This window comes from Brevibacterium aurantiacum, from assembly GCF_900169065.1.
In the GTDB taxonomy this organism is placed as follows: domain Bacteria; phylum Actinomycetota; class Actinomycetes; order Actinomycetales; family Brevibacteriaceae; genus Brevibacterium; species Brevibacterium aurantiacum.
Genome location: NZ_FXZB01000018.1, coordinates 1 through 54,362 on the forward strand (window position 1 = coordinate 1; position 54,362 = coordinate 54,362).

Annotated in this window: 63 protein-coding genes (1 of these 63 running past the window's edge); 14 read left to right on the forward strand and 49 right to left on the reverse strand. The window is 61.2% G+C overall.

Annotated elements, in window-relative coordinates:
- Positions 1–532: 532 nt before the first annotated feature.
- Positions 533–1,207 (reverse strand): SOS response-associated peptidase, encoded by a 675-nt coding sequence (locus BAUR9175_RS12910; RefSeq protein ID WP_009884933.1) that lies wholly within the window; start codon positions 1,205–1,207, stop codon positions 533–535.
- Positions 1,208–1,259: 52 nt separating this feature from the next.
- Between BAUR9175_RS12910 and BAUR9175_RS12915 the strand changes: the two genes are divergently transcribed.
- The 5 genes from BAUR9175_RS12915 to BAUR9175_RS12935 all read left to right on the forward strand — a co-directional run bounded on the left by BAUR9175_RS12915 (position 1,260) and on the right by BAUR9175_RS12935 (position 6,080).
- Positions 1,260–1,775: a MarR family winged helix-turn-helix transcriptional regulator gene (locus tag BAUR9175_RS12915; protein WP_009884934.1), complete on the forward strand. Its 516-nt coding sequence runs from the start codon at positions 1,260–1,262 to the stop codon at positions 1,773–1,775.
- 147 nt (positions 1,776–1,922) lie between these two features.
- Positions 1,923–3,089 (forward strand): acyl-CoA dehydrogenase family protein, encoded by a 1,167-nt coding sequence (locus BAUR9175_RS12920; RefSeq protein ID WP_009884935.1) that lies wholly within the window; start codon positions 1,923–1,925, stop codon positions 3,087–3,089.
- Between the two features lies 1 nt (position 3,090).
- A complete protein-coding gene (locus tag BAUR9175_RS12925) occupies positions 3,091–4,149 on the forward strand; it encodes an enoyl-CoA hydratase/isomerase family protein (protein WP_009884936.1) in 1,059 nt (352 codons plus the stop codon).
- A complete protein-coding gene (locus BAUR9175_RS12930) occupies positions 4,146–4,922 on the forward strand; it encodes an enoyl-CoA hydratase (protein WP_009884937.1) in 777 nt (258 codons plus the stop codon). The genes BAUR9175_RS12925 and BAUR9175_RS12930 overlap by 4 nt, the downstream gene beginning before the upstream one ends.
- Positions 4,923–5,090: 168 nt before the next feature.
- Positions 5,091–6,080 carry an NAD(P)H-dependent flavin oxidoreductase gene (locus BAUR9175_RS12935; RefSeq protein WP_009884938.1) on the forward strand — a complete coding sequence of 330 codons (990 nt, stop codon included), beginning with the start codon at positions 5,091–5,093 and terminating at the stop codon, positions 6,078–6,080.
- A gap of 14 nt (positions 6,081–6,094) precedes the next feature.
- Here the strand turns inward: BAUR9175_RS12935 and BAUR9175_RS12940 are convergent, their stop codons facing one another.
- The 3 genes from BAUR9175_RS12940 to BAUR9175_RS12950 form a co-directional block, all read right to left on the reverse strand.
- Positions 6,095–7,144 carry an App1 family protein phosphatidate phosphatase gene (locus BAUR9175_RS12940; protein WP_009884939.1) on the reverse strand — a complete coding sequence of 350 codons (1,050 nt, stop codon included), beginning with the start codon at positions 7,142–7,144 and terminating at the stop codon, positions 6,095–6,097.
- Positions 7,145–7,243: 99 nt separating this feature from the next.
- Positions 7,244–8,242, reverse strand: a complete 999-nt coding sequence (gene trpS, locus BAUR9175_RS12945) for a tryptophan--tRNA ligase (RefSeq protein WP_009884940.1) — start codon at positions 8,240–8,242, stop codon at positions 7,244–7,246.
- 172 nt (positions 8,243–8,414) lie between these two features.
- A complete protein-coding gene (locus tag BAUR9175_RS12950; protein ID WP_050773437.1) occupies positions 8,415–9,227 on the reverse strand; it encodes an exodeoxyribonuclease III in 813 nt (270 codons plus the stop codon).
- Positions 9,228–9,311: 84 nt separating this feature from the next.
- Between BAUR9175_RS12950 and BAUR9175_RS12955 the strand changes: the two genes are divergently transcribed.
- Entirely contained in the window at positions 9,312–9,800 is a 489-nt protein-coding gene (locus BAUR9175_RS12955) for a GNAT family N-acetyltransferase (protein ID WP_009884942.1), read from the forward strand.
- A 98-nt stretch (positions 9,801–9,898) separates the two neighbouring features.
- On the opposite strand, the gene BAUR9175_RS12960 is transcribed toward BAUR9175_RS12955, so the two are convergent.
- Positions 9,899–10,786, reverse strand: a complete 888-nt coding sequence (locus BAUR9175_RS12960; RefSeq protein ID WP_009884943.1) for a bifunctional methylenetetrahydrofolate dehydrogenase/methenyltetrahydrofolate cyclohydrolase — start codon at positions 10,784–10,786, stop codon at positions 9,899–9,901.
- Positions 10,786–12,060, reverse strand: coding sequence for a serine hydroxymethyltransferase (gene glyA / locus BAUR9175_RS12965; RefSeq protein WP_009884944.1), 1,275 nt, complete (start codon positions 12,058–12,060; stop codon positions 10,786–10,788). The genes BAUR9175_RS12960 and glyA overlap by 1 nt, the downstream gene beginning before the upstream one ends.
- A 168-nt stretch (positions 12,061–12,228) precedes the next feature.
- Between glyA and purU the strand changes: the two genes are divergently transcribed.
- Complete coding sequence (gene purU, locus BAUR9175_RS12970; RefSeq protein WP_009884945.1) at positions 12,229–13,080, forward strand: formyltetrahydrofolate deformylase; 852 nt, start codon at positions 12,229–12,231, stop codon at positions 13,078–13,080.
- 148 nt (positions 13,081–13,228) lie between these two features.
- Positions 13,229–14,758, forward strand: coding sequence for a sodium/proline symporter PutP (putP, locus tag BAUR9175_RS12975; RefSeq protein ID WP_009884946.1), 1,530 nt, complete (start codon positions 13,229–13,231; stop codon positions 14,756–14,758).
- A gap of 129 nt (positions 14,759–14,887) precedes the next feature.
- Here putP and BAUR9175_RS12980 read toward each other — a convergent pair whose 3' ends face one another.
- The 7 genes from BAUR9175_RS12980 to BAUR9175_RS13010 all read right to left on the reverse strand — a co-directional run bounded on the left by BAUR9175_RS12980 (position 14,888) and on the right by BAUR9175_RS13010 (position 23,137).
- Positions 14,888–16,057, reverse strand: a complete 1,170-nt coding sequence (locus BAUR9175_RS12980; protein WP_009884947.1) for a phenylacetate--CoA ligase family protein — start codon at positions 16,055–16,057, stop codon at positions 14,888–14,890.
- A gap of 59 nt (positions 16,058–16,116) precedes the next feature.
- Complete coding sequence (locus BAUR9175_RS12985; RefSeq protein WP_009884948.1) at positions 16,117–17,004, reverse strand: ABC transporter ATP-binding protein; 888 nt, start codon at positions 17,002–17,004, stop codon at positions 16,117–16,119.
- Positions 17,001–18,191, reverse strand: a complete 1,191-nt coding sequence (locus BAUR9175_RS12990; protein ID WP_009884949.1) for an ABC transporter substrate-binding protein — start codon at positions 18,189–18,191, stop codon at positions 17,001–17,003. Before BAUR9175_RS12990 ends, BAUR9175_RS12985 begins: the two co-directional genes overlap by 4 nt.
- A 71-nt stretch (positions 18,192–18,262) precedes the next feature.
- Positions 18,263–19,324, reverse strand: a complete 1,062-nt coding sequence (locus BAUR9175_RS12995) for a branched-chain amino acid ABC transporter permease (protein WP_009884950.1) — start codon at positions 19,322–19,324, stop codon at positions 18,263–18,265.
- 2 nt (positions 19,325–19,326) lie between these two features.
- The gene (locus BAUR9175_RS13000; RefSeq protein ID WP_009884951.1) at positions 19,327–20,199 is read right to left on the reverse strand and encodes a branched-chain amino acid ABC transporter permease; all 873 of its coding nucleotides are present in this window, start codon (positions 20,197–20,199) and stop codon (positions 19,327–19,329) included.
- Positions 20,196–22,124 (reverse strand): AMP-binding protein, encoded by a 1,929-nt coding sequence (locus tag BAUR9175_RS13005; RefSeq protein WP_009884952.1) that lies wholly within the window; start codon positions 22,122–22,124, stop codon positions 20,196–20,198. The genes BAUR9175_RS13000 and BAUR9175_RS13005 overlap by 4 nt, the downstream gene beginning before the upstream one ends.
- Before the next feature lie 107 nt (positions 22,125–22,231).
- A complete protein-coding gene (locus tag BAUR9175_RS13010) occupies positions 22,232–23,137 on the reverse strand; it encodes an ABC transporter ATP-binding protein (RefSeq protein ID WP_009884953.1) in 906 nt (301 codons plus the stop codon).
- Positions 23,138–23,327: 190 nt separating this feature from the next.
- Between BAUR9175_RS13010 and BAUR9175_RS13015 the strand changes: the two genes are divergently transcribed.
- On the forward strand, positions 23,328–24,065 hold the full coding sequence (locus BAUR9175_RS13015; protein ID WP_009884954.1) for an IclR family transcriptional regulator: 738 nt from the start codon (positions 23,328–23,330) through the stop codon (positions 24,063–24,065).
- The gene (locus BAUR9175_RS13020) at positions 24,058–25,875 is read left to right on the forward strand and encodes an acetate--CoA ligase (RefSeq protein ID WP_009884955.1); all 1,818 of its coding nucleotides are present in this window, start codon (positions 24,058–24,060) and stop codon (positions 25,873–25,875) included. Before BAUR9175_RS13015 ends, BAUR9175_RS13020 begins: the two co-directional genes overlap by 8 nt.
- Positions 25,876–25,953: 78 nt before the next feature.
- Here BAUR9175_RS13020 and rplQ read toward each other — a convergent pair whose 3' ends face one another.
- The 7 genes from rplQ to BAUR9175_RS13055 all read right to left on the reverse strand — a co-directional run bounded on the left by rplQ (position 25,954) and on the right by BAUR9175_RS13055 (position 30,577).
- On the reverse strand, positions 25,954–26,496 hold the full coding sequence (gene rplQ / locus BAUR9175_RS13025) for a 50S ribosomal protein L17 (RefSeq protein WP_029417661.1): 543 nt from the start codon (positions 26,494–26,496) through the stop codon (positions 25,954–25,956).
- A 23-nt stretch (positions 26,497–26,519) separates the two neighbouring features.
- Positions 26,520–27,518, reverse strand: coding sequence for a DNA-directed RNA polymerase subunit alpha (locus tag BAUR9175_RS13030; protein WP_009884957.1), 999 nt, complete (start codon positions 27,516–27,518; stop codon positions 26,520–26,522).
- Positions 27,519–27,668: 150 nt separating this feature from the next.
- Positions 27,669–28,073, reverse strand: a complete 405-nt coding sequence (rpsK, locus tag BAUR9175_RS13035; protein ID WP_009884958.1) for a 30S ribosomal protein S11 — start codon at positions 28,071–28,073, stop codon at positions 27,669–27,671.
- 51 nt (positions 28,074–28,124) lie between these two features.
- Positions 28,125–28,493, reverse strand: coding sequence for a 30S ribosomal protein S13 (rpsM, locus tag BAUR9175_RS13040; RefSeq protein WP_009884959.1), 369 nt, complete (start codon positions 28,491–28,493; stop codon positions 28,125–28,127).
- 189 nt (positions 28,494–28,682) lie between these two features.
- Positions 28,683–28,796 (reverse strand): 50S ribosomal protein L36, encoded by a 114-nt coding sequence (rpmJ, locus tag BAUR9175_RS13045; protein WP_009884960.1) that lies wholly within the window; start codon positions 28,794–28,796, stop codon positions 28,683–28,685.
- A 61-nt stretch (positions 28,797–28,857) separates the two neighbouring features.
- The gene (gene infA, locus BAUR9175_RS13050) at positions 28,858–29,079 is read right to left on the reverse strand and encodes a translation initiation factor IF-1 (RefSeq protein ID WP_009884961.1); all 222 of its coding nucleotides are present in this window, start codon (positions 29,077–29,079) and stop codon (positions 28,858–28,860) included.
- Between the two features lie 274 nt (positions 29,080–29,353).
- Entirely contained in the window at positions 29,354–30,577 is a 1,224-nt protein-coding gene (locus BAUR9175_RS13055; RefSeq protein ID WP_069601307.1) for an MFS transporter, read from the reverse strand.
- Between the two features lie 162 nt (positions 30,578–30,739).
- Here BAUR9175_RS13055 and BAUR9175_RS13060 point away from each other — a divergent pair, with 162 nt between their 5' ends.
- Positions 30,740–31,885, forward strand: coding sequence for a MalY/PatB family protein (locus BAUR9175_RS13060; protein ID WP_009884963.1), 1,146 nt, complete (start codon positions 30,740–30,742; stop codon positions 31,883–31,885).
- 30 nt (positions 31,886–31,915) lie between these two features.
- On the opposite strand, the gene BAUR9175_RS13065 is transcribed toward BAUR9175_RS13060, so the two are convergent.
- The gene (locus tag BAUR9175_RS13065; RefSeq protein ID WP_009884964.1) at positions 31,916–32,800 is read right to left on the reverse strand and encodes a hypothetical protein; all 885 of its coding nucleotides are present in this window, start codon (positions 32,798–32,800) and stop codon (positions 31,916–31,918) included.
- Between the two features lie 79 nt (positions 32,801–32,879).
- Between BAUR9175_RS13065 and BAUR9175_RS13070 the strand changes: the two genes are divergently transcribed.
- Positions 32,880–33,125, forward strand: a complete 246-nt coding sequence (locus BAUR9175_RS13070) for a hypothetical protein (protein ID WP_009884965.1) — start codon at positions 32,880–32,882, stop codon at positions 33,123–33,125.
- Between the two features lie 39 nt (positions 33,126–33,164).
- Here the strand turns inward: BAUR9175_RS13070 and map are convergent, their stop codons facing one another.
- The 27 genes from map to rpsL form a co-directional block, all read right to left on the reverse strand.
- Positions 33,165–34,001, reverse strand: a complete 837-nt coding sequence (gene map, locus BAUR9175_RS13075) for a type I methionyl aminopeptidase (protein WP_009884966.1) — start codon at positions 33,999–34,001, stop codon at positions 33,165–33,167.
- A complete protein-coding gene (locus tag BAUR9175_RS13080) occupies positions 33,998–34,564 on the reverse strand; it encodes an adenylate kinase (protein WP_009884967.1) in 567 nt (188 codons plus the stop codon). The genes map and BAUR9175_RS13080 overlap by 4 nt, the downstream gene beginning before the upstream one ends.
- Positions 34,565–34,607: 43 nt before the next feature.
- Entirely contained in the window at positions 34,608–35,909 is a 1,302-nt protein-coding gene (secY, locus tag BAUR9175_RS13085) for a preprotein translocase subunit SecY (RefSeq protein WP_009884968.1), read from the reverse strand.
- Positions 35,910–36,190: 281 nt separating this feature from the next.
- Complete coding sequence (gene rplO / locus BAUR9175_RS13090; protein WP_009884969.1) at positions 36,191–36,643, reverse strand: 50S ribosomal protein L15; 453 nt, start codon at positions 36,641–36,643, stop codon at positions 36,191–36,193.
- A 1-nt stretch (position 36,644) separates the two neighbouring features.
- Positions 36,645–36,827, reverse strand: coding sequence for a 50S ribosomal protein L30 (gene rpmD, locus BAUR9175_RS13095; protein ID WP_009884970.1), 183 nt, complete (start codon positions 36,825–36,827; stop codon positions 36,645–36,647).
- Positions 36,827–37,519 (reverse strand): 30S ribosomal protein S5, encoded by a 693-nt coding sequence (rpsE, locus tag BAUR9175_RS13100; RefSeq protein WP_069599776.1) that lies wholly within the window; start codon positions 37,517–37,519, stop codon positions 36,827–36,829. Before rpsE ends, rpmD begins: the two co-directional genes overlap by 1 nt.
- Entirely contained in the window at positions 37,516–37,896 is a 381-nt protein-coding gene (rplR, locus tag BAUR9175_RS13105) for a 50S ribosomal protein L18 (RefSeq protein ID WP_009883554.1), read from the reverse strand. The genes rpsE and rplR overlap by 4 nt, the downstream gene beginning before the upstream one ends.
- A gap of 2 nt (positions 37,897–37,898) precedes the next feature.
- Positions 37,899–38,435 (reverse strand): 50S ribosomal protein L6, encoded by a 537-nt coding sequence (gene rplF, locus BAUR9175_RS13110; protein WP_009883555.1) that lies wholly within the window; start codon positions 38,433–38,435, stop codon positions 37,899–37,901.
- A 16-nt stretch (positions 38,436–38,451) separates the two neighbouring features.
- A complete protein-coding gene (gene rpsH / locus BAUR9175_RS13115; RefSeq protein ID WP_009883556.1) occupies positions 38,452–38,850 on the reverse strand; it encodes a 30S ribosomal protein S8 in 399 nt (132 codons plus the stop codon).
- A gap of 69 nt (positions 38,851–38,919) precedes the next feature.
- The gene (gene rplE, locus BAUR9175_RS13120; RefSeq protein ID WP_009883557.1) at positions 38,920–39,489 is read right to left on the reverse strand and encodes a 50S ribosomal protein L5; all 570 of its coding nucleotides are present in this window, start codon (positions 39,487–39,489) and stop codon (positions 38,920–38,922) included.
- A complete protein-coding gene (gene rplX, locus BAUR9175_RS13125; protein ID WP_009883558.1) occupies positions 39,489–39,857 on the reverse strand; it encodes a 50S ribosomal protein L24 in 369 nt (122 codons plus the stop codon). The genes rplE and rplX overlap by 1 nt, the downstream gene beginning before the upstream one ends.
- Positions 39,858–39,859: 2 nt before the next feature.
- Positions 39,860–40,228: a 50S ribosomal protein L14 gene (rplN, locus tag BAUR9175_RS13130; protein WP_009883559.1), complete on the reverse strand. Its 369-nt coding sequence runs from the start codon at positions 40,226–40,228 to the stop codon at positions 39,860–39,862.
- A 144-nt stretch (positions 40,229–40,372) separates the two neighbouring features.
- Positions 40,373–40,660: a 30S ribosomal protein S17 gene (gene rpsQ, locus BAUR9175_RS13135; RefSeq protein ID WP_009883560.1), complete on the reverse strand. Its 288-nt coding sequence runs from the start codon at positions 40,658–40,660 to the stop codon at positions 40,373–40,375.
- Positions 40,660–40,911: a 50S ribosomal protein L29 gene (gene rpmC, locus BAUR9175_RS13140; protein WP_009883561.1), complete on the reverse strand. Its 252-nt coding sequence runs from the start codon at positions 40,909–40,911 to the stop codon at positions 40,660–40,662. The genes rpsQ and rpmC overlap by 1 nt, the downstream gene beginning before the upstream one ends.
- 2 nt (positions 40,912–40,913) lie before the next feature.
- The gene (gene rplP, locus BAUR9175_RS13145; RefSeq protein WP_009883562.1) at positions 40,914–41,330 is read right to left on the reverse strand and encodes a 50S ribosomal protein L16; all 417 of its coding nucleotides are present in this window, start codon (positions 41,328–41,330) and stop codon (positions 40,914–40,916) included.
- 3 nt (positions 41,331–41,333) lie between these two features.
- Positions 41,334–42,155 carry a 30S ribosomal protein S3 gene (gene rpsC, locus BAUR9175_RS13150; protein ID WP_009883563.1) on the reverse strand — a complete coding sequence of 274 codons (822 nt, stop codon included), beginning with the start codon at positions 42,153–42,155 and terminating at the stop codon, positions 41,334–41,336.
- Positions 42,155–42,541: a 50S ribosomal protein L22 gene (gene rplV, locus BAUR9175_RS13155; protein ID WP_009883564.1), complete on the reverse strand. Its 387-nt coding sequence runs from the start codon at positions 42,539–42,541 to the stop codon at positions 42,155–42,157. The genes rpsC and rplV overlap by 1 nt, the downstream gene beginning before the upstream one ends.
- A 42-nt stretch (positions 42,542–42,583) precedes the next feature.
- A complete protein-coding gene (rpsS, locus tag BAUR9175_RS13160; protein ID WP_009883565.1) occupies positions 42,584–42,865 on the reverse strand; it encodes a 30S ribosomal protein S19 in 282 nt (93 codons plus the stop codon).
- 15 nt (positions 42,866–42,880) lie between these two features.
- Positions 42,881–43,717, reverse strand: a complete 837-nt coding sequence (gene rplB / locus BAUR9175_RS13165) for a 50S ribosomal protein L2 (protein WP_009883566.1) — start codon at positions 43,715–43,717, stop codon at positions 42,881–42,883.
- A 30-nt stretch (positions 43,718–43,747) separates the two neighbouring features.
- Entirely contained in the window at positions 43,748–44,047 is a 300-nt protein-coding gene (gene rplW, locus BAUR9175_RS13170; RefSeq protein WP_009883567.1) for a 50S ribosomal protein L23, read from the reverse strand.
- Positions 44,044–44,697 carry a 50S ribosomal protein L4 gene (gene rplD, locus BAUR9175_RS13175; RefSeq protein ID WP_009883568.1) on the reverse strand — a complete coding sequence of 218 codons (654 nt, stop codon included), beginning with the start codon at positions 44,695–44,697 and terminating at the stop codon, positions 44,044–44,046. Before rplD ends, rplW begins: the two co-directional genes overlap by 4 nt.
- A gap of 5 nt (positions 44,698–44,702) precedes the next feature.
- On the reverse strand, positions 44,703–45,377 hold the full coding sequence (rplC, locus tag BAUR9175_RS13180) for a 50S ribosomal protein L3 (protein ID WP_009883569.1): 675 nt from the start codon (positions 45,375–45,377) through the stop codon (positions 44,703–44,705).
- 11 nt (positions 45,378–45,388) lie between these two features.
- Complete coding sequence (gene rpsJ, locus BAUR9175_RS13185) at positions 45,389–45,697, reverse strand: 30S ribosomal protein S10 (protein ID WP_009379191.1); 309 nt, start codon at positions 45,695–45,697, stop codon at positions 45,389–45,391.
- 499 nt (positions 45,698–46,196) lie between these two features.
- On the reverse strand, positions 46,197–47,390 hold the full coding sequence (gene tuf / locus BAUR9175_RS13190) for an elongation factor Tu (RefSeq protein ID WP_009883570.1): 1,194 nt from the start codon (positions 47,388–47,390) through the stop codon (positions 46,197–46,199).
- Positions 47,391–47,505: 115 nt separating this feature from the next.
- Entirely contained in the window at positions 47,506–49,611 is a 2,106-nt protein-coding gene (gene fusA, locus BAUR9175_RS13195; protein ID WP_009883571.1) for an elongation factor G, read from the reverse strand.
- A 96-nt stretch (positions 49,612–49,707) separates the two neighbouring features.
- Complete coding sequence (rpsG, locus tag BAUR9175_RS13200) at positions 49,708–50,178, reverse strand: 30S ribosomal protein S7 (protein WP_009883572.1); 471 nt, start codon at positions 50,176–50,178, stop codon at positions 49,708–49,710.
- The gene (gene rpsL / locus BAUR9175_RS13205; RefSeq protein WP_069599774.1) at positions 50,178–50,552 is read right to left on the reverse strand and encodes a 30S ribosomal protein S12; all 375 of its coding nucleotides are present in this window, start codon (positions 50,550–50,552) and stop codon (positions 50,178–50,180) included. Before rpsL ends, rpsG begins: the two co-directional genes overlap by 1 nt.
- Positions 50,553–51,019: 467 nt before the next feature.
- On the opposite strand from rpsL, the gene BAUR9175_RS13210 reads away from it, so the two are divergent.
- Both BAUR9175_RS13210 and katG read left to right on the forward strand, forming a co-directional pair.
- Entirely contained in the window at positions 51,020–51,508 is a 489-nt protein-coding gene (locus BAUR9175_RS13210; RefSeq protein ID WP_009883574.1) for a Fur family transcriptional regulator, read from the forward strand.
- Positions 51,509–51,587: 79 nt separating this feature from the next.
- Complete coding sequence (gene katG, locus BAUR9175_RS13215; RefSeq protein WP_009883575.1) at positions 51,588–53,792, forward strand: catalase/peroxidase HPI; 2,205 nt, start codon at positions 51,588–51,590, stop codon at positions 53,790–53,792.
- A 112-nt stretch (positions 53,793–53,904) separates the two neighbouring features.
- On the opposite strand, the gene BAUR9175_RS13220 is transcribed toward katG, so the two are convergent.
- Positions 53,905–54,362, reverse strand: partial view of a hypothetical protein gene (locus BAUR9175_RS13220; protein WP_101584008.1) — the 3' portion only. The gene runs 166 nt beyond the window's last position; only the last 458 of its 624 coding nucleotides appear in the window; the start codon falls outside the window, past its right edge — the gene reads right to left on this strand; its stop codon occupies positions 53,905–53,907.

A 54,362-nucleotide genomic window follows, 5' to 3' on the forward strand; every position in this document is an offset into this window, starting at 1 on the left:
CAAGACAGCCAACCAACGATCACGGGGTGACCGAGGCTGACCAATTAATCATGTCCACACATGCTGGCGTGACCACCCGGCGAGGGGAGGCCACAAATGTGTGAACATGTGATTGTCTTACCAGAAAAATAATGTTTCTGGCATCACTATTTGTTCAAACAAACACGCTATTGGATTCTCAAACCACAAACACTCACCCATCACCACAGACCCAATTATTGGGGCGTGTTCACTGGGGGTGTCAGTTTCAATTGTGTACTTTCTGCCTTGCGGCCCGCCGTACCAGCGGATATTTACTCTACAGTGTTGTTTCGATCTTCGCAACTTGAAGTTCATCTTCAATTTGCTGCAATCAAACCTGATCAGAGCGACTGTTGCCGTTCCTTGCGGGCTGGCAACTCGGTACACACTACACACTTCCCGACTGCTTCGCAAAACGGGCTTATTCGGTCCCGTCCGGCACCGCTGAGGAAGACCGATTCGGAGGCAGGTCAGTCTGTTCACTCTTGAGTGAGCAGGCCTGAATGAGTAGTCAGGCAACGGGCGCAGTGAGCTCCGGACCGTCGTTGCGAACATTCCCCACGGATTTGCCCACTTTATGACGAGTCACGCTCGCCGGGTCCACCTGCTCCAGGGTCGATTCCAACAACGGAGGAACATCGGCGCTCGGCACTGCTGGGTCGATCCACCCATCAACGGCGCCGCGTTCGAGGAACACCGGCATCCGATGGTGGACGTCCTGCAGATGTCCTGCCGCCTCCATGGTCAGTATCGTCGTCGACACCAACCAGGAATGGTCCGGCTGCTTCCAGAATTCGAAGAGGCCCGCCATGAACAGAGGGTCGGCCCCTGCTGCCGACATCATCCATGGCTGCTTACCGGCTTCGGTGGTCTCCCACTCGTAGTAGCCGGGGATCGGAAGTGCGCAGCGTCGTCTCTTGATGGACTGTCTGAACATCGGCTTCTCGAGAACCGTCTCCGATCTCGCGTTGAAGGCCTTGAACCCGATCTTGGTGTCCTTCGCCCACCCGGGGACCAGCCCCCATGAAGCGGTCTCCAGTCGACGGGTCAGCTGTCCGCTGTCATCGAGCCGTTCGACGACGATCGGCACGAAGGAGCCTGGTGGCACGTTATATCTGGGCGTGTAGTCATAGGAGATCACGTCAAGGCGAAGCTCATCGGCGAGATCTGCCGGATCGAGAGACATATTGAGTCGACCACACATGCGCTTATCTTCTCACTTCACTACACTGTCGACAATGGCGGCCGAAAAGACAGCACCGAGCAGACTCGACCCGATCGATGAATCCAGGAAACAGTGGCTTGCCCACGGTTGGGACGACTCCACCGATGGCATGACCACCGTGATCTCGGTGATGAGGGTCCATCAGCTGTTCTTGGCCAAGGTCGATGCCGCACTCAAACCATTCGCACTGACCTTCTCACGCTATGAGGTCCTCACTCTTCTCTCCTTCACGAAATCAGGGACCCTGCCGATGTCGAAGATCTCGGCCCGCCTCCAGGTCCATGCCACCTCGACGACGAATTCGGTCGACCGGCTGGAGAAGGCCGGACTCGTGAATCGACGCAGCCACCCCGACGATCGTCGCACCACACTCGTCGAGCTGACCGAGATCGGCCGCGAACTCTCCTCCCGCGCAACTGCCGCACTCAACGACGAGGTCTTCAGCTCACCGGCACTGGCCCGGGCCGATCTGAGCGAGCTCATCCCCCATCTCGAATCGCTGCGGTCCGAGCTCGAAGACCACGCCTGAGCCTCCTCCCTTCCTCCTGCTCCAGTCCCCCAGGGAGCTGACTGCCGAGATTTAGTTGGACGTCCAAGTAATTTCTCCGTATCGTGGTGAACATCATCACGTCAGCGATCAGCCTCGGTCGTGAATAGCCCTATCCGTGGAGGAACAATGTCCCGCAGCACAGCAGCTGCCCTGCCGTTCGGTCTCACCGAAGAACAACAGACGATCTCCGGTATGGTGCGCGAATTCGCCGATTCCGAGATCGCTCCGCACGCTCTGGAGTGGGACGCCGAACACCACTTCCCCGTCGACGTCATCAAACGCTCGGCAGATCTGGGAATGGGCGGAATCTACGTCAGCGAAGAGGCCGGCGGAACCGGTATGGGGCGCATGGACGCCGCCCTCATCTTCGAAGCGATGTCGACCGCCTGCCCCTCGGTCGCCGCATACATCTCCATCCACAACATGGTGGCGTGGATGATCGACAAGTACGGTGATGCCGCACAGAAGGAGAAGTACCTGTCTCCCCTGGTCTCGATGGACCACCTCGGCAGCTACTGCCTCACCGAACCCAACGCCGGTTCCGATGCCGCCGCCCTGCGCACCTCGGCGAGAGAGGACGGCGATTCCTATGTCCTCAACGGGGTCAAGCAGTTCATCTCCGGTGCCGGCACCTCCGAGACCTACCTGGTGATGGCACGCTCCGGTCAGGACGGATCGCGCGGAATCTCCGCATTCATCCTCGAAAAGGGCATGGAAGGTCTCTCCTTCGGCCCCAACGAACAGAAGATGGGATGGCGTGCGCAACCGACCCGACAGGTCATCATGGAAAATGTGCGCGTACCGAAGGAGAACCTCCTCGGCGAACCCGGTCAGGGATTCAAGATCGCCATGTCCGGACTCGACGGAGGCCGACTCAACATCGGGGCATGCTCACTCGGCGGTGGGCAGTCCGCGCTGGAGAAGGCCATCGACTACATGGGCGAACGACAGGCCTTCGGCACCGAACTCTCCGCATTCCAGGCCCTGCGATTCGAAGTCGCAGAGATGCAGACCAAACTCGAAGCCGCCCGCTCCCTCCTGTGGCGGGCCGCCAGCGCCTACGACTCAGGCGACCCGAACACCTCGCTGCTCTCGGCAATGGCCAAGCTGACAGCCACAGATTCGGGCTTCGATGTCGCCAATAGGGCACTCCAGTTGCACGGCGGCTACGGCTATCTGACAGAGTATGGAATTGAGAAGCTGGTGCGTGACCTGCGCGTCCACCAGATTCTGGAAGGCACCAACGAAATCATGCGCGTGATCATTTCGCGCAAGAGCACAGGAGTGGGCTGATATGACAACAGAGACCTCGGCACCGCCGACGGAATCTTCGGTGATCACCTCGATCACCAACGGAGTGGGCCGGATCGAGCTCAACAGACCGAAGCTGATCAACGCACTGAGCCAAGAGATGGTGGGCGCCATCGATGACGCCCTCAAGAGCTGGCATGACGACGACTCGATCAACACCGTTCTGGTCACTGGTCGCGGCGAACGCGGACTGTGTGCCGGAGGCGACATCAAAGCCGTCTACAACGACATTGTGGCCGGAACCGATGAGAACGCCCGATTCTGGAATCGCGAATACAAGATGAACCATGCGATCTCCGAATTCCCCAAACCCTATGTGGTGATCATGAACGGCATCACGATGGGCGGCGGCGTGGGAATCTCGGGCCACGGTTCACACCGCATCGTCACCGACTCCACGAAGATCGGGATGCCGGAAACCGGAATCGGCTTGTTCCCCGACGTCGGCGGCACCCACCTGCTGGCCAACGCCCCGGGCGAACTGGGCACCCACCTGGCGCTGACCGGACAGCCTGTCGGCGCCGGAGCAGCGCTGGCCATGGGCCTGGCCGACTACTACGTCCTCGATGCCGATGTCCCAGGACTCATCGCCGAGCTCGAAGCCGGCGGTGATGTCGAAGAGACCATCGCCCGCCACGCCTCCGAGGCTCCAGAGAACGAACTTGCCGAGGCTGCAGGCTGGATCAACGAGTGCTACGCCGCAGATCGCGCCGAAGACATCGTCGCTGCCTTGGCCGCGCATGAGAACCCCGATGCCAATGCCACCGGAAAACTGATCGAAACCAAGGCTCCCACCTCGGTGAAGGTCACCCTGGCCGCAGTCCGCAAGGCCGCAAACATGACCCTGGCCGATGTCCTCGAACAGGACTACCGCGCCGCCGTCGCCCTGACCCGACTGCCGGACCTCAAAGAGGGAATCCGCGCGCAGGTCATCGACAAGGACCGCAACCCACATTGGTCTCCGGCCTCGTTCGCCGAGGTCAGCGACGAAACAGTCAACGACATCCTCACCACCGACCACGAAGAGAAGGTGTTCGCATGAGCGACTACGAAACGATCCTCACGGCCGTCGACCAGGGCGTTGCCACCATCACGATCAACCGTCCGAAGGCTCTCAACGCGCTGAACATGCAGGTGCTCACCGACATCACCGACGCGGCCGCCGGCTTCGACACCGATGACGAGGTCAAGGCGATCATCATCACCGGCAGCGGCAAGGCCTTCGCCGCCGGCGCCGACATCAAGGAGATGTCAGACCTCGACTTCGCCACTGCATACAAGGCCGACTGGTTCGCCGGTTGGACACGCCTCACCGACGTCCGCAAACCGGTCATCACCGCTGTCAACGGCTTCGCCCTCGGCGGCGGCTGCGAGCTGGCGATGATGGGTGACATCCTCATCGCCTCGACGAAGGCGAAGTTCGGCCAGCCGGAGATCAACCTCGGCGTCCTCCCGGGCATGGGCGGCTCCCAGCGACTGACTCGGGCCATCGGCAAGGCCAAGTCCATGGATATGTGCCTGACCGGGCGCATGATGGATGCCGAGGAGGCCGAACGTTCGGGTCTAGTCGCACGCATCGTCGAGCCCGAGGAACTGCTGTCAACGGCCAACGAGATCGCGCAGACGATCGCGTCCAAGTCCCGCATCGCCTCGGCGATGGTCAAGGAAGCGGTCAACACCGCTTTCGAAACGACCCTCGAGCAGGGACTGAAGTACGAACGTCGCCTCTTCCACTCGAGCCTGGCCACGAACGACCAGTCCGAGGGAATGGCCGCATTCGTCGAGAAGCGGGACGCGAACTTCACGGATTCCTGATCCTCAGTGTCTGACCCCGGCAACTCGCCGCAGGCACTGGAAAGCAGTAGATGAACGATGGCGCAGACGAGTCGAACTCGTCTGCGCCATCGTCGTCTCTGTTCCGGAGACCACTTTTAACAATCGTTCAGTTAGAGTAGAAACGTTCATCCACCCAAAGGAGGCACAATGAATTCTTTCGCCAATCTTCTCCCCCAGCTGCGGCTGCCGGTCTTCGGCTCCCCCATGTTCATCGCATCGGGGCCCGAACTGGTCAAGGCCCAGTGCCAGGCCGGCATCATCGGCTCCTTCCCCACCCTCAACGCCCGCCCGGCTGCGATGCTCACCGACTGGCTCGACGAGATCACGGAGTCCAACGCCGCGTTCACCGCAGCGAACCCCGATCGTCCGGCGGCACCGTTCGCCGTGAACCTCATCGTTCACCGCTCGAATAACCGTTTGGAAGAAGACCTCGCCGAGGTGGTTCGCCACCAGGTGCCCATCGTGGTCACTTCCCTGGGTGCGCGTGAAGAGGTCAACGAGGCCGTCCACTCCTACGGCGGCATCGTCCTCCACGACGTCATCAACAACAAGTTCGCGCACAAGGCCGTGGAGAAGGGCGCCGACGGAGTCATCGCCGTGGCCTCCGGTGCCGGCGGACATGCCGGAGCGCTCTCCCCCTTCGCCTTGGTCCAGGAGATCAGGACCTGGTTCGACGGTCCGCTGCTGCTCTCGGGTGCCATCGCCCACGGCCGTTCGATCCTCGCAGCCCTGGCCGCCGGGGCCGACTGCGCCTATGTGGGATCGGCCTTCCTGTCCACGGCAGAGGCCAACGTCACCGACGACTACAAGCAGATGATCGTCGACTCCGCAGCCGAAGACGTCGTCTACTCCAGCTACTTCACCGGGGTCAAGGGCAACTACCTGCGCGGGTCGATCACCGCCTCGGGACTGGATCCCGACAACCTGCCCGACGCCGATCCGACGAAGATGGACTTCGGCACGAAGGACGGCTCGGACTCGAAGGCATGGAAAGACATCTGGGGCTCCGGCCAGGGCATCGGCGTGCTCAGAGAGAAGAGCTCCACAGCGGAACTCGTCGATAGTCTTACCACGCAGTTCGAGGCCGCGAAGAAGGAGCTCGACGCTCGTCTGAACACGGCTGTCCGTGTCGGCTGAGTTGTCCTGAACTCTCAGATCGTGGAGATGATGCCCCGTTCGGTCAGGCGCGATGACAGCCCTGCGCCGTCCGGGGCATAGATCCACGGCACGCCCTGACCGCGCCCGTGGCGCTTCGAGCGGCCACCGGCCCAGACTGCTTCCCCGACGGTGAGCTGGCGGATGGCGACGGCGGCGACGTTGTCGGGGTGATTGTCCACGAATTCCCCGTAGACCTCTTCGTCCTTCTGACCATCGTCGCCGATGAGCAGCCATTTCATCCACGGGAACTCACGCGAGAGCCGCTCCAGAGAGTTGCGTTTGTGCTCCTTGCCCGAGCGGAAGGCCCGAGTCGTCGTCGGCCCCCAGTCGGTCAGCAGCAGGGGCCCCATCGGGTAGAGGTTCCGGGAGAGGAACCGTTTGATGGTCAGAGCCGAATTCCAGGCCCCCGTGGACAGATAGACCATCGGAGAGTTGGGGCGCATATAGGTGATTCGGTCGTAGAGAACAGCCATTCCTGCCACCGGCGACCTGGCATGCTCGCTGAGGACGAAGGTGTTCCAGGCAGCCAGGAACGGCCGTGGCAATGAGGTGACCATGACGGTGTCGTCGATGTCGGAGATGATTCCGAACGTTGAGTCCTCACCGATGATCCGCACGTTGGCGGAATCGACGAGAGACCCGTCGGTCCACAGCTCGATCTCAGTCTCACCCGGCTGGAAGTCTCCGGGAATCACCGTGTCGATGATGCCGCCGCGGTCGGCGGTGACCATATGCTCTTCGTCGTTGACTCGCACCCAGGCCGTGTCATTGGGCAGGGGCACACTGACGAAGGACCTCCAGCCGCGAATGCTCGCCTCCATATCCGCCGCCGGTTGGCCCGTCGGCGTCAGCACCAGACGGCCGAGCACTCTCACCCACCCGGTTCCGCCGTAGGTATCATAGGCGATGACCGTGCGCTGATAGGTATGGTCGGTGGCGCGGTTCTGCAGCCAGCCGTTGAAACGGTCCTCCATCCGGGCCGCGGTGTGCAGCATGTCCGGAGTGAGGTTCAGCGGTCCTTCTTCGGGTTTCTTCTTCGCCACGGTACTTCCTTCACACTCGTCGCACGTCGGGTCAGGTCTGCTCGGGTCGGGCTGGAAAGGGGTCTGGCTGGAACGCAGTCGGATCGGACCGGAAGTGCCTCAGATGAAGCCGACCTTGTCATAGACGTCTCGCAGGGTCACCTCGGCGATCTCATTGGCCTTCTCAGCACCGGCGTCGAGGATCGTCTGGAGCTGAGCCCGATCCTGCAGGAGCTCATTGGTGCGCTCACGTATCGGTGCGAGCGCCTCAACGGCGACCTCGGCCAGGTCGACCTTGAGGTGGCCGTACATCTTCCCCTCGTACTCTGCCACGATATCGTCGACCGACCGGGAGGTCAGGGACGAGTAGATCGTGAGCAGGTTGGACACTCCGGGCTTGGCCTCCGGATCGTAGGCGATCTCCTTGCCGTCGTCGGTGACAGCAGACTTGATCTTCTTCGTCAGGGACTTCGCCTCATCAAGGAGGTCGATGCGCCCCAGAGGGCTGGGCAGGGACTTCGACATCTTCGCCGAAGGATTCTGCAGGTCGTAGATCTTCGCGGTGGCCTTGAGGATCTGTGCCTCGGGAACGACGAAGGTCTCTCCGAACCGATAGTTGAAGCGTTCGGCCAAGTTCCTCGTCAGTTCGAGGTGCTGGCGCTGGTCCTCACCCACGGGCACCATCTGAGGGTTGTAGAGGAGGATGTCGGCGGCCATCAGCGCCGGGTAGGTGAGCAGGCCCAGGGACACGTGGTCCTGTTTGGCCGACTTGTCCTTGAACTGCGTCATCCGGCTGGCCTCGCCCATCGATGTGGTGCATTCGAGGACCCAGGACAGCTGCGGGTGCGCAGGAACCTGAGACTGGACGAAGATCGTCGACTTCTCCGGATCGATGCCGGCCGCAATGAACTGCGCCGCCGTGCGCAGGGTCCGTTCGCGCAGATCCGTGGGATCCTGCTCCACGGTGATCGCGTGCATGTTCGCGATGAAGTAGAAGGCATCGTGTGACTCCTGATGCGCCACGAACTGCTGCAGAGCTCCGATGTAGTTACCCAGATGAAGTGAGTCCGAGGTGGCCTGAATACCGGAAACGGTGCGTGGCTGAGAAGAAGTCATCATAGAACCATGATGCCACTTCACACCCGCATCTTCGCAGACCACCCCCGTGCGAGACGCCGATGGCGGCAGTCGCGAGCACACAACGACGACGATCTCGGATTACTCCGGCCGAGCCGACGGTGAGGAAGAGCTTCTCTGCTCCTCACACACCTAGCCGGCCGGCCTGCGAAGACTACTTCGGAGCCGGCAGATCGTAGTCGATGACCAGCGGCGCATGATCGGACCAGCGTTCGGCCCAGCTGTCGGCCTTGTCCACCGTTGCTTTGACTGCCGCCTTCGCGAGTGCCGGTGTCGCCATCTGGTAGTCGATGCGCCACCCGGCATTGTTGTCAAAGGCCTGCCCGCGCATGGACCACCAGGTGTAGGGGCCGTCGACATCTCCGCTGAGGTCGCGGTGCACGTCGACGTAGCCCACGTCGCCGAAGAAACCGTCGAAGTAGGCGCGCTCCTCGGGCAGGAACCCGGCCTTCTTGCGGTTGGCCTTCCAGTTCTTCAGGTCCCGTTCGGTGTGGCAGACGTTGAGGTCACCGGTGATGAGCACGTGATCGGCCTGTTTCGCCAGTTCAGGCAGGCGCAGCGTCATCCGGTCGAGGAAGCGGTACTTGTCCTCCTGTTTGGGAGTGTCGACCTCACCGGAATGGACATAGGCCGAGACGAGAGTCAGCAGCGATCCGTCGCCGAGGCGGTAGTCCGTCTCCAGCCATCGACCGGCCCGATCGAAGTACCCGTCCGTCCCGAGTCCTTCACGGACCTCGACGGGCTCGTTCCGAGCCATGACGGCGACTCCGGCACGTCCCTTCGCCTCGGCGTCATGGCTGATCGTGGTGTACCCGGTGTCCTCGAGCACCTTGAGGGCGATGTCGTTGGCTGCCCGGACTTCCTGCAGCGTGATGAAGTCAGGTTTCGCAGTATCGACCCAGGTGGGCATCCCCTTTCTCCATGCCGCTCGTACTCCGTTGACGTTGACTGATGCAATCCGAATCATGTGCCCTATCATGGCATGAGCGCACTACTCATCCGGGCCTGGGCGTTATACAGTGATGGAAAGAAGCATATTTCAGGAGGCGCAATGGCCGTAGACGAGACTTTCGATTCTGAGCAGCTGAGCATCAGCCCGCTCGACGAAGTAGACGCCCGTGAGATGCGAGAGTTCCTGCTCGGTGCGCAGAAGAACTTCTGGGGAGACAGGGACCTCAGCGGCGATCACGATGCCTATTGGTTCCATCAGTTCGTGACCTCAGGCTTGGTTGCCAGGCATCGTTCGGAGATCGTCGGCTATCTGCTCGGCGTCATCCCCCATGACGGCCCTGCGTACATCCATCTGGTTGCGGCTCGAACTGATTTCCGCCATCAGGGCATCGGTCGGCACCTGTACCAGTATTTCATCGAGCACGCGCGCAAGCTCGGTGTCTCATCGGTGCAGGCGACAACCATGCCGGATTCCTCAGCAGCGATCTCATTCCACTCTTCGCTCGGGTTCAGCGGTGAACTCATCGAAGACTACGCGGGTGCCGGAAATCCGCGTGTGTTCTTCGAACTCAAACTCCTCGAGGAGTGAGCCGAAGAGCGCACACACTGGTCTGACCAGCACAACAGAGACTGACGGCCTCCCACACACAGATGTGGGAGGCCGTCAGTCTCTGACTGTCGTTCGGTTCAGGCGGCCGCCGCAGCGCGTTCGGCCACGTCGACGACGTTCTTGAGCAGCAGTGCCCGAGTCATGGGCCCGACTCCTCCGGGATTCGGGGACACCCAAGCCGCCACCTCGGCGACGGCAGGGTCCACGTCTCCCACGATCTTCGACTTCCCGGTCTCCGGGTCCTCTTCGCGTGAGACTCCGACGTCGAGGACGACGGCACCGTCCTTGACCGCATCGGCGGTCACGATCCGGGCCGATCCTGCGGCGGCGACGATGATGTCGGCCTGAGCCAGCAGCTCGGGCAGATTCTTCGTCCCGGTGTGGGTCAGCGTCACCGTGGCGTTGTACTCACGGCGAGTCAGCAGTGCGCCGATCGACCGGCCGACGGTGACGCCGCGGCCCACGACCACAACGTGCTTGCCGGCCAGCTCGATGCCGTTGCGCTGCATGAGTTCGATGACCCCGCGAGGGGTGCACGGCAGCGGGGTCGTGATCTCCCGGTTGACGTTGAGCATGAGCCGACCGAGGTTGGTCGGATGCAGCCCGTCCGCGTCCTTGGCCGGATCGATGCGTTCGAGCACGGTGTCCGTGTCGATGTGGGACGGCAACGGCAGCTGCACGATGTACCCGGTGCATTCGTCATCGGCGTTGAGCTCGTCGATGACCGACAGGAGCTCGTCCTGGCTCACCGATTCCGGCAGGTCACGACGGATGGAATGGATGCCCACCTCGGCGCAGTCACGGTGCTTACCGGCCACGTACCACTTCGAACCGGGATCCTCGCCGACGAGGACCGTGGCCAAGCCGGGGACGATGCCCCGCTCGGCCAGGTTCGCGACGGCAGTCCGCAGCTCGTCCTTGATCTCCTTCGCACAGGCCTTGCCATCAAGGATCTGTGCTGTCATCAGTACTGCTCCAGATCTTCGTAGAGGGGGAAGTTGTCGCTGAGCTTCTTGACCCGAGCGCTGAGGGCCTCGACGTTCGCACCGGGTTTGAGTGCTTCGGCGATGACGTCGGCGACCTCGGTGAATTCGGCATCGCCGAACCCACGGGTGGCCAGAGCAGGGGTGCCGATGCGCAGACCGGAGGTCACCATGGGCGGACGGGGGTCGAACGGAACGGCATTGCGGTTGACCGTGATTCCGACCTCATGCAGCAGATCCTCCGCCTGCTGTCCGTCCAAGGCTGAGTTGCGCAGGTCGACGAGGACCAGGTGAACGTCGGTGCCTCCGGTGAGGACCGTGGCTCCGGCGTTGGCGACGTCGTCGGCCAGGAGACGCTCGGCCAGGATCTGAGCACCGCGCACGGTCCGTTCCTGACGAGCCTTGAACTCTTCAGAGGCGGCCAACTTGAACGCCACTGCCTTCGCGGCGATCACGTGCATCAGAGGTCCACCCTGCTGCCCCGGGAAGACTGCGGAGTTCAGCTTCTTCGCGTACTCCTCCTTGCCGAGGATGAAGCCCGAGCGAGGGCCGCCGATGGTCTTGTGCACCGTCGAGGACACGACGTCGGCGAAGGGCACAGGGTTCGGATGCAGGCCGGCGGCGACGAGACCGGCGAAGTGGGCCATGTCGACCCAGAGCTTCGCTCCGACCTCGTCGGCGATGTCGCGGAAGGCCTGGAAGTCGAGCTGACGCGGGTAGGCGGACCAACCTGCGACGATGACCTCTGGACGGTGTTCGAGCGCCCGCTCGCGCACCTTGTCCATGTCGATGCGGTAAGTGTCGGGATCGACTTCGTAGGAGGCGACGTCGTAGAGGCGGCCCGAGAAGTTGATCTTCATGCCGTGTGTCAGGTGACCACCGTGAGCCAAGGAGAGACCGAGCATCTTGTCACCCTGGCGGGCGAGCGCGTGCATCACGGCAGCGTTGGCGGAGGCACCCGAGTGCGACTGCACGTTGGCGTATTCGGCACCGAAGAGGCTCTTGGCCCGGTCGATGGCCAGGGTCTCAGCGACATCGACGTATTCGCAGCCACCGTAATAGCGCTTCCCGGGGTAACCTTCGGCATACTTGTTCGTCAGCACGGATCCCTGTGCCTGCAGCACTGCGCGCGGCACGAAGTTCTCCGAGGCGATCATCTCGAGAGTCGAACGCTGGCGGCCCAATTCCTGGTCGAGGACTTCCGCGATCTGTGGATCGATGTCTGCAAGCGAGGCCTGCATCGAGTTATCAGTCATGTGTACACTCCTGTGGCATCCAAAGTGATGAGTGGGACAGCGCGATCGGCTCCGCGAGCACCCGAAAACAATGCTAACAGCGAACCAGATCACGCCGAGGGGCCGTTCGTCATCCGGATGGTGGGCCGGTTTCGGGGCACAGCGGGGGCGACCACTAGAATCGAGCGCATGAGTCGAGAATGGATCCTACGAGTCACCTGCCCGGACGCAACCGGAATCGTTCATGCCGTAACTGGGGTCCTGGCCTCGCTCGGGGCCAACATCACCGAGTCCCAGCAGTTCTCCTCCCCCGACTCCCTGCAGTTCTTCCTCCGGGTCCAATTCGTCACGAACAACGATTCCGATGCCGAAACCCTGCAGTCATCCCTCGCCGAGGCGGCTCACCGTTTCACTATGACGGTCAGTCTCCAGCCCGTGGAGAAGAAGACGAGGACCCTCGTCCTCGTGTCCAAGGCCGCACACTGCCTCAACACTCTGCTGTTCCAGCAGAGCTCGGGACAGCTGCCCATCGACATCGTCGGTGTGGCCGGCAATCATGACTCTCTGCGGTCACTGGCCGAATTCCACGGCCACGACTTCCACCACATTCCGATCTCTCCTGAGACCAAAGATGCTGCCGAGGCTCGACTGAGCGCACTCGTTGATGACCTTGACGTCGAGCTCATCGTCCTCGCCCGGTACATGCAGATCCTCTCCCCTGATCTGTGTGCTCGGCTCGAGGGCCGGGTGATCAACATCCACCATTCATTCCTGCCCAGTTTCAAGGGTGCCAAACCGTATCACCAGGCGCATGCCCGGGGAGTGAAGATCATCGGTGCCACCGCCCACTACGTCACCCCCGATCTCGACGAGGGTCCGATCATCGAGCAGGACGTAGCCCGCGTCGATCACAACCGCAATATCGCCGACTTCGTCCAGCGCGGTCAGGATGTCGAAGCAGCCGTGCTCGCGAGAGCCGTGGCCTGGCATGCCGAGGGACGGGTCCTCATGGACGGCCACCGCACGGTCGTCTTCAACTGATCCGACCGCCTCGGCGTTGGTGCATAGTACCCATTTGCCACCAGATTTCCATAGCCTTGAATCAACGTTTAGCCAACTCAGAGGCAGTTCACACCCAATGCTGAATCTGTTGTAGAGTCGCCCCGGTTTACAAAAGGAGACGACTTTAATGACGGAAACCACTTTCCGCACAATTGCAATCGTCCTGTATTTTGCAGGAATGCTGGCCATCGGTTGGTTCGCTTACCGCAAGACCAAGAACAGCCTCGACGACTACATGCTGGCAGGCCGCGGACTGCGTCCCAGCGTTGCCGCACTGAGCGCGGGAGCCTCAGACATGTCGGGCTGGCTCCTCATGGGACTGCCCGGAGCGATCTACGTAGCCGGACTGGTCGAAGCATGGATCGCTGTGGGCCTGACCGTCGGGGCCTGGGTGAACTGGAAGTTCGTGGCCCCGCGTCTGCGGGCATTCACGGAGAAGGCCGGCGACTCGATCACCATTCCCAGCTTCTTCGAACAGCGGCTGAAGGACAACACTCGTCTGCTGCGCGTCGTCTGCGGCGTCATCATTCTGGTGTTCTTCACCTTCTACGTCTCCTCCGGCATGGTGGCTGCAGGTAAGTTCTTCGAATCGAGCTTCGGCCTGAACTATCTGGCTGGCATGCTCATCGTCGCGGCCATCACCATGATCTACACCCTGTTCGGCGGATTCCTCGGTGCCACACTCACCGACGTCGCCCAGGGTCTGCTGATGTTCGCCGCACTCGTCGCGGTCCCGATCGTCGCGGTCATCAACGCCGGCGGCCCGGCAACCGTGATCTCCAACGTCAGGGAGATCGATCCCAGCCTGCTCAATGTCTTCGGCAGCGGATCCTTCTGGGCCGGCGGCACCAGCGCCACCTACCTTGCAGTGATCTCCGCCCTCGCCTGGGGCCTCGGCTACTTCGGCCAGCCCCACATCATCGTGCGATTCATGGCGCTGCGGACTCCCGCTGACGCCACCGTCGCTCGCCGGATCGGTGTGGGTTGGATGGGGATCTCCGCTCTCGGCGCCATCGCCACCTCCATCGTCGGCATCTCCTACTTCTCCGACCACGCTGACATGGAACCCACCGACCCGGAGACCGTGTTCCTGGATCTGGCTCAGATCCTCTTCCACCCGTTCATCGCGGGACTGGTTCTGGCTGCGGTGCTCGCGGCGATCATGTCGACGATCTCCTCGCAGCTCGTCGTCACCTCCTCGGCTCTCATTGAGGATCTGTACAAGATCGTTGCGCTGCGCACCGGTTCGAAGCGCACCCTGCAGGACAAGACCTATGTCCTGCTCGGACGCCTCGGCATCCTCGTCGTCGCCGTCATCGCCGTGCTGTTGGCGATCTCGCCATCGAACAGCATCCTCGACCTGGTGGCATTCGCCTGGGCCGGTTTCGGCGCCTCCTTCGGACCGGTCGTGTTGCTGACCCTGTTCTGGAAGAAGCTCAGCAACTGGGGCGCCCTCTTCGGACTCATCTCCGGTGCAGCTGTGGCGTTCATCTGGGGACAGGTGAGCACACCGCTGACAGATTCGATCTACGAGATCATTCCCGGTTTCGCCATCAACCTGATTGTGACGATCGTGGTCAGCAAGTTCACGTACAAGCCCAATGCCGACACGGACCAGGAATTCGACGAGTCGGTCGAACTCTCACGAGTGAAGTGACGGTCCAGAGATTCTGAGAATCTCTCCGAAGCGACCAACGATCCGCCGTTCTTGTCGGCGTCTGCAATCACACGCGGTTCATCCCAGCCACATCGGGCTGCCGCGGGATCCGCACACGGAATCCGGCTCTCACCAACTGCGCTCATCGACGAGGACCGGGCTCTCAGAGGGAATTCCTTCGACGATGACGACCTCCGCGCGAACTCGGATGAGGCTTCGAACGGTGTCTTCTACACGCTGCACGAGCCGATCACTGCCCGCGTCTGCGCCCGGTCCCACGACGATCTCGCAGCGCAGATGATCTTTGTTCTGTGCTCGTGTGATGACGAATCGCCCTCCGACAATGTTGCTCTCCGAACGCAGCACTGCCTCCGCCTGCCGGGGATGCACGAACATTCCGCGGACCTTCGTCGCCTGACCAACACGCCCCAGCACTCCCTGCAGGCGAGTCGGGTATTCCGCCCACGCAGACAGATCACCGGTGCCGAATCGGACAACGGGTGCGAGGTCTCGCAGTACTGTGACGACGACTTCCCCTTCGCCCTCGGTGAGCGGAACGCCGGTCCCGATCTCGCAGACCTCGACAAGAACCTCCTCATCGACTCGCAGACCCGGGCCCATTCCGTCCTCGCAGGCGATCAGCCCCACCTCGGCGGTGCCATAGGCCATGCATACGACCGGGACCCACTCCAAGAGCTCGGTCCGCAGCGAATCGGGAAGGGGTTCGGCGGTCACCAGAGCGTACTCGATTCCGAAGTTCTCCCGAGTTCCGCCGTTGTCGGCATGGACGTCGATGAGCGCCTTGAGATAACTGGGCAGTCCGACGTAGCCTCGCACCCCAAGATCCGTGATCGCCTGCACCTGCGCGATCTGATTTCCGATACCGGCTGGAACGACCGTTGCCCCCGCCGCGATCACGGCTTCATCGAACATCGCCCCGGCCGGCGACAGGTGATAGCCGAAGCAGTTGATGACTCGATCACCTGGTGCCAACCCGATCGCGGTCAGTGCGGGAGCCCATCGCCATGGGTCCGCCCCCGGCGGCTGAGCCTCGTAGATCGGCCCTGGTGATTGGAAGATTCTGCTCGCGATGGCGTCTCCCGGCGAATGCTGAGCGGGCGCCCTCCCGATCAGATCGTCCTTCGACAGCACAGGCAGCGTCGCGAGGACGCCCCGATCGCTCACATTCTCCGCTTCGATTCCGGCCGAAGCCAACCGCGCTGCCAGGCTCGGATCGTTACTCGCAGCTTTGGCCAGCAATGGGCCCAGGTGCTGCACGCTTCCGACGGTGTCCGCCATTTCTTGTCCCTCCATCGTTCTTCACCGTTGCATCGAATCGACTTCTTCGTCGCTGCCGTTCACAGCCAGCGCTTGCGTCGCTTGTAATGCTTCACATCGCGATAGCTCTTCTTCTTATCACCGGCTCCGATACCCAGATAGAACTCTTTGACATCGGGGTTCTGGCTCAGCGCGGCCGCCTCATCATCGAGCATGATCCGACCGCGTTCCATGATGTAACCGTGGTGGGCGACGGAGAGTGCGGTCTGAGCATTCTGTTCGACGACCAGCACGGTCAGCCCCGTCTCTGCGTTCAGCCGCGCAATCGTCGAAAAGATCTCCTCGACCAACAATGGAGCCAGTCCCAGCGAGGGTTCGTCCAGCATGAGAAGCTTCGGATTCGCCATCAGTGCCCGACCGATCGCCAGCATCTGCTGTTCTCCCCCGGAGAGGAACCCGGCCGTCCGACCGCGCATATCTGCCAACTTGGGAAAGAACTCGTAGACGAAGTCGAGCCTGTCATCTTTCGCGGAGGCCGTGTACCCACCTGCCTGCAGATTCTCTGCGACGGTGAGATGACCGAAGATGTGCCGGCCCTCCATGCACAGGCTCAGTCCACGACGAACCCGATCGGCCGGATCGAGTCGAGTGATGTCCTCGCCAGCGAAGGCGATCCGCCCCGAGGCGATTTCTCCCTGTTCGCTGGGCAGAAGCCCGGATACTGCTTTGAGAGTCGTCGACTTCCCGGCTCCGTTCGAGCCGAGGAGAGCAACGATTTTGCCCTCCTCGACTCCCAAAGACATACCCCGGAGCACGAGGATCACTTCGTCATAGATGACCTCGATATTGTCGATCGTCAGCAGTGTCCCCGCGCCGTTTGGGCCCGCCGGTGACGAACCAGCCGCCGCGGACTCTGCCGACCTCAGATGGACATCGCCTGCGGCCACAGGTGTCGGTTCGTTCGTCATGGCGTCAGGCCACCCTCGACCTCCACCATCTTTCCGTCCTCGACCGTGTACATTCCGGCCGAATTCGATCCCCGATGGCTGTCTGCACTGAATTCGATCTCCCCGAGTCCGAATACCCCACCGGTGTTGATCGGGCCCATCGTCTCAAGTGCTTCACGAATGTTGGCTCCGGTCAGCTCATTGTCACCGTCGAGGGTGGCTCTGATGCCCTCAGCCATGGCGTGCATGGTGTACCAACCCTGGACGTAGGAGTTCGCAGTCGTCTTCGGGTCACCGCCGTTGGCTTCCAGATAGTCAACGATCTCCTTGTGACCTGGTTTGTCAGCACTCAACGGCGCAACGGGCTGCACCATCATGTGGCCTTCGGCTGCTTCACCTGCGGCCGTGACGAAGAGCTCGTTGCCACACCAGTTGAGACACACGATCTTCTGATCTCCAGAGCTGTCGGCCAGATCCTTGGCCAGCTGCGCGGCCGGGCTGGCAACGTTCTGGACCATGATGTAGTCCGCGCCGTCGGCATCAACCTGGCTGAGCATGCCCGAGTAGTTCGTGGTTCCCGCCGGCATAGCGTACGAGGTGACATCGATGTCGAGCCCCTTCTCCTTCACCCAGTCCTTCGCATCCTGGACGGGTGCTGTGCCGAAGGGCGAGTCGTTGTGGAGAATCGCCACTGCGGTCTTGTCACCGGCGTCCTCGGAGATCCAGTTCATGCCTATCCGAGCCTGGTCCGAATATGTTGCCGCGACTACGAAGTTGAAGGGAGACTCCTCCGGGTCGGTCAGCTCTTCGGCGAAGGAGCCGGACATGAACGGCAGCTCATCATTGGCCACGCGGGTCCTCAGAGCTTCGGTGTCGCCGGTTCCCCACCCTTGGATCGCCACCGATTCGTCGTTGACGTATTTGCGGTAGAGTTCCTCAGCCTTAGGAATCTCATAGGCATAGTCATTGCTCATCGCCTCGAGCTGGCGGTCGTTGATTCCGCCGTTGGCGTTGAGATTGTCGACGTAGGCGAGCATGCCCTCGTTGAATACCGAGCCCACATCACCGGTGGCTCCGGAAAGGTCTGCGAGCACGCCGATCGGGATCGGCTCGTCCGACTCACCGCCGCCGCTCGATCCGCACCCGGACATCGCCAGCGCCGAGGCTGCGATCCCGGCCAAGAGCATCGTTGCTTTGGTTGCTTTCATGGGTTTCTCCTTGTATTAGTGCCGACTGCTGTGTCGACTGTGGTGGAAGAACTGCAGTGCAGATTGTGTGGTCAGTATCGGAACGGCCAGAAGCCGAAGAAGTCTTTGATCCGCTGCCAGATGCGGTTGAGTCCGCGTGGTTCGAAGATCAGGAAGATGATGATCACGAGCCCGAAGGCCGCGTGCTCGACCGCAGGCAGCTGCTTCTGCACCTGAGGCACCACTCCCCCGATGACTTCGCCGAACATGCGCACCGCGATTGGCAGGAAGGTCATGAACATTGCACCGTAGATCGAACCCGCGATTGAACCGAGGCCACCGACGATGATCATCGCGAGGTAGAGGATGGAGACGTCCATGGTGAACTTCTCCCACGAGATGATCTCCGAGTAGTGGGCCAGCAGTGCACCGGCCAATCCGACATAGGCGTTTGAGACGGCGAAGGCGGTGAGCTTTGTTCGGGTGAGGTTGACGCCCATCGCCGAGGCCGCGATGTCCTGATCACGGACAGCCATGAACGCGCGTCCGATGTTGGTCCGGAACAGATTGGTGGCGGTGATCGCGACCAGGATCGTGACGATGATGAGGATGATGTACCACTGCTGTTCGAACGTGGATCGTTCGATCTTGAAGCCGAAGACTTCGAGACGGGACACATCGACGAAGCCCTGCCCCTCGGTGAGGAAGTTCCAGCGCCTGACGATGAAGAGGATGACGACTTGTGATGCAAGTGTCGCAATCGCAAGATACAGCCCTTTGAGTCTCAGCGCAGGAAGCCCGAAGAGCACTCCGATCACGGCGGTTGTGACCACGGCCATGAGGATCGAGAGCGGAGCCGGAACCCCCATACGATCTGTCAGGATCGCCGAGGTGAATGCACCGACTGCGAGAAACCCGCCCTGGCCCAGAGAGATCTGCCCCGTATAGCCGACGAGGACGTTGAGTCCGATTGCGCCGATGCTGGCGATGAGTGCGGTGTTGGCCAGGGACAGCCAATAGTTGTCAAAGACAAAGGGAACGATGATTGCGATGACCGCGACTGCGCCGATTCGTATCAGTTGCGGACGGGTGTGCCACAGCCTCAGCTGGGATTCGTATGTCCGGTGATACCGGCCTGTTTCGACGGCTGCCATTTTCAGACCCTTTCGATGCGTTTCTCACCGAATACGCCATAGGGGCGAACCAGGAGTATGAGGACAAGGACGATGTAGGGTGCCACCTCGGCGAGGCCGGGATCCAAGTATCCGGCCACGAATTGGGAGATCAGACCGATCGTCAGCCCACCGACGATCGTGCCGGGCACCGAGTCGAGCCCACCGAGGATGACGACTGGAAACACAAGGAGTCCGAAGTTGACGAGATTCATCTCCACCGTGGTGACGTCCGCGAGCAGTATTCCCGCGATGAGGGCGGATACTGCCGCCAGAGCCCAGGACAGTGCGAAGACCCGCCGGACTGAAATGCCGACCGTCATCGCTGCCTGCTGATCGTCGGCGACCGCGCGCATCGCGATTCCGTGCTTCGATCGTTGGAAGAACAGCGTCAGCAATGTGAGCACGATCCCTGCGACCAGGAGCACCCAGAGCCGGTTGGCGGGAATGTGCGCCCCCAGGATCTCGAGCTGGGTGCGAGGGAACAGCGGCGGCATTGATCTGGGTTGCGTGCCGAAGAACATCTGCACCAGAGCGGACAGCAGTCCTGCCAGTCCGATCGTGACCATGATGATCGAGATGTGGCTCTGCCCGACCATGGGCCGGAGGATGAATCGCTCGACCAGCACGCCGATGATCACGGCCGCGACCACACCGACGAGCGCGGCCACGACGATCGGCAGCCGGAGGATCACGAACGCCGTGTAGAAGGTGTAGGCACCGATGAGCAGGAACTCGCCCTGAGCAAAGTTGATGACGCCGGTGGCTTTGTAGATGAGGACGAATCCGAGTGCGGCGAGCGCGAGGATGGCGCCTTCGGACAGACCGTAGATGAACAGAGAGACGAAGGTGCTCATTTGCGTCCGCTCCAAACTTGGCGGCGAGCCGCATCGGTGGGCATCGTGTAAGTGGAGAGGTCATAGATTCGCAGCGGGATCTCGCGGGAAAGCGTGGTCCCGTCCTGGTAGGTGATCGTCGAATCGACTGTGACGTCTTCGGCTCCGGAATCCAGTGCGTCGATGATCGGGCCATACCTCTGTGCGATGACCGAGCGGCGGACTTTGCGAGTTCGAGTGATCTCGTCGTCGTCCGGGTCGAACTGCTTATGGAGGAGAACGAATCGGGAGACGCGGATGGCCTCGGACAGATCTTCGTTGGCACGAACGATCTCTTCGGCGACAAGGTCGAAGACCTCCGGTTTGGCCGCCAGATCCGTATAGGTGGTGTAGGGCAGCTTCGCATGCTCTGCCCATGCACCCACGGTGGAGGGATCAAGGGTGATGATGGCGGTGACCGCCGCACCGTCGGTGAAGACCACCGATTCTTCGACATAGGGAGAGAACTTGAGTTTGTTCTCGATGAAGGCGTTGGAGAACATCGTCGAATCGGCTGCGAACTTCACATCTTTCAGACGGTCGACGACAACGAGATGACCATGTTCGTCGAGATATCCTGCGTCAGATGTGTGCAGCCATCCGTCAGTATCGACGGCTTCGGCCGTGGCCTCCGGGTTCCGGTGATATCCGCGAAACACCGAGGACGACCGCAGCAGGATCTCATGATCGGCGGAGAAGCGTATCTCGGTTCCTGGGATCGGAGTGCCGACCGAGGTGTAGGAGATGTCGTCGTCGCGGTGGACGACTGCGATTCCGCAGATCTCTGTTTGGCCGTAGATCTGTTTGAGGTTGACACCGATCGAATGGAAGAACCGGAACACGTCGGGCCCCAAGGGGGCACCGCCGGTGTAGCAGCGCTTCATTCGGGTCAGGCCCAATTGTTCGCGAATCGGACGTGTGGCCACGAGGTTCGCAAGTTTGCCGAGCATCTTCAGCCCGGTTCCCGCGCGCCGACCAGAGGCTGCTTCCGCGGCTATGCGGTCTGAGATCTGGTATCCCCAGCCGAAGACGGCCCGTTTGAGTTTGCCGGCTTCGTCGATGCGAACCTGAACCTCCGAGAGCATCGACTCCCAGATGCGAGGAGGGGCGAACATGATGTCTGGCCCGATCTCGCGCATATCGGCTCGTTGAGTCGAAGCGTCTTCGGGGAACGAAATCGCCATCCCCTTGAGCAGCCCGCATGCCACGGCGAGCATCTGTTCACCGATCCACGCAAAAGGCAGTATCGAGACGTAGCGATAGTTCGGTGTGATCGGGTCGATCGAATCGAGATTCGCTGCCATGCTCAGCAGATTCGCATGACTGAGGTAGGCGAGTTTCGGCTTCGAGGTGGTTCCGGACGTGGTGCAGATGACCGCTATGTCATCAACATCGCCTTGGGACATCTGGGAATCCAGCCAGTCCGAGTTCGTGGCAAGCGCCCGCGCTCCCCTGGCTTCGACCTCTGTGAAGTCGAGGAGAATGCTGTCGGTGTACTGTTCGAGTCCGTGCGGATCGTAGAACACGATGGTGTCGATGCCGAAGGCCAGGCCCGCGGCCTCTTGAGCAGTCTTGAGCGCCAGAAGCTTGTCGACCTGTTCCTGGTCTTCTGCCACGACGACTCGAGCTGCCGAGGATTCGAGGATATGGGTGAGCTCATCGCCGATCGAGGTCGGATAGATTCCCACGACGCTGGCCCCCAACGTCTGAGCAGCTAATTCGGCGATGAGCCATTCTGGCCGATTGTCGCCGAGGACCGCTACGATGTCGCCCCGGATGACACCCAGTTCGGCCAGACCAGATGAGAATTCCCGGACGCGCTGGTAGTACAGCTGCCAGGTCATCGGCTGCCAGATCCCGTACCGCTTCTCCTGCATTGCTACACCGGTGGGATCGGTGGTGGCCAAATTCCTCAGGTGCTGCGGCATGGTCTCTGTGATGGAAGACGCCGCGTTGCCCTGGCTACCCCGTCCGCCTGCGGAATCTGCAGGAGGCGTCTCGATCGTGCGTGGAATCATTTCTGGGCCCCCAGGTAGGCTTCGACGACGGCCGGGTTGTTCATGACTTCATCGGGCGTTCCATCAGCGATGACTCTGCCGAAATCAAGGACAGTGACCTGTTGAGAGATGTCCATGACGACATTCATATCGTGTTCGATGAGAACGATCGTCACACCGGCGAGTTCATGAACGTCGAGGATGTATCGCGCCATGTCCTCCTTCTCCTCTGCGTTCATCCCCGCCATCGGCTCATCGAGGAGAAGCAGCGCTGGCTGCATTGCCAGTGCTCGTGCCAGCTCGACGCGCTTCTGGATTCCGTAGGCGAGCGTCCCTACCGGCTTCGAACGTTCGGCCTGCAGCTTGAGAAGATCAATGACCTCTTCGACGATCACCCTATGGGCGATCTCCTGTTTCCTCGCGGGGCCCGTCCAGAGAAACGCCGACGCAAGATTCTGCTTCATATGGATGTGGCGGCCCAACATGATGTTCTCCAAGACGCTGAGCTGGTCGAAGAGTTCGATGTTCTGGAAGCTGCGGGCCACGCCGAGGCGAGCGACACGATTCGGTTTCAGACGAGTCAGTGCGCGTCGCTCGATGGACTTTTCCGCAGCGTCGTCTTCGTCAGAGGATGCCGACATCCGCTGTGTCCGCTTGCGGCCCTCTTCGCCGGCCACGAAGTTGAGGACGATCGACCCGGCAGTGGGACGATACAGTCCCGAGACGCAGTTGAGCAGCGAGGACTTTCCCGCTCCGTTCGGCCCGATCACCGCGTGGATCGAACCACTCGTCACGGTGAATGACACCTCGGACAGCGCCTTGACTCCGCCAAAGGCCAGTGACAGCGCCTCAACCTCGAGCAATGGCTGCCCGGCAGGCATCGAACTCCCACTCAGCGAGTGCTGATAGGCACGTGTGCGCACTTGGTCTCCTCACATTCGAATGACGGGAACGAATGCGCCGCTTCACTGTGACGACATTCACTTCACTAGTGATCGTAGTTTGTCACTATGTGAAATGCAATACCTTTTGGAGAAAGCGTGTTGTTATTGTCAGAATCGTCTCTCGAGAGTTAAGCTTCCAAAGAAGCAATCGGCGATCAGAGGTGCACAAATGACCGACAACGAGTCCGGTGCCCGAGGCGGTCTGGGCACGATCAGAAACGCCAGCCGACTCCTCGAGCTCCTGGCACAGGGGCCCGCCTTCCACCACCTGACAGAACTAGCTCAGGAGTCGGGGATGTCAGTTCCCACTGTTCATCGGCTCCTGCGCTCCTTGACGATCGCGAAACTCGTCAGTCAGGATCCGACCACCGCGAGATATGGCCTCGGGCCGGAGCTGACTCGCCTGTCAAACCACTTCGTGTCGCGCCATCCGGTCGCGACTGCCTTCGCCCCGTTTGCTGTCTCTCTGCGCAACCAGCTGAACGCGACGGTCTCGATCCACATCCTCGTCGACGGCGAAGTCGTGTGCATTGATCAGATCGATGCCGATGATCGGGGGGCATTCAGATCCCCGGGAACCACCCAACCCGTAACAAGGTCAGCTCCGGGCCGAGTTCTCCTGTCCCATGCCCCCGCGGATCACTGGTCGAGGGTCATCGAGGAGGATCCGCAGATCTCGGACACTGATCGAGACGTGTGGGCTCGGGCCGACTACATTCATGTGCCCAGCCAGGACATGGTCCATCCTGCACAGGTTGCGGTGCCGATCCGCGACGCCTCAGGCATGGTCGTTGCGGCGCTGTGTGCCGATGTCGAGTCGGCTGCAGAAGCCGCTCAGATCGACCGAACCGGTGCGGCACTCGCCCGGACCGCAATGACCTGCGGAAGGACCATCATCCATGCCTGACAGACAGAACGCAGATATGATCGGCAATCACGTGAGTTCCATTGAGAGTAACTGGCGACCGATCATCAACACCCTTGACTGGGAAGTCGAACCTGATGAGTTGTTCCGACCGGATCCAACAGGTGGGACATGGTTCCCGGGAGCCAGAATCGACGCGCTTCACAACCTGCTCCTGCGCCATCTGGACACGCACTCCGATCGACTCGCCCTCCACTGGGAGGGAGAACCTGGTGACCGCGAATCATTGACCTACCGTGAGCTGGCAGATGACGTGGCGACCTTTACCGCCGCACTGCAGAAACTCGGAGTCGGCGCCGGAGACCGTGTGGCTCTCCATACCGGGTGGCTTCCGTCGACCGCTGTCGCCATGCTTGCCTGCACTGGGTTGGGTGCGCCGTGGACTCTCATCCCTGTTTCACTACCCGTCGAAGCGCTCTCCCAGAAGTTCGCCCAACTCAATCCGACTCTTGTGGTCACCCAGGACGGCGCATGGAGACACGGGTCGATCATTCCGACCAAGCACCGGGTTGACGATGCCCTCGCCGCAATCGAGAGTGTCGAGCATACGATCGTCGTGCGGCGGACGGGAATGGATGTCGCATGGTTCGTCGGTGACCATTGGTACTCCGACCTGCTGGAGTCGAACAGGGACCGCAGGCATGCCGCAAGATTCGTCTCTCCGACATCGGCAGTCGACGTGGACACTACTCTCTGCCGTGCCCTCGTGGCATCACACGACTCACCAGCCCTGCTGACCTCGCATACCGTGGGGCAGCTGTTGCCCAACATCGCGGCATTTCACAGGGCGATCCGCGGGCCGGGCAACCTCTGGTGTGCCGGCGATGCCAGTTGGGTGGTCTCCCAGTGGCATGGCCTGCTGGGCCCACTGCTCTTCGGCGACACCGCCATTCTCTATGAAGGCACTCTCGATATCCCGAACCGTGACCGCGCAGGACAGATCATCTCAAGGTTCAACGTCTCGACCTTCCTCACCGCCCCCTCAGTCATGCGAAGCATTCGTGAATGGGAGGACGAATCGCACAATCAGGCGAACTCCGGAATTCGGCGGATCATCACTGCGGGGGAAGCGGTGGAACCCGAGCTCAAGGCATGGCTGCGAGAGAGATTCAAGGCACACGGCACTGAAGTGATCGACGGATGGGGGCAGGTCCTCCTCGGCGGCATTGTCTACCTTCGGCATGCCTCCGCAACCATGCCGGACTGTGGGCTCCACGTCATCGCCGACGATGGGCAGACGATCAGACCGGGTGAGACCGGGGAGATGGTGCTCACGACGCCGTTACCTGGACAGGTGCGAAGCTGGGAGGGACCCGGCAGCTCGTCGACTCGCGACAAACAGCAGCGATTCGGTCCCGACCGCTATGCGACCGGCGATCGCGTCACGTTCTCCACCACGGGAGAGGTCATCCATCACGGAAGGCTCGATGATCTGGTCTCGATCTCCGGTCAGCTCATCTCTCTGTCTGCGGTCGAGAACGTCATCGACGATCATCCCTTTGTGCACAGTTCCAGCGCACTGGTCATTCGCCGAGAAGGCCTCGGCCGTGCTGTCGCCGCGGTCGTGGCCACTGTTCCTGAAGCATCCGGAGCAGTCGACTTCGAAGTCGACGATTCGTCTATTGCCTCGGAGATCATGAATTCGGTCCATGATGTGCTCGGCGGACTCGGCCGGCCACGGGCGGTGGTATTCGTTGATGCCGGCACAGTCGATCTCCCCAAGATAGAGCTGGCCGAAGAGGTCACGGCTCGTCTCCAACGAGGAGACACGTGGCTGCGCCTGTCCGGCTGAATCTTCCAAACGCACCCACAATACACATCAGGCGGGCACCCATTGGGTGCCCGCCTGAGATGTTGCGTCAAAGAGTCCTTACTTGGTCTCTTCAGCGCTTTCGTCAGTTGCCTCTTCAGCGACCTCGTCGGTTGCGGCCGAATCGGCTGCTTCCTCGGTGGTCTCTGCAGGAGCCTCTTCGACGACCTCTTCGGTCTTGCTCGTGGTCGCAGCGGTCTCGGTGGCCTGCTCGGCTTCCTTCACAGTTGCCTGCTTCGGCGAGTAGGGCTCGAGAACCAGTTCGATGACGGCCATCGGCGCGTTGTCACCGGCACGAGGACCGATCTTGGTGATACGTGTGTATCCACCGGGACGCTCGGCCATGGTTTCGGCGATCGAGGTGAACAGCTCGTGCACGATCGACTTGTCGCCGATCTTTCCGAGCACGCGACGACGGGCGGCGAGGTCGCCCTTCTTAGCGTGGGTGATCATGCGCTCCGCAACCGGACGCAGGCGCTTGGCCTTGGTCACGGTCGTGGTGATCTTCTTGTGCTCGAACAGGGCAGCAGCCATGTTGTTGAGCATCATGCGCTCGTGTGTTGGGGAGCCTCCGAGACGAGGACCCTTGGTTGGGGTTGGCATAGTGTCTTACTCCTAGGTCTTAATCAGTACTGTTCGTCTTCGACGTAGGACTGGTCCTCATCAACGAGACCGGCTTCGAACCCGGCGGGACTGTCCTTGAGGCTCAGACCCAGCTCGTTGAGCTTGGCCTTCACTTCGTCGATCGACTTCGAACCAAAGTTGCGGATATCCATGAGATCGGCTTCGCTGCGAGCAACGAGTTCGCCGACCGTGTGGATGCCTTCGCGCTTGAGGCAGTTGTAGGAGCGCACGGTCAGATCGAGATCTTCGATGGCCAGTGCCAGATCAGCAGCCAGGGCTGCGTCAACCGGCGAGGGTCCGATCTCGATGCCTTCGGCTTCGACGTTGAGTTCCCGAGCCAGGCCGAAGAGTTCGACCAATGTCTTACCCGCGGATGCAATCGCATCACGAGGGGTCATCGACGGCTTGGTCTCAATGTCGAGCACCAGGCGATCAAAGTCGGTGCGCTGCTCAACACGAGTAGCCTCGACCTTGTAGGTGACCTTGAGAACCGGCGAGTAGATCGAGTCAACGGGGACCCGACCGATCTCTGCATCCGCATTCTTGTTCTGAGCGCTCGAAACGTAACCGCGTCCACGTTCGATGGTCAGCTCCATGTCCAGACGGCCTTCACCATTCAACGTGGCGATATGCAGATCCGGGTTATGGATCTCGACTCCGGCAGGAGCGGAGACATCGGCGGCAGTCACGGTGCCTGGGCCCTGCTTGCGCAGGTAGGCAACGACCGGCTCGTCGAATTCCGAGGACACGACCAGGGACTTCAGGTTGAGGATGAATTCAGTGACATCCTCCTTGACTCCTGGAACGGTGCTGAACTCGTGGAGCACTCCATCAATCCGAATGGATGTGACGGCGGCACCTGGAATCGACGACAGCAGGGTACGACGAAGCGAGTTGCCGAGGGTGTAGCCGAATCCTGGCTCGAGTGGTTCGATGGCGAACCGTGAGCGATTCTCGGAGACGACTTCTTCCGTGAGCGTTGGGCGCTGTGCAATGAGCACGTGTGCTTCCTTTCAGCGAACATCCGCTATATGACGTTCGCACTGCACGTCATGGCCGTAGCCATGAAGAACGGTTCGGTTTATCTTGGAATCCGTCCTGCGACTGACGCCGGGGCAAGGCCCGTCATCGGTTGCAGATACACGGAAGGATCAGCCGCGGCGGCGCTTGGTGGGACGGCAGCCGTTGAACGGAACTGGAGTGACATCCTGAATGGTGCCCAGTTCCAGACCGGCGGCCTGCAGCGAACGGATCGCGGTTTCGCGTCCCGAACCTGGTCCCTTGACGAAGACGTCGACCTTCTTGAGGCCGTGCTCCTGTGCGCGACGGGCAGCGGACTCCGCGGCCATCTGCGCGGCGTAAGGGGTCGACTTGCGCGAACCCTTGAAGCCGACCTCACCTGAGGAGGCCCAGGAGATGACAGCACCGGTCGGATCAGTGATCGACACGATGGTGTTGTTGAACGTTGATTTGATGTGTGCCTGGCCGGCAACGATATTCTTCTTGAGCTTACGGCGAGGCTTGCGCACTGTAGCGGCGCGTGACTTGGGAGGCATGTGTTTTACTCCTGATCGAGGTGGTTGATGCTGGTCAACCGGGTGAGCATGTTACTTCTTCTTACCGGCCACGGTGCGCTTCGGTCCCTTACGGGTACGCGCATTCGTCTTGGTCCGCTGTCCGCGAACCGGGAGACCGCGGCGGTGACGCAGGCCTTCGTAGCTTCCGATCTCCACCTTGCGGCGAATGTCGGCAGCAACCTCACGGCGGAGGTCACCCTCAACCTGGAATGTGCCCTCGATATAGTCACGCAGCTGGACGAGCTCGGCATCGCTCAAGTCCTTCACACGGGTATCAGGGCTGATTCCCGTTTCTGTCAGGGTCTGGCTCGCACGGGTGCGGCCCACACCATAGATGTAAGTCAAGGCGACCTCCACGCGCTTTTCACGCGGGATGTCGACTCCGGCAAGTCGTGCCATAGGTACTATCTCCTGTTGTAGTTCCGGAGGTGCTGATGCAGACCTGTCCCTGGTTTCCCAAGGTCCTCGGCCCCCGACCGAAGGTGTCGCCCTGTCACTGCCTCAGAAGGCGGTGGTGCTGGCGAGGTCTGCGCGGGTGTGGTGCTGCTGAAGCCCCTTGCGGGTGCCTCTATCTGCTCGAAGAGCTGCTCAACCCTGGCGCTGTTTGTGACGCGGGTTGGAGCAGATGACGATGACCCGGCCGTGACGGCGGGTAATCTGGCAATTCTCACAGATCTTCTTGACGCTTGGCTTAACCTTCATGGTTTTTCCTTCTTCCGACCCTTACCCCTGCGCAGGGGCGGGTACGAATGATCGAAGATCCTTACTTGTAGCGGTAAACGATTCGTCCACGCGAGAGGTCGTATGGAGACAGCTCCACGATGACCCGGTCCTCGGGCAGGATTCGAATGTAGTGCTGTCGCATCTTCCCTGAGATATGCGCAAGCACCCTGTGTCCGTTGCTCAGCTCGACCCGGAACGATGCGTTCGGGAGGGCTTCGACAACAGAGCCTTCGATCTCAATGACCCCTTCTTTTTTGGCCATATCGTTCGCTAACCTCGTATTCCCGCGAAAACTTCGCGTTCGACGTAATCGTGTATCGTCGATTTACCCCGACGACCCCATGGTCTGCGTTTCACCCCACCACATGAAAAGTTGCGGATGGCAGATGCCGCCCACAACTGAAAAAGGGTGAGTTGAGTGAGAACAGACCAATCAACAACCCTACACTATCGTCGGATATTCTTCCACACGGTGCTGGATTCCCCGCGCGAACTCCCCTACAATCACCGCCACCATCGCCGAGGCTGGCCCGAGCTCACGTCGTATGCGCGGTGCCGTACCCCGCCCGGATGCTCGCAATGACGGCTACGGCAAGCACGACGAAGCCCATCAGGGTGATCGCGGCGAACCCGCCGATTGCCAGCAGTGGCCCCGACAGAGCCGCCAGCGCGGCAGCCCCGAAATTCATTCCCGCATCGGAGAGTCCTTGGACCGACATGCGATGGGTGGGGTCGATCTCCTTCGTCAGCAGGGTGGATCCGGCGATGAGGCACGCGCTCCATCCGAGTCCCAGAACGAAGAGGGCCACCGACAGCCGCAGGAACGAGGACTCCCCCAGCGCATCGATGAGCCCGAGGACCAGCGACAGCGCGAACAGCGCATGCCCACCGAGGATGACTCGTCCGGCGGAGTACTTGTCGGTGAGGTAGCCGAAGACGGGCGAAAGCCCGTACATGCCGAGGATATGACCGCCGATTGTGATGCCGATCAGTTCGAGGCCGAGCCCATGATGGTCCATGTGCAGCGGCGTCATCACCATGGTCGCGACCATGATCATGTGCCCGGTGACGACGCTCAGCAGTCCCATCAGTGCACTCGGGGATCGTCGGATGGCCTGCCAGGTGCCGCCTCGGCGCGGGGAGGTCGAGGAACTGTCCCGGGTGGCGGGGGTGAGCCGGCGCAGGAACAGCACACTGAGCAGGGCGAGACCGAAGCCGGCGATGGCGATGACGAAGGGCCCGGCCAGAGGATCGAGCCCCAGGGCTCGCCCGATGCCGGCACCAGGGCCGGAGAGGTTGGGTCCGATCACGGAGCCGATGGTCGTGGCCCAGATGACGACGGACATGGCGGAGCCCTTGAGGTGGTCGGGAGCGGCATCGGTGGCCGCATAGCGTCCCTGCAGTCCCGCGGCCGTCGCTGCGCCGAAGCAGCCCATGCCGATGAAGAAGGCGATGTCGATGCCAAGGAGGATGGCCGACACGATGAGAATGGCACCGCAGAGGGCGATCGCGTAGGCGCTGGCCAGTGCCAGTCTGCGGCTTCTGCGCTCGGCCAGCTTCGCCAGGGGAACCGCGAGGAGCCCCGCGCCGAGGATGGACGCAGTCTGCGCGAATCCGGCGAGTTCGGTCCGACCGGTCAGACGCTCGGCGAGGATCCCACCGACGGCGAACCCCGTGGCGATGCCGATGCCGGAGAAGAGCTGTGCCAGACTCAGCGCCCACTGGTTGCGCCGGAAGACAGAGTGCGATTGTGCTGGCATCCCGGCCTCCACATCTTCATGGGCTGTCATCGTGGCAGCGGCTCGTGCCGCCGGTTCCACTGTAGTCCGTGACCGTGCATGTCGGAACGGGCGCCAAAACGGCTGCCTGCCCTGCTAGCGTGAAAACCGACAGTCGCACACCGGCCATCGAAGGAGCATCACGTGCAGAACCTGGATTCGATCACAGAAGAATCACTCATCGCCAAGGGCGGCCGGAAGTGGTCGAGCTTTCCGGGCAGCCTCGGCGCATTCATCGCCGAAATGGACTTCGGAGTCGCACCGGGTGTGCGTCAGGCACTGCGCGAAGTCGATGAGCGTGACCTCTACGGCTATGCACCGCAGTCGATCGTCTCCGACCTCAAGTCGGCCACCTCGGCGTTCTGTGCCGAACGCTACGGCTGGCAGTTCCCGACCGATCACGTCGAACTGGCCAGCGACGTCATCGCCAGCTTCCTGGGCATCCTCACACACCTGACCCCGGCAGACACCCCGATCGTCCTTCCGACCCCTGCCTACATGCCCTTCTTCGACGTCGCCAAGGTCACCGGGCGCGAGCTCTTCGAGGTGCCGATGATCCGCTCCGAGACCGGCTGGTCCGTCGACCTCGACGCCCTCGACTCGGCCCTGGTGCCGGGTGCCACTCTGGTGCTGTGCAATCCCCACAACCCGATCGGCAAGGTCTACACAGAAGCTGAGCTCTTGGCCCTCGCCGAGGTGGTCGAGCGCAATGGTGCGCGTGTGTTCTCCGATGAGATCCACGCACCCCTCGTCTATGCGCCGGCCCGTCACATCTCCTATGCGAGCCTGAATGAGACCACCGCGGGGCATACCGCCACCGCGACCGCCGCCTCCAAGGCATTCAACATCCCCGGACTCAAATGCGCGCAGCTCATCCTCAGCAGTGAGAAGGACAGAGAGATCTGGGCCGAGAAGGGAAACTTCGTCTCCGGCGCTGCATCGAATCCAGGCATTCTCGCCACCACGGCCGCCTACACCCAGTCCGGAGACTGGCTTGATGAGATCACTGCCTATCTCAAAGGCAATCGCGAACTGCTGACCGATCTGGTCTCCGCTCATCTGCCCAATGCCACATTCCTCCCGCCTGAGGGGACGTACCTGGCCTGGTTGGATCTGCGCGGATACGGTCTCGAGACCGGTCTGTCTCAGCACTTCAACGAACGTGCCCACGTCGCCATCACGGAAGGCCGACTGTGCGGCGAGGTCGGAGAGGGCCATATCCGCTTCAACTTCGCCCTCCCCCGCCCGCTCCTGACCGGAGCGATCGAACGCATCGCCTCTGCGCTCTGAGCTGAGGTCGCCGGCGTCTGCCAGCTTGTCTTATCTGTTCGGCAGCCATTCGATGAGGTCGAAGGCCGAACTGGCGTCTGCGCGCTCCAACAGCTGCTGATCGAACCTCAGGTAGTACTCCAGATTGCACCGGTCCATCAGCGTGCGAAAACGCAGAGCCGGCTGATCCGGTCCCACCAGCGCGGGCGGAAGTATCGGATGGGACATGACCGCCTGGGCGACCTGAAAGTAGATGTCGAAGAACTTCACCAGCGACATGTCCGGATGTCCGGCTCCCGGCTGTCTGTCGTTCAGGCTCAAGGCGGCAAGAGCATCCTCGAGGCGTGGCAGCTGCAGAGACGCCGCCTCCAGGTCGAAGGCCCGCGAGGTCATTCGTACGGCTGCCTCCTGGCTCTCGGGCCGTATCGTCGCAAATTCGCACCACCCCGGCTCGGCGACCTCGGGCAGCTGCGCGGAGAGCTCATAAGAGAGATCGGCGAAGGACAGCAGGAGGCCCGGGCGCAGCTGCCGATATCCGAGCATCCTGGCCACATATTGGAACCGGTCGCGCAGCATCCGCGAGGTCTCTGGAATCGAGTACAGGGCAGAATGGAAACAGCCATCGAACGTCGGCGCCTCCCGGTCACCCGCGATGTCCATGAATCCGGAGAGAATGCGTTCGCCTAACCGGTAGACCGTCACCCGACCGACCTTTTCACTGGTCAGAATGCTCCGGTGGACCATCCTCACCAGCTGATTGTGCACGCTTGAGGACGAATAGCCGTGTTCATCGAGGATCCCGACGATGACAGGACCCGGAAGTCCCTGCGCGCGGAGACAGCCGAAAGCAGAGATGACGTCAAAGGCGATCCTGGTCAGGCGATACCGATCGCCCACATCTGCCGAACGTTTCGTGTGATCGTGGACACCCGTCATGACCAGATCCTAACGTGAAATCACAACGATAGTGTTGAGACGGCCGCTGAAATCGGCCCCGAACACAAGGAGCAGCGTCATGGACGACGAGGCATACGAAACGAATCTACGAGTATTTCAGAGGGCACGGACCACCGCGGTCCTGACCGCATCGATCACAGCGTTCATCACCTTTGTGGCCTTCATGATCGCAGGTTTCGACATTCAGGTCACTGCAGCGTGGATGTTCGCGCTGAGCCTCATGTCAGGTTCGGCACTGTTCGTCATCATACACATCGTCACGACGAACGATCTCAAACGAACGCAGCGAACTCCACAACCGTGAACCGAACCATCGGCACGGCTGCCTGGTCGTTCTTCGGACTCAGGAGCCTGCCGGAGGGACTGGTGTGATTCCGAACGGTGCCAGTCCCGCCACTCCCCCATCCTCAGCAGTGAGTACCCAGACTCCCCCATCATGCTTGGCGACGCTGTGCTCCCAATGGCTCGCACGCGAACCATCCTCTGTCACGACGGTCCAGTCGTCTGCCAGGGTGATGGTCTCGCTGCTGCCGGCTGTGAGCATCGGCTCGATTGCCAGACACATTCCGGATTTGATCTTCGGTCCGTTCGACTTCGCACGATAGTTCAGCACCTCGGGCGGCATGTGCATGGCAGTGCCGATGCCGTGGCCGGTGAATTCCTCCACCAGCCCGAGTTCAGGAGCCTCGCTTGAGACATGATCGTCGATTGCGTCACCGATGTCGCTGACTTTGTTTCCGGCGGCGAACGCGGCGATGCCGACCCACATCGCCTTCTCCGTCGCCCGCGACAGCGCGATATCGGCGCTCGAGCCGGCGGAGTCGCCGCCGACGATCATGGTGAATGCCGAATCCCCATGGAAACCGTCGACGATGGCTCCGCCGTCGATCGACACGAGATCCCCGGCCTTGAGGACCTTGTCCCCAGGGATGCCGTGCACGATCTCCTCATTGACGGAGATGCACACGACGGCGGGGAAACCCTGGTAACCCTTGAAGTTGGACTGGGCCCCGGCCTCGGTGATGACAGCCTCGGCAGCCGCGTCCACCTCGGCGGTGGTTGCGCCTGGCACAGCCGCCTCACGGGCGGCTTTGAGCACTGCGCTCGTGAGCAGACCGGCCCGGCGCATCGTGACCAGCTGCTCGGGTGACTTCAGCTCGATCCGGGGACCGAAGATCATCGAATGGAGTCGAGGATCCGGTCGGTGATCTCGGCGACTTCGCCGAGGCCGTCCACTTGGCGCAGCAGACCGCGTTCGCGGTAGATGTCGGTCAGCGGCTGCGTCTGCTCGGCGTAGACGTCGAGACGGTGACGGATGACATCCTCGCTGTCGTCACTGCGGCCCTCGGTCTGTGCACGCGCCAGCAGACGAGCGACAACCTCGTCGACGTCTGCAGTGAGTTCGACGACCTGTTCGATCTCGTGGCCCTCAGCAGCGAGGATCCGATCGAGTTCGTCGACCTGTGCGCTGGTACGCGGGTAGCCGTCGAGGAGGAATCCCTCGGCAGCGTCGTGCTGGCCCAGACGATCAGCGACCATGGAGTTCGTCACCTCGTCGGGAACGTACTCTCCGGCGTCCATGTAGCGCTTGGCAAGGTTGCCGAGTTCGGTCTCGCCCTTCACGTTGGCACGGAAGATGTCGCCGGTCGAGATGGCCGGGACGTTCAGCGCCTCAGACAGGCGCGCGGCCTGGGTGCCTTTGCCGGCGCCGGGAGGGCCGATCAGGATGATGCGTGAGCTCATAAGGTGTGTGTCCTTCCAATAGATTTCCGCGGGTCGGGAACGGTCAGCGCAGCAGGCCCTCGTAATGACGCTGCTGCATCTGTGCGTCGATCTGCTTGACGGTCTCGAGGCCGACTCCCACCACAATCAGCAGCGAGGTGCCGCCGAACGGGAAGTTCTGGTTCGCGTTGATGAGCACGAGCGCGATCAGTGGGATCAGCGCGATGAAGGCCAGGTAGAGCGAGCCCGGGAAGTTGATACGACTGAGCACGAAGCTCAGGTAGTCGGCTGTGGGTCGTCCGGCACGAATGCCGGGGACGAAGCCGCCGTACTTCTTCATGTTGTCCGCGACTTCCTCCGGGTTGAAGGTGATCGCGACGTAGAAGTATGCGAAGAAGATCGTCAGCAGTGCGTAGGTGGCGATGTAGATCGGGTGGTCCCCGCGTGTGAAGTAGGTGTTGATCCACTCCACCCACTTGCTCTCCGGATCGAAGAACTGCGAGATCAGGCTGGGCAGGTAGAGAACCGAGGATGCGAAGATCACGGGGATCACGCCGGCCATGTTGACCTTGATCGGGATGTAGGTCGAAGTTCCGCCGAACATCCGGCGTCCGACCATGCGCTTGGCGTACTGGACCGGAATGCGTCGCTGGGACTGCTCGACGAAGACGACGAGTGCCACGAGCACGAGTCCGACTGCGATGACGATGAGGAAGATGTCGACACCCTGCTCGCGGAAGATGGCTCCCAGCGAGGAGGGGAACGCCGATGCCACGGAGGTGAAGATGAGCAGCGACATACCGTTGCCGACACCGTGCTCGGTGATCTGCTCGCCGAGCCACATGATGAGGCCGGTGCCTGCCACCAAAGTGACGACGAGGACGGAGATGCCCCACCAGGTGTCATTGGTGATGAGGTCGGTGCAGCCTTCGATCCGGCCGAAGAGGGCACCGGAGCGCACGGTCGCAACCAGTGTGGTGGCGTTGAGCACGGCGAGACCGATGGTGAGGTAGCGCGTGTACTGAGTGAGCTTGGCCTGACCTGAGGCGCCCTCCTTGTGGAGGGACTCGAAACGCGGAATGACCACGCGCAGGAGCTGGACGATGATGCTGGCGGTGATGTAGGGCATGATGCCCAGAGCGAAGATCGACAGCTGCAGCAGTGCGCCGCCGCTGAACAGGTTGATCATTGCGAACCCGCCCTCATTCAGCTGAGGGGATGCCACGCACTCCTGAACCTGGGTGTAGTCGATTCCCGGCGAGGGAATGAACGAACCGAGGCGGAAGATGACAAGAATGCCCAGGGTGAAGAGGAGTTTGTTCCTCAAGTCGGGCGTTCTGAAGGCCCTCCGAATTGCGCCGATCAAGCGTCCTCCTCATTGGGGGATGAAAAAGTCAGGGTCGCAGATACGACCTGGCGAACGAGTCAAATACCTGCAAAAGACTACCAGGGTATGACCGTCAGGCTGAAACCGAGAGGCCCGTTGGGCCGCGGGTAGGGCCCGTTGTCGGCGGGACTGTGTCCTCACCCACTTCTACCGGTTGTGGTGACGGTCCTCAGAGCCGTGAAACAGGGACGACGAAGGGGCGGTCACTTGCGTGACCGCCCCTTCCTGAGAAATCCTCAGACCCGCTGTGCGGGAGTCATTCAGGCTTCGCTGACGCTTCCGCCTGCAGCCTTGATCTTTTCGAGTGCTGAACCCGAGACCTTGTCTGCAGTGATGTTCAGAGCCACGGTGATCTCACCGGTGCCCAGAACCTTCACTGGCTGCTTCGGACGCACGGCGCCCTTGGCCACCAGGTCGGCGACTGTGACGTCGCCGCCCTCTGGGTACAAGGCCGACAGCTTGTCAAGATTGACAACCTGGAACGTCACCTTCGCGGGGTTCTTGAACCCACGCAGCTTAGGCAGACGCATGTGCATCGGAGTCTGTCCACCCTCGAAGCCGTGAGGAACCTGGTAACGGGCACGTGTGCCCTTGGTTCCGCGTCCGGCTGTCTTGCCCTTCGAAGCTTCACCACGACCAACGCGGGTCTTGGAGGTCTTCGCTCCGGGAGCAGGACGGAGATCGTGGACCTTGAGTGAGTCATCGTTCGACATATCAATCCACCTCTTCCACAGTCACGAGGTGACGCACGACGTTGATCATTCCCCGGAGTTCGGGGCGATCTTCGCACACCACCACATCGTCGATCCGCTTCAGTCCAAGCGAACGCAGCGACGCGCGCTGGTTCGGCTTGCCACCGATATCGGACTTGCGCTGGGTTACCTTGAGCTTTGCCATCAGGATTTCCTCTCGCCTTCAGCAGCCGCCCGCAGCAATGCGTGAGGGGCGACCTCGTCCACAGGCAGACCACGGCGTGCCGCAACCTGCTCTGGGCGTTCGAGGCTCTGGAGAGCCTTGATCGCCGCGCGAACGATGTTGATTGCGTTAGCTGATCCCAGCGACTTGGACAGGATGTCCTGAACGCCGGCAGCATCGAGGACCGCACGCACCGGACCACCGGCGATGACGCCGGTACCGGGAGCAGCAGGTCGAAGCATGACGACACCGGCAGCGGTCTCGCCCTGGATCGGGTGCGGAATGGTCTTCTGGATGCGAGGGACGCGGAAGAAGCTCTTCTTCGCCTCCTCGACACCCTTGGCAATGGCTGCAGGAACTTCCTTCGCCTTGCCGTAGCCCATTCCGACCATGCCGTCTCCGTCACCGACGACGACGAGGGCGGTGAAGGAGAACCGACGTCCACCCTTGACGACCTTCGACACGCGGTTGATCGTGACGACGTGCTCGATGAACTGGCTCTTCTCCTCGCGGTCACCGCGACCGCCGCGTCCACGGCCTTCGCCGCGTCCACGACCCTGGCCGCCCTGACCACCCTGACCGCCTTGACCGCGACCACGTGAGGAGCGATCACTGTTGTTATCGGTACGGGTTTCAGCAGCTGGCTGCTGTTCCTTGTTCTCTTCAGTGCTCATAGGGCCAATCCTCCTTCACGTGCACCTTCGGCGATTGCCTGCACACGGCCGTGGTAGGCGTTGCCGCCACGGTCGAATACGACGGCTTCGATGCCGGCTTCCTTGGCGCGCTGGGCTACCAGTTCGCCGACCTTGTGGGCCTTGCCGGTCTTGTCACCTTCGAGTGTGCGAAGGTCGGCTTCCATGGTGGAGGCCGATGCCAAGGTCTTGCCGACGGTGTCGTCGATGACCTGGACAAAGACGTGGCGCGTGGAGCGAGTCACTGACAGGCGAGGACGTTCCGGCGTACCGCTGACATGCTTGCGCAGACGAGCGTGACGACGTTTGCGGGCCGCAGCCCTGCCCTTGCCGTAGCTTTCCTTTTTGCCAAAGGCCATCTCTACTTACCAGCCTTTCCGACCTTGCGACGGACATTTTCTCCGACGTAGCGCACACCCTTGCCCTTGTAAGGCTCAGGCTTGCGCAGCTTACGGATGTTGGCAGCGGTCTCTCCGACCAGCTGCTTGTCGATGCCGTGAACTGCCAGCTTGGTCTGTCCGTCAACCGTGAAGGAGATTCCCTCAGCAGGTTCGACGGTGATCGAGTGGCTGTAGCCCAGAGCGAACTCGAGGTTCGATCCCTTGGCCTGCACGCGGTAACCGGTGCCGACGATCTCGAGAGCCTTCGAGTAGCCATCGGTCACGCCGACGATCATGTTGTTGATCATCGTGCGGGACAGTCCGTGCAGAGAACGCGATTCGCGCTCTTCGTTCGGACGGGCCACTGTCACGACGCCGTCTTCGAGCGATACGGTGATCGGCTCGGCGATGGTGACGGACAGTTCGCCCTTCGGTCCCTTGACGGCGACATCCTGGCCGTCGATCTTGACCTCTACGCCATTCGGGACGGAGATCGGGTTCTTGCCAATACGTGACATATTCTTCTCTCCTTCCTTACCAGACGTAGGCGAGGACTTCCCCACCCACACCCTTCTTGGCGGCCTGGCGATCGGTCAGGAGACCTGACGATGTCGACAGGATGGCGATGCCGAGTCCACCGAGGACCTTGGGCAAGTTGGTCGACTTCGCGTAGACGCGCAGTCCGGGCTTCGACACACGGCGCAGGCCGGCGATCGAACGCTCACGGTTAGGACCGAACTTGAGGTCCATGAGCAGGGTCTTACCGACCTGAGCGTCTTCGACGCTCCAACCGGTGATGTAGCCCTCGCTCTTGAGGATCTCAGCGATGTTGGATTTCAGCTTCGAGAACGGCATGCTGACGTCCTCGTGATAAGCCGAGTTGGCGTTACGCAGACGTGTCAACATGTCTGCGACTGGATCAGTCATTGTCATTTGGGCTCTAGCCCTTCCTCGTCACGGTTTCCGCCCGCGCAGTGCGCGCTTGGACCTGCGACGTAGCGATTATTTGGTCTTGAACGGGAACCCGAGGTGGCGCAGAAGAGCACGTCCCTCGTCGTCGGTGCTCGCTGTAGTCACAACTGTGATATCCATACCTCGGACACGGTCAATCCGGTCCTGGTCGATCTCGTGGAACATGGACTGTTCCGTGAGACCGAAGGTGTAGTTACCGTTCCCGTCGAACTGACGATCCGAGAGGCCGCGGAAGTCGCGGATACGCGGAAGTGCCAGAGAGATGACACGGTCGACGAATTCCCACATACGGGCGCCGCGCATGGTGACGTGGGCTCCAATGGGCTGGCCTTCGCGCAACTTGAACTGGGCGATCGACTTCCTCGCCCGAGTCACGATTGGCTTCTGACCGGTGATCAGAGTCAAATCGTTGATTGCGCCTTCGATCAGCTTCGAATCGCGTGCTGCGTCACCCACACCCATGTTCACGACGACCTTGGTCAGTCCGGGAACCTGCATGGGGTTTGCGTAGTTGAACTCGTCCTGCAGCTTCGCCACGATGTCATCGCGGTAAACCTGCTTGAGGCGTGGCGCTGGACGGCTCGTTGTTGTTTCCGTCATCAGATCTCCTCCCCGGTGCGACGCGAGACGCGGACGCGAACGGTCTTGTTGCGACCATCGCGTTCAACGGTTTCCTCGCGGTATCCGACGCGGGTGGGCTTGTTGTCCTTGGGATCAACGAGCGCCACGTTGGACACGTGGATTGGGGCTTCGTGAGTCTCACGGCCACCGGCAGTGCCGCCGGCCTGAGTCTGCGTTGCCTTCTTGTGCTTGATCACGCGGTTGATGCCCTCAACGAGGACACGGTTGCGTTCCGGGTACACGGCAAGAACCTTGCCCTGCTTCCCACGATCGCCACCACGTGACTGACGGGCGCCTGCAATCACCTGGACGAGGTCGCCCTTCTTGATCTTGAGCTTGTTCGCCATGCTCACAACACCTCCGGTGCCAGGGAGACGATCTTCATGAACTTCTTGTCGCGCAATTCGCGTCCCACGGGTCCGAAGATACGGGTTCCGCGTGGTTCGCCATCAGTCTTGAGAATGACTGCTGCATTCTCATCGAACTTGATGTACGAACCATCGGGACGACGGCGTTCCTTGGCGGTGCGAACGATGACAGCCTTGACGACGTCACCCTTCTTCACGTTTCCACCAGGAATTGCGTCTTTGACGGTTGCCACGATGGTGTCACCGATCGAGGCATAACGCCGACCGGAACCACCCAGAATCCTGATTGCCAGGATCTGCTTGGCACCAGTGTTGTCGGCGACCTTGAGTCGCGACTCTTGCTGAATCACTATTTTCTCCTGTCGTCGCGCCGGTTCTCACACGATTGGATGAGCCTTGCGGAACGGATTAATGACATTTCACCCCGTTCCCGGTAGCCGCCCACGATCTGCTGGAGACCGTGGGCGGGACCGGGTGGGAGGGGTGGCGTCGGCTTACTTGGCGCGTTCGATGATCTCGACGAGCCGCCAGCGCTTCGCGGACGAAACCGGCCGCGTTTCGGACACGAGGACGAGGTCGCCGATTCCAGCGGCGTTCTCCTCATCGTGAACCTTGTACTTCACCGACTGGCGGAGGACCTTGCCGTAGAGGCGGTGCGTCTTGCGCTCCTCAACCTCAACGACGATGGTCTTCTCCATCTTGTCGGAAACAACGTAACCACGCGCAGTCTTGCGGGAGTTACGGTCCGCAGGCGTTGCCTCGGGCTTGGTGGTCTCCGCCATCACTTGTCCTCTTCCTTAGCGTCAGCAGGGTTCGGACGAATGTCCAATTCCCGCTCATTGAGCACGGTGTAGATACGAGCGATGTCGCGACGCACGGCCTTGAGACGACCGTGGCTCTCCAGCTGGCCGGTGGCCGACTGGAAGCGCAGGTTGAACAGCTCGGCCTTGGCCTTCTTGAGCTCCTCGAGCAGACGCTCGTTGTCATAACCGTCAAGTGCGTCCATGGAAAGGTTCTTCGAACCGATTGCCATACTCACTCACCACCTTCGCGGGCCACGATACGGGCCTTGAGCGGAAGCTTGTGGATCGCGAGACGCAGCGCCTCGCGAGCAACTTCCTCGGACACACCGGCGAGTTCAAACATGACCCGACCCGGCTTGACATTGGCGACCCACCACTCCGGCGAACCCTTACCGGAACCCATGCGGGTTTCGGCAGGCTTCTTCGTCAGCGGTCGATCTGGGTAGATGTTGATCCACACCTTGCCACCACGCTTGATGTAACGCGTCATGGCAATACGTGCGGCTTCGATCTGCCGGTTGGTGATGTAGGCAGGCTCAGTGGCCTGGATGCCGTAGTCACCGAAAGACACCTTGGTGCCGCCCTTGGCTGCGCCGCCCCGCTTGGGGTGGTGCTGCTTGCGGTACTTAACCCGACGAGGGATCAGCATGTGTCAGCCCTCCGATCCGGCCTCAGCCGCGGGGGCTTCGGCGTTGTTCTCGGTCTTCGGCGCTGCGTCGTTCCGGCGCGGTGCTGCTGCGCCTTCCTGACCACGACCACGGCCTCCACGGCCGCGCCCACGGCCCTTGGGGCCACGAGCTGCAGGAGCCTTAGCCTGCTCGGCAGCAAGCTCCTTGTCGGTCATATCGCCCTTGTAGATCCACACCTTGACGCCGATGCGCCCGAATGTGGTGTGTGCTTCGTGGAAGCCGTAATCGATGTTCGCGCGGAGGGTGTGCAGAGGCACACGACCTTCACGGTAGAACTCGGAACGGCTCATCTCAGCACCGCCGAGGCGGCCGGAGCACTGCACGCGGATGCCCTTGGCACCTGCGCGCTGGGCGCTCTGGATCGACTTGCGCATAGCGCGGCGGAATGCCACGCGGCTGGCGAGCTGCTCGGCAACTCCCTGAGCCACGAGCTGCGCGTCGATCTCTGCGTTCTTCACCTCAAGGATATTGAGCTGAATCTGCTTGCCGGTGAGCTTTTCGAGCTGGCCGCGGATGCGGTCGGCTTCGGCTCCACGACGTCCAATGACAATGCCCGGGCGGGCAGTGTGGATGTCAACTCGGACACGGTCACGTGTGCGTTCGATGTTCACCTTGGAGATGCCAGCGCGCTCTAGGCCCTTGGTCATCATCTGTCGGATCTTCACATCTTCGAGCACGTAGTCGCTGTAGCGCTGTCCCGGCTTAGTCGAGTCAGCAAACCACTTTGATTTGTGATCCGTGGTGATTCCGAGTCGGAATCCGTTCGGATTGATTTTCTGGCCCATTAACGGTTCCCCTTCCGGCTCTTGCGCTGAGGCAGGTCGTCACCGCTGGCCAGGACCACTGAAACGTGGCTTGTGCGCTTTTCGATGCGAAAAGCGCGACCCTGAGCTCGCGGGCGGAACCGCTTCATGGTTGGTCCCTCGTCCACGAATGCTTCGGAGATGACCAGTTCGTTCTCGTCGAACGCAATGCCCTCCTCGTCGGCCCGGGTACGCGCATTGGCGATACCTGAGGCAACGAGCTTGTAAATCGGATCTGATGCCGACTGTTCTGCAAACTTCAACACTGCAAGTGCTTCGGTCGCCTGCTGACCACGAATGAGGTCGATGACGCGCCGAGCCTTGCGAGGCGTGACGCGCAGGTAACGCGCCTTAGCCTTGGCTTCCATCGCTTCCTTCTCTCTTGTCTAGGATCGTAAGAGTGCCCCGCGTCAGCGGCGGCGACCCTTGCGATCGTCCTTTTCGTGGCCACGGAACGTCCGTGTCTGTGCGAACTCGCCAAGCTTGTGTCCGACCATGGCTTCAGTGATGAAGACTGGAACATGCTTGCGTCCGTCATGTACTGCGATGGTGTGTCCCAGGAAATCCGGGATGATCATCGAGCGACGAGACCATGTCTTAATTACATTTTTAGAGTTCTTCTCGTTCTGACGAGCCACCTTCTGGTACAGGTGTTCATCGACGAAAGGACCCTTTTTGAGGCTACGAGGCATAAGTCAGTACTCCAATCAGCGCTTCTTGCCGGTCCGGCGACGGCGCACGATGTACTTGTCGCTCTCTTTGTTCGGCCGGCGAGTGCGGCCTTCTGACTGACCCCACGGGCTGACTGGGTGACGACCACCCGAAGTACGGCCCTCGCCACCGCCATGTGGGTGATCGATCGGGTTCATGACGACACCACGGACGGATGGGCGCTTGCCCTTCCAACGCATGCGGCCTGCTTTACCCCAGCTGATGTTCGACTGCTCGGCATTGCCGACCTCGCCGATCGTCGCACGGCAGCGCGCATCAACGTTGCGGATTTCGCCCGAAGGCATCCGCAGCTGAGCGAACCGGCCGTACTTCGCAACGAGCTGCACGGACGAACCGGCAGAGCGAGCGATCTTGGCACCGCCGCCTGGACGCATTTCAACTGCGTGCAGAACGGTACCGACTGGGATATTGCGCAGGGCAAGGTTGTTGCCCGGCTTGATGTCTGCACCCAGACCGGCTTCCACCTGTGCGCCCTGCTTGAGGTTCTGCGGGGCGAGGATGTAGCGCTTTTCGCCATCTGCATAGTGCAGAAGAGCGATCCGCGCAGTGCGGTTCGGGTCATATTCGATGTGTGCGACCTTCGCCGGTACGCCATCTTTGTCATGGCGGCGGAAGTCGATGACACGGTACTGACGCTTGTGGCCGCCGCCCTGATGGCGAGTGGTCACGCGTCCTTGGCTGTTGCGGCCACCGCGCTTAGGCAGTGGGCGCAGAAGTGACTTCTCCGGTGTAGACCGGGTCACTTCGACGAAGTCGGCGACCGATGAGCCACGGCGGCCCGGGGTCGTCGGCTTGTGCTTACGGATTCCCATGAGTCTTGTCCTTCTTTTACGAAGGATCGCTTAGAGCGATCCACCGAAGATGTCGATCGATCCGTCCTTGAGGGCGACAATGGCACGCTTGGTGTCCTTGCGCTTTCCCCAACCGGTGCGAGTGCGGCGGCGCTTTCCCTGACGGTTCAGGGTGTTGACCTTGGCGACCTGCACATTGAAGATCGATTCAATGGCGTTCTTGATCTCAGTTTTGTTCGACCCCTGGTCGACGATGAAGGTGTACTTACCCTCGTCCATCAGGCTGTAGGTCTTTTCCGAGACGACCGGAGCGACGATGATGTCGCGCGGGTCCTTGAAGTTCAGACTCATGATGCGTCCTCCGATTTGCGGTATCCGCCCAGGAACGTCTCCAGCGCTGACTCGGTGAACACGATGTCATCTGCGATCAGCACATCGTATGTGTTGAGCTGATCGGAGGTGAGCACGTGAACGTGAGGCAGGTTGCGAACGCTGCGCTCGGTGAGCTCATCGTCACGGTCGAGCACCACGAGGGTGTTCTTGCGATCGGAGAGGCCAGCCAAGGCGAGCTTCGCCTGCTTGGTCGACGGTGCTTCGCCGGTGATCAGGTTCTTCACAACGAACACCTGATCGAGACGTGCGCGATCTGAGAGCGCGCCGCGCAGAGCAGCTGCCTTCATCTTCTTGGGGGTCCGCTGCGAGTAATCGCGAGGAACCGGCCCGTGCACGACTCCACCACCGTTGTACTGAGGAGCGCGGATCGAACCCTGACGGGCGTTACCGGTTCCCTTCTGACGGTAGGGCTTGCGACCGCCACCGCGTACTTCGGAGCGGGTCTTTGTCTTGTGTGTACCCTGACGGGCTGCTGCCAGCTGAGCGACAACAACCTGGTGAATCAACGGCACATTGGTCTGCACGCCGAAGATCTCGGCAGGCAGCTCAACGGATCCGGTCTTCGCACCAGCGGCATCGACGACGTCGACTGTCTTGACATCAGTCATTACGTTCAGCCCTCCTTAGCGGCCGAGCGAACGAGAACGACTGCACCCTTGGGACCAGGTACGGCACCCTTGATGAGCAGGAAGTTGTTCTCGGTGTCCACGGCGTGGATCGTGAGGTTCTGGGTGGTGTGCTTGACTGCACCCATACGGCCAGCCATGCGCATACCCTTGAACACGCGACCTGGGGTCGCGGCTCCGCCGATCGAACCCGGCTTGCGGTGGTTGCGGTGCTGTCCGTGGGAGGCGCCGACACCATGGAAGCCATGACGCTTCATGACACCGGCGGTTCCCTTACCCTTGGTCTTTGCGGTCACATCGACCTTGATCCCGGCGTCGAACGTGTCGACTCCGAGCTCCTGGCCCAGTGAGTAGTCAGCAGCGTCTGCAGTGCGCAGCTCGACAAGGTGACGACGTGGGGTCACGCCGGCCTTCTCGAAGTGGCCTGCGGTCGGCTTGTTGACCTTACGCGGATCGATCTCGCCGAACGCGATCTGCACTGCGGGGTAACCATCGGTTTCCTCGTTGCGGACCTGCGTCACGACGTTGCTGCCGGCGGCCACTACGGTCACCGGTACGAGATTGTTCTGCTCATCCCAAACCTGGGTCATGCCCAGCTTGGTTCCCAGAAGGCCCTTGACCCTGCGGGTGGTAGGGAGAGCTGATGAACGATTGTTCGCCATGTTTGCCTCCCTTAGAGCTTGATCTCGATGTTGACGTCGTCAGCGAGGTCGAGACGCATCAGCGAATCGACTGCCTTCGGCGTCGGATCGACGATGTCGATCAGACGCTTGTGCGTGCGCATTTCGAAATGCTCACGGCTGTCCTTGTACTTGTGTGGCGAACGGATGACGCAGTAAACGTTCTTCTCCGTTGGCAACGGCACGGGGCCCACAACAGTCGCACCTGCGCGAGTGACGGTGTCCACGATCTTTCGTGCAGCACTGTCAATCACAGCGTGGTCGTACGACTTGAGCCGAATGCGGATCTTCTGTCCCGCCATGGCGTCGTCTCTTTCTTTAGTTACTTCCGGCCATCAACCGACAGTCGATCGAAATCGTCTGTGGTCTGTGCCGGCTGACCATGACCGACCCCCGAGGTCGGGCGTGTCGGCTAATCCTTGCGGAGGATTTTTCAATCCTCGTTCTGGGCCGACGGCGCTTTTACTCATTGGCTGCTCGGTCCGAACCCGCTTTCACGCAGATTCATCGATCCGATAGTGTTCCGGACTGTTCGCGGTATCTCTACCGCAGTGCAGGGGTCAACGTCCAAAACGCAACTTCACTATCTTGTCACATAGCACTTCATCCGCGCAATTCCAGGCATCTCACTTGTGAGGCATTTCATCATCGGGTGCCGGTGTGAGTCAGACAGGTCACTCGCCGAGGCGGTCCCACGTTGTGAATGCACGGAACCCCGGCCCAATGGACCGGGGTTCCGAATCGATCGTTCAGAACCGATGTTCCGAACTCAAGGCCGAAGCCTTAATGATCGATGGTGTATCAGGCGGTGATCTTGGTGACTCGACCAGCGCCGACGGTACGTCCACCCTCGCGGATAGCGAAGCGGAGGCCCTCTTCCATAGCGATCGGCTGGATCAGCTCGACCGACATGTCGGTGTTGTCGCCGGGCATAACCATCTCGGTGCCCTCAGGCAGCGTGATGACGCCGGTGACGTCCGTGGTGCGGAAGTAGAACTGAGGACGGTAGTTCGAGTAGAACGGGTTGTGGCGTCCACCCTCGTCCTTGCTCAGGATGTAGACCTGGCCCTCGAAGTTCGTGTGAGGGGTGATCGAACCTGGCTTGACGATAACCTGTCCGCGCTCAACCTCTTCGCGCTTGGTTCCGCGAAGCAGCAGTCCGACGTTCTCACCCGCACGTGCGTCAGGCAGAGTCTTGCGGAACATCTCGATTGCGGTGACAGTCGTCTTGGACGACTTCTCCTTGATGCCGACGATTTCGATCTCATCGTTGGGCAGGAGGACGCCGCGCTCGACACGACCGGTGACGACGGTTCCACGACCGGTGATCGTGAAGACGTCTTCCACGGGCATGAGGAAGGGCTTGTCGATGTCGCGCTCCGGCTCGGGAACGTTGTCATCGACGGCCTGCATGAGGTCTTCGACGCTCTTGACCCACTTCTCGTCGCCTTCCAGCGCCTTGAGAGCGGAGACAGGAATGACGGGAGCGTTGTCGCCGTCGAAGTCCTGGCTGGAGAGCAGATCGCGAACCTCGAAGTCGACGAGCTCGATGAGCTCCTCGTCATCGACCATGTCGGACTTGTTCAGTGCGACAACGATGTAAGGCACGCCAACCTGACGGGCGAGCAGAACGTGCTCGCGAGTCTGCGGCATCGGACCGTCGGTAGCGGCAACCACGAGGATTGCGCCGTCCATCTGAGCAGCACCGGTAATCATGTTCTTGATGTAGTCGGCGTGACCAGGGGCATCGACGTGAGCGTAGTGACGCTTCTCGGTCTGGTATTCAACGTGCGAGACGTTGATGGTGATGCCGCGCTCCTTCTCCTCAGGTGCGTTATCCACCTGGTCGAAGGCGCGAGCCTCATTGAGATCTGGGTACTTGTCCGCCAACACCTTGGTGATTGCGGCGGTCAAGGTGGTCTTTCCGTGGTCAACGTGGCCGATGGTGCCAATGTTGACGTGCGGCTTAGTCCTATCGAAACTAGCCTTTGCCACTGGGTTCCTCCTCGTGGTTGGCAAAAGATATGCGGTTCATATCTTAGACCTTTGTTGGTTATCTTTCATTTCGGTGAACATGTTCTTGCTCACCGTGGCGACCGGGGACCGGAGATTACTCTCCGCCACGCATCTTCTGGACGATCTCCTCGGCGACTGCCTTGGGGACCTCCGCATAGCTGGAGAAAGTCATCGAGTACACCGCACGGCCCTGGGTCTTCGACCGCAGATCACCGATGTAACCGAACATCTCCGACAACGGGACCACAGCCTTGACGACCTTCACACCGGAAGCATCGTCCATGGACTGGATCTGGCCACGTCGGGAATTGAGGTCGCCGATGACGTCACCCATGTATTCCTCAGGTGTACGCACCTCGACGTCCATGACCGGTTCCAGCAGAACCGGCTTCGCCTTCTGAACGGCCTCCTTGAAGACCATCGAACCGGCGATCTTGAATGCCATCTCCGAAGAGTCGACGTCGTGGTAGGCACCGTCGATCAGTGTCGCTTTGACACCGACCATCGGGTAACCGGCGAGGACACCGAGCTGCATGGCGTCCTGGATACCGGCGTCGACGCTCGGAATGTACTCGCGCGGAATACGTCCGCCCGTGACGGCATTCTCGAACTCGTAGATCGTATCGCCTTCGACCTCGAGAGGCTCGAAGGTGACCTGGACCTTCGCGAACTGTCCCGATCCACCCGTCTGCTTCTTGTGGGTGTAGTCGAACTTCTCGACTGTGCGACGAATGGTCTCACGATAGGCGACCTGCGGCTTGCCGACATTCGCCTCGACCTTGAACTCGCGACGCATACGGTCGACGAGGATGTCGAGGTGAAGCTCGCCCATTCCGCGGATCACGGTCTGGCCGGTCTCCACGTCCAGTTCGACCCGGTATGTCGGGTCTTCCCTGACGAACTTCTGAATGGCTGCCGACAGCTTCTCCTGGTCGCTCTTGGTCTTGGGCTCGATGGCCACAGAGATGACCGGCTCAGGGAAGGTCATCGACTCGAGAGCGATCGGGTTCGCTGGGTCGCACAGCGTGTCACCGGTGGTTGTCTCTTTGAGACCGATGAACGCGTAGATGTGGCCGGCGATGGCCTCTTCGACAGGGTTCTCCTTGTTGGAGTGCATCTGGAAGAGCTTGCCGACGCGTTCCTTCTTGCCGCTCGTCGAGTTGAGAACGGCCTCGCCCGACTTCACCTGTCCGGAGTACACGCGGACGTAGGTCAGCGTGCCGAAGAACGGGTGGGTCGCGACCTTGAACGCAAGGGCCGAGAAGGGCTCGTCCTTGGAAGGCTTGCGAGTCAGCTTCTCGTCCTCGTCACGAGGGTTCTCACCGATCATGGGAGGAACCTCGAGAGGCGAAGGCAGGTAGTCGATGACGGCATTGAGCATGGGCTGGACGCCCTTGTTCTTGTAAGCCGAACCGCACATGACAGGGAAGGCTGTGGAGTTGACGACGAGAGAGCGGATGCCCTCCTTGATCTCGGCAGTCGAGATCTCTTCGCCTTCAAGGTACTTCTCCATGAGTTCATCAGTGGCTTCAGCAACATCTTCGATGAGCTGAGCACGGTACTCTTCGGCCTTGGCCTGGAGATCCTCAGGGATCTCGATCTCGGTCATGTCCTGACCCTTCTTGGACTCATCAGGCCAGATGTAGGCCTTCATCTCAAGAAGATCGACGACGCCGGCGAAGTCAGACTCGGAACCGATGGGCAGCTGAATGACCAGCGGCTTGGCTCCGAGGCGTTCGCGGATGGTGTCGACGGTGAAGTAGAAGTCAGCACCGAGCTTGTCCATCTTGTTGACGAAGCACACGCGCGGCACGTCGTACTTGTCAGCCTGACGCCACACGGTCTCGGACTGCGGCTCAACGCCTTCCTTGCCGTCGAAGACGGCAACGGCGCCATCGAGGACGCGCAGCGAGCGCTCAACCTCGACGGTGAAGTCGACGTGGCCCGGGGTGTCGATGATGTTGATCTGGTTGTCGTGCCAGTAGCAGGTGGTGGCGGCCGACGTGATCGTGATGCCGCGTTCCTGCTCCTGATCCATCCAGTCCATCGTCGAGGCACCGTCGTGGGTCTCGCCGATCTTGTAGTTCACACCGGTGTAGTACAGGATGCGTTCGGTTGTGGTGGTCTTACCGGCATCGATGTGGGCCATGATGCCGATGTTGCGGACCTTGTTCAGGTCGGTGAGCACGTCAAGTGCCACGGTGTCTCTCTCTCACTCGATGATGTGATCGACTCCCGCTGCCTGGCCGGCAGGCGCCTTATGACGCCGACCGGCCAGGGTTCCAGGGAGGAACGATTACCAGCGGTAGTGGGCGAAGGCCTTGTTGGACTCGGCCATCTTGTGGGTGTCTTCGCGACGCTTCACAGCAGCACCGAGGCCGTTGCTTGCATCGAGAATCTCGTTCATGAGGCGTTCGGTCATCGTCTTCTCACGACGCTGGCGGGAGTAAGCCACGAGCCAGCGCAGTGCCAAAGTCGTCGAACGAACCGGACGAACATCGACCGGAACCTGGTAGGTCGCGCCGCCGACACGGCGGGAGCGAACCTCGAGGGACGGACGGATGTTGTCGAGAGCCTTCTTCAGGTTGACAACTGGGTCATTGCCGTTCTTCTCACGGGTACCTTCGAGAGCACCGTAGACGATGCGCTCAGCGGTCGAACGCTTTCCGTCGAGCAGGATCTTGTTGATCAGCTGCGTGACGATCGGCGAACTGAAGACCGGGTCAATGACGATCGGTCGCTTGGGTGCAGGACCTTTACGTGGCATTACTTCTTCTCCCTCTTCGCACCGTACTTGCTGCGTGCCTGCTGGCGGCCCTTGACACCCTGGGTGTCAAGCGAACCGCGAACGATTCGGTAGCGCACACCTGGCAGGTCCTTGACACGACCACCGCGCACGAGCACGATCGAGTGCTCCTGCAGGTTGTGTCCTTCGCCTGGAATGTAGGCAGTCACTTCGATCTGGCTCGAAAGCTTGACACGAGCGACCTTGCGAAGAGCCGAGTTCGGCTTCTTGGGTGTAGTGGTGTACACACGGGTGCACACCCCACGACGCTGCGGGCTGTTCTTCAGCGCAGGAGCGTCGGATCCTGCGGATTTGACATGTCGTCCCTTGCGGACGAGCTGCTGGATTGTCGGCACTAAGCGTTCTCCGTTTGCTTCTCGATAAACCTAATTCCCACATTGGCCATGGCATCAGCCATGCTTGTGAACCGTGGGACATATCCGACTGAACACCGGGTGAAGCTTCACGCCCGATGCCAGTATTCGCGCGACGCAGTGAACCCTGCACTCGGGTGTGTCGCAATGACACACGACCTATGCAGAATGACACGTCGGCGGCCTGCTTCTGACGAATTCTCACAATGGTCCGGATCTCACAAAACATCCGGTATGGTCATTCGCGAACGCAGATAACACAATCAGTCGCATCCTAGAATATCGCGGCCCCGTGCATCTGGTCAAAACCAGCGCCTGTGCGCTTGGCGACATACCCGCCACTCCCCCGTCAGAGTTGCTCATCTGCCGCTCCTCGCCTACCGCTTCCTCAAAACAACTCTTCGACACGCTTCCTTGACTGATTCAAGAAAAGGCGGCAAGCTGAAGCCGTGGCTGAGAAGAAGCATGGACACGAATCGGAGCCGACCGCAGCACTGCGGAACAGTTCCCTTCGTGTGACGAAACAGAGAGTCGCGGTACTCGAAGCTGTGTGTGAACATCAGCATGCAGACACCGATACAGTCATTCGCGCCGTCCGTGAGCAGCTCCCCGAGGTGTCGCATCAGGCCGTCTACGACTCACTGCACACCCTCACCGAGGTTGGGCTCGTGCGGTGCATTCAGCCGTCCGGGTCCGTGGCACGCTACGAACGGCGCATCGGGGACAACCATCATCACCTCGTGTGCCGATCATGCAATCTCATCGTCGATGTCGACTGCACGGTCGGGCAGGCTCCATGCCTGACACCTTCGCACGACGCGGGATTCGTCATCGAACAGGCCGAGGTGACCTTCTGGGGACTGTGCCCCGACTGCAACGCATCGCCGTCGGGATCAGCATCTCCTGCTGGAGCCTCCGGGGCCACCTCGGCGGCCTGAGCCGATCCATCCTTCGACAAAGCCTCACCCCTTTTGTCTTCAACCGAGCCCGACGGGGCTCGACCGTGAAAGGTACACAATGACCGAAAGCTCCACAGGCGGCTGCCCAGTCGCACACACCACCTCGGCGTCGCCTGCGCCTGAGGCCGAGTCGCTGGCCGCTCCCAGCCAGGGCGACGCGAACTCGCACTGGTGGCCCAACCGTCTCAATCTCAAGATCTTGGCCAAGAACCAGCCTGCACGCGACCCCATGGACGAGGGCTTCGACTACGATGCCGAATTCGCCAGCCTCGACTACTTCGCGCTCAAGGCCGATATCGAAGAGCTCCAGAAGACGAACGCCGACTGGTGGTCTGCCGACTTCGGGCACTACGGCCCATTCATGATCCGCATGGCCTGGCACTCAGCCGGCACCTACCGTGTCCAGGACGGACGCGGCGGTGGCGGCGAGGGACAGCAGCGCTTCGCCCCACTCAACTCCTGGCCAGACAACGTGGGTCTCGACAAAGCTCGTCGCCTGCTCTGGCCGGTCAAGAAGAAGTACGGCAAGAAGATCTCCTGGGCCGACCTGTTCATCCTCGCCGGCAACGTCGGACTGGAGTCGATGGGCTTCAAGACCTTCGGCTACGCAGGCGGACGTAAGGACGTGTGGGAGCCCGACAACGACGTCTACTGGGGCTCAGAGACCGAATGGCTGGGCACCGACAAGCGCTATGTGGGCAACCGCGAACTGCAGAAGCCCCTGGCCGCAACCACCATGGGTCTCATCTACGTCAACCCGGAAGGCCCGGAAGGCAAGCCCGATCCGCTGGCCGCCGCGCTCGACATTCGCGAAACCTTCGCTCGGATGGCCATGGACGATGAGGAGACCGTCGCTCTCATCGCTGGCGGTCACACGTTCGGCAAGACCCACGGCGCAGCCCCGGAGTCGCACAAGGGCGGCGACCCCGAAGCGGCACCGATCGAAGAGCAGGGACTGGGCTGGAAGTCCGACTTCGGCACCGGACAGGGCAACGACACCGTCGGCAGCGGCATCGAGGTCACCTGGACCTATCACCCGACCCGCTGGGACAACGAGTTCTTCCACATCCTCTTCGCTTACGAATGGGAAGTCTTCGAAAACGAAGGGGGACACCTGCAGTGGCGTCCGGTCGACGGCGGCGGCGATGACATGGTGCCGATGGCACAGGGCGACGGACGTCGTGAGCCCCGCATGCTCACGACCGACCTGTCCCTGCGCTTCGATCCCATCTACGAGAAGATCTCGCGTCGCTTCAAGGACGATCAGAAGGCGTTCGAAGATGCCTTCGCTCGTGCCTGGTTCAAGCTCACTCACCGTGACATGGGCCCGGCCACCCGTTACCTCGGACCCGAGGTTCCGGAAGAAGAGCTGATCTGGCAGGACCCGGTCCCAGAAGGCACCCCGCTTGATGAGGCTGGCCTCGAGGCAGTCAAGGCCGCCATCCGCAACTCAGGCCTGACCGTCTCCCAGCTGGTGTCCACCACTTGGGCCGCGGCCTCCACGCACCGCCGCTCGGACTTCCGCGGCGGCGTCAACGGCGGACGTCTGCGCCTCGAGCCGCAGAAGAGCTGGGACGTCAACGAGCCGGCGAAGCTGGATCAGGTCGTCAGCGTCCTCGAGGGCATCGCAGCTGACAACGGCGCCTCCTTCGCCGATGTTCTGGCTATCGCCGGTGCCGTCGGCGTCGAGACCGCAGCGAAGGCAGCCGGTCATGATGTCAGCGTCCCGGTGACCACGGGCCGCGGAGACGCCACCCAGGAGCAGACCGACGTCAACTCGTTCTCCTTCCTGGAGCCGACTCACGACGGATTCCGCAACTACCTGACAGAGGGCCTTCCGCTCTCGGCCGAGCACCTTCTCCTGGACAGGGCCAGCCTCCTCGGCCTGACCCCGTCTGAACTGACCGTGCTCATCGGCGGACTGCGCGTCCTCGGCGCGAACTACGAAGACTCCGAGCTCGGTGTGTTCACCGATCGCCCGGGCGAGCTGACGAACGACTTCTTCGTCAATCTGCTCGAGCTCGGCAATGTCTGGAAGCCAGTCGGCCCGTCCGAGTCCGCCAACGTCTACGAGTGCTTCTCCCCCACCGGAGAGAAGCTGTGGACCGGCAGCCGCATCGACCTCCTCTTCGGCGCCAACTCAGAGCTGCGTGCCCTCGCCGAGGTGTACGCCTCCGATGATGCCAAGGAGAAGTTCGTCAACGACTTCGTCAAGGCCTGGAGCAAGCTCGTCGAGGCAGACCGTTTCGATCTGCACCGCTGACGGAGGCCTCCTCCGCAGAGTGTTCTGAGCGCTCATGACTGTGCCCCCACCGCAATCGGTGGGGGCACAGTTGTTTCCGGACCTGAATAGTACTCCGTCGCGGCAGAGAGAATCAGGACTCTCGGTTGAGGACCGCCGCTTCCTGCGACACCGAGCTCAGCCCCGTCAGAGCAACGTTCTCTTCGCTGCTGTCGTCCACCGCCGAGGTGTCATCGGCCGTCTGGTCATCCGAACTTTGGGACGACTGTCCGTCCGAACCTTGATTGTTCGAGTCTTGGCCATCCGAGTCCTGGCCGTTCGAGTCTTGGCTGTTCGAGTCCTGTCCGTCTCCGGCTTGGCCGCCCGGCGCCATTCCTCCGCCTGGTCCTGCACCACCTTGTTGGCCGCCACCCTGTTGGCCGCCTCCCGGCTGGCCGCCGGGACCACCCGTACCCTGGCTTGTGCCGCTGTCATTCGACATCAGCACTGTCGAAGCTCCTACCGCTCCTCCGGCGAGTCCACCGACGATGAACAGGGCCGCACCTGCAAGGATGGCGGGGATCAGCGGAACGCGCCGCTTCTTCTTCCGAT

Excerpts from the sequence above, each read along its gene's own strand:
- BAUR9175_RS13080 (WP_009884967.1), bottom strand. The coding sequence starts at position 34,564 with ATGAGCTCACGCATCATCCTGATCGGCCCTCCCGGCGCCGGCAAAGGC.
- BAUR9175_RS12930 (WP_009884937.1), top strand. The coding sequence starts at position 4,146 with ATGAGCGACTACGAAACGATCCTCACGGCCGTCGACCAGGGCGTTGCC.
- BAUR9175_RS13070 (WP_009884965.1), top strand. The coding sequence starts at position 32,880 with ATGGACGACGAGGCATACGAAACGAATCTACGAGTATTTCAGAGGGCA.
- rpsC (WP_009883563.1), bottom strand. The coding sequence starts at position 42,155 with ATGGGCCAGAAAATCAATCCGAACGGATTCCGACTCGGAATCACCACG.
- rpmC (WP_009883561.1), bottom strand. The coding sequence starts at position 40,911 with ATGGCAATCGGTTCGAAGAACCTTTCCATGGACGCACTTGACGGTTAT.
- BAUR9175_RS12935 (WP_009884938.1), top strand. The coding sequence starts at position 5,091 with ATGAATTCTTTCGCCAATCTTCTCCCCCAGCTGCGGCTGCCGGTCTTC.
- BAUR9175_RS13020 (WP_009884955.1), top strand. The coding sequence starts at position 24,058 with ATGCCTGACAGACAGAACGCAGATATGATCGGCAATCACGTGAGTTCC.
- BAUR9175_RS12920 (WP_009884935.1), top strand. The coding sequence starts at position 1,923 with ATGTCCCGCAGCACAGCAGCTGCCCTGCCGTTCGGTCTCACCGAAGAA.
- BAUR9175_RS12990 (WP_009884949.1), bottom strand. The coding sequence starts at position 18,191 with ATGAAAGCAACCAAAGCAACGATGCTCTTGGCCGGGATCGCAGCCTCG.
- rplV (WP_009883564.1), bottom strand. The coding sequence starts at position 42,541 with ATGGAAGCCAAGGCTAAGGCGCGTTACCTGCGCGTCACGCCTCGCAAG.
- rplX (WP_009883558.1), bottom strand. The coding sequence starts at position 39,857 with ATGGCGAACAAGCTCAAGATCAAGAAGGGCGACCTCGTCCAGGTGATT.
- BAUR9175_RS12910 (WP_009884933.1), bottom strand. The coding sequence starts at position 1,207 with ATGTCTCTCGATCCGGCAGATCTCGCCGATGAGCTTCGCCTTGACGTG.
- rplE (WP_009883557.1), bottom strand. The coding sequence starts at position 39,489 with ATGACGGAAACAACAACGAGCCGTCCAGCGCCACGCCTCAAGCAGGTT.
- rplF (WP_009883555.1), bottom strand. The coding sequence starts at position 38,435 with ATGTCACGTATTGGCAAGAACCCGATCTCCGTCCCGAATGGCGTAGAG.
- rplO (WP_009884969.1), bottom strand. The coding sequence starts at position 36,643 with ATGTCGAACGATGACTCACTCAAGGTCCACGATCTCCGTCCTGCTCCC.
- rplP (WP_009883562.1), bottom strand. The coding sequence starts at position 41,330 with ATGCTGATCCCTCGTCGGGTTAAGTACCGCAAGCAGCACCACCCCAAG.
- rpsK (WP_009884958.1), bottom strand. The coding sequence starts at position 28,073 with ATGCCTCCCAAGTCACGCGCCGCTACAGTGCGCAAGCCTCGCCGTAAG.
- putP (WP_009884946.1), top strand. The coding sequence starts at position 13,229 with ATGACGGAAACCACTTTCCGCACAATTGCAATCGTCCTGTATTTTGCA.
- BAUR9175_RS12925 (WP_009884936.1), top strand. The coding sequence starts at position 3,091 with ATGACAACAGAGACCTCGGCACCGCCGACGGAATCTTCGGTGATCACC.
- rpsS (WP_009883565.1), bottom strand. The coding sequence starts at position 42,865 with ATGCCTCGTAGCCTCAAAAAGGGTCCTTTCGTCGATGAACACCTGTAC.
- rplB (WP_009883566.1), bottom strand. The coding sequence starts at position 43,717 with ATGGGAATCCGTAAGCACAAGCCGACGACCCCGGGCCGCCGTGGCTCA.
- rpmD (WP_009884970.1), bottom strand. The coding sequence starts at position 36,827 with ATGGCAAAGCTCAAGGTAACCCAGCGCAAGTCCGATATCGGTGGCAAG.
- BAUR9175_RS12950 (WP_050773437.1), bottom strand. The coding sequence starts at position 9,227 with ATGATTCGGATTGCATCAGTCAACGTCAACGGAGTACGAGCGGCATGG.
- BAUR9175_RS13055 (WP_069601307.1), bottom strand. The coding sequence starts at position 30,577 with ATGCCAGCACAATCGCACTCTGTCTTCCGGCGCAACCAGTGGGCGCTG.
- BAUR9175_RS12995 (WP_009884950.1), bottom strand. The coding sequence starts at position 19,324 with ATGGCAGCCGTCGAAACAGGCCGGTATCACCGGACATACGAATCCCAG.
- BAUR9175_RS12955 (WP_009884942.1), top strand. The coding sequence starts at position 9,312 with ATGGCCGTAGACGAGACTTTCGATTCTGAGCAGCTGAGCATCAGCCCG.
- rplW (WP_009883567.1), bottom strand. The coding sequence starts at position 44,047 with ATGAGTCTGAACTTCAAGGACCCGCGCGACATCATCGTCGCTCCGGTC.
- rpmJ (WP_009884960.1), bottom strand. The coding sequence starts at position 28,796 with ATGAAGGTTAAGCCAAGCGTCAAGAAGATCTGTGAGAATTGCCAGATT.
- map (WP_009884966.1), bottom strand. The coding sequence starts at position 34,001 with ATGATCTTCGGTCCCCGGATCGAGCTGAAGTCACCCGAGCAGCTGGTC.
- rplQ (WP_029417661.1), bottom strand. The coding sequence starts at position 26,496 with ATGCCAACCCCAACCAAGGGTCCTCGTCTCGGAGGCTCCCCAACACAC.
- infA (WP_009884961.1), bottom strand. The coding sequence starts at position 29,079 with ATGGCCAAAAAAGAAGGGGTCATTGAGATCGAAGGCTCTGTTGTCGAA.
- BAUR9175_RS13065 (WP_009884964.1), bottom strand. The coding sequence starts at position 32,800 with ATGACGGGTGTCCACGATCACACGAAACGTTCGGCAGATGTGGGCGAT.
- BAUR9175_RS12985 (WP_009884948.1), bottom strand. The coding sequence starts at position 17,004 with ATGACGAACGAACCGACACCTGTGGCCGCAGGCGATGTCCATCTGAGG.
- rplR (WP_009883554.1), bottom strand. The coding sequence starts at position 37,896 with ATGGCCTTTGGCAAAAAGGAAAGCTACGGCAAGGGCAGGGCTGCGGCC.
- BAUR9175_RS13015 (WP_009884954.1), top strand. The coding sequence starts at position 23,328 with ATGACCGACAACGAGTCCGGTGCCCGAGGCGGTCTGGGCACGATCAGA.
- BAUR9175_RS13000 (WP_009884951.1), bottom strand. The coding sequence starts at position 20,199 with ATGAGCACCTTCGTCTCTCTGTTCATCTACGGTCTGTCCGAAGGCGCC.
- rplD (WP_009883568.1), bottom strand. The coding sequence starts at position 44,697 with ATGACTGATGTCAAGACAGTCGACGTCGTCGATGCCGCTGGTGCGAAG.
- purU (WP_009884945.1), top strand. The coding sequence starts at position 12,229 with ATGAGTCGAGAATGGATCCTACGAGTCACCTGCCCGGACGCAACCGGA.
- BAUR9175_RS12960 (WP_009884943.1), bottom strand. The coding sequence starts at position 10,786 with ATGACAGCACAGATCCTTGATGGCAAGGCCTGTGCGAAGGAGATCAAG.
- rplC (WP_009883569.1), bottom strand. The coding sequence starts at position 45,377 with ATGGCGAACAATCGTTCATCAGCTCTCCCTACCACCCGCAGGGTCAAG.
- rpsM (WP_009884959.1), bottom strand. The coding sequence starts at position 28,493 with ATGGCACGACTTGCCGGAGTCGACATCCCGCGTGAAAAGCGCGTGGAG.
- glyA (WP_009884944.1), bottom strand. The coding sequence starts at position 12,060 with ATGACTGATAACTCGATGCAGGCCTCGCTTGCAGACATCGATCCACAG.
- rpsE (WP_069599776.1), bottom strand. The coding sequence starts at position 37,519 with ATGAGCACTGAAGAGAACAAGGAACAGCAGCCAGCTGCTGAAACCCGT.
- rpsG (WP_009883572.1), bottom strand. The coding sequence starts at position 50,178 with ATGCCACGTAAAGGTCCTGCACCCAAGCGACCGATCGTCATTGACCCG.
- trpS (WP_009884940.1), bottom strand. The coding sequence starts at position 8,242 with ATGATGACTTCTTCTCAGCCACGCACCGTTTCCGGTATTCAGGCCACC.
- BAUR9175_RS12915 (WP_009884934.1), top strand. The coding sequence starts at position 1,260 with ATGGCGGCCGAAAAGACAGCACCGAGCAGACTCGACCCGATCGATGAA.
- katG (WP_009883575.1), top strand. The coding sequence starts at position 51,588 with ATGACCGAAAGCTCCACAGGCGGCTGCCCAGTCGCACACACCACCTCG.
- BAUR9175_RS12980 (WP_009884947.1), bottom strand. The coding sequence starts at position 16,057 with ATGGCGGACACCGTCGGAAGCGTGCAGCACCTGGGCCCATTGCTGGCC.
- rpsQ (WP_009883560.1), bottom strand. The coding sequence starts at position 40,660 with ATGGCGGAGACCACCAAGCCCGAGGCAACGCCTGCGGACCGTAACTCC.
- rpsH (WP_009883556.1), bottom strand. The coding sequence starts at position 38,850 with ATGACAATGACTGATCCAGTCGCAGACATGTTGACACGTCTGCGTAAC.
- rpsJ (WP_009379191.1), bottom strand. The coding sequence starts at position 45,697 with ATGGCGGGACAGAAGATCCGCATTCGGCTCAAGTCGTACGACCACGCT.